This is a genomic window from Aliiroseovarius marinus (assembly GCF_004360145.1).
In the GTDB taxonomy this organism is placed as follows: domain Bacteria; phylum Pseudomonadota; class Alphaproteobacteria; order Rhodobacterales; family Rhodobacteraceae; genus Aliiroseovarius; species Aliiroseovarius marinus.
Genome location: NZ_SAIT01000003.1, coordinates 1 through 57,671, shown reverse-complemented (window position 1 = coordinate 57,671; position 57,671 = coordinate 1). Strand labels below are relative to the sequence as shown.

The 57,671-nt window shown below is 60.2% G+C and carries 47 protein-coding genes (1 of these 47 running past the window's edge); 19 read left to right on the top strand and 28 right to left on the bottom strand.

Features of this window, described 5'->3' with window-relative positions; translation table 11 throughout:
• The 10 genes from EOL43_RS10015 to EOL43_RS09970 form a co-directional block, all read right to left on the bottom strand.
• Positions 1 to 848 carry the 5' portion of a cell division protein FtsQ/DivIB gene (locus EOL43_RS10015; protein WP_133488117.1) on the bottom strand. Its footprint begins 46 nt before the window's first position, so the window shows 848 of its 894 coding nt (coding positions 1–848); the start codon lies at positions 846 to 848; its stop codon lies beyond the left edge, outside the window.
• On the bottom strand, positions 845 to 1,759 hold the full coding sequence (locus tag EOL43_RS10010; RefSeq protein ID WP_133488115.1) for a D-alanine--D-alanine ligase: 915 nt from the start codon (positions 1,757 to 1,759) through the stop codon (positions 845 to 847). The genes EOL43_RS10015 and EOL43_RS10010 overlap by 4 nt, the downstream gene beginning before the upstream one ends.
• Before the next feature lie 212 nt (positions 1,760 to 1,971).
• Entirely contained in the window at positions 1,972 to 2,904 is a 933-nt protein-coding gene (murB, locus tag EOL43_RS10005) for a UDP-N-acetylmuramate dehydrogenase (protein ID WP_133488113.1), read from the bottom strand.
• A 3-nt stretch (positions 2,905 to 2,907) separates the two neighbouring features.
• Complete coding sequence (locus tag EOL43_RS10000; protein ID WP_133488111.1) at positions 2,908 to 3,147, bottom strand: DUF2484 family protein; 240 nt, start codon at positions 3,145 to 3,147, stop codon at positions 2,908 to 2,910.
• The gene (locus EOL43_RS09995) at positions 3,144 to 3,383 is read right to left on the bottom strand and encodes a DUF2484 family protein (protein WP_133488109.1); all 240 of its coding nucleotides are present in this window, start codon (positions 3,381 to 3,383) and stop codon (positions 3,144 to 3,146) included. The genes EOL43_RS10000 and EOL43_RS09995 overlap by 4 nt, the downstream gene beginning before the upstream one ends.
• Positions 3,380 to 4,573, bottom strand: coding sequence for an APC family permease (locus tag EOL43_RS09990; protein ID WP_133488107.1), 1,194 nt, complete (start codon positions 4,571 to 4,573; stop codon positions 3,380 to 3,382). Before EOL43_RS09990 ends, EOL43_RS09995 begins: the two co-directional genes overlap by 4 nt.
• 337 nt (positions 4,574 to 4,910) lie before the next feature.
• The gene (murC, locus tag EOL43_RS09985; RefSeq protein ID WP_133488105.1) at positions 4,911 to 6,308 is read right to left on the bottom strand and encodes a UDP-N-acetylmuramate--L-alanine ligase; all 1,398 of its coding nucleotides are present in this window, start codon (positions 6,306 to 6,308) and stop codon (positions 4,911 to 4,913) included.
• Positions 6,309 to 6,332: 24 nt separating this feature from the next.
• On the bottom strand, positions 6,333 to 7,430 hold the full coding sequence (gene murG / locus EOL43_RS09980) for an undecaprenyldiphospho-muramoylpentapeptide beta-N-acetylglucosaminyltransferase (RefSeq protein WP_133488103.1): 1,098 nt from the start codon (positions 7,428 to 7,430) through the stop codon (positions 6,333 to 6,335).
• Complete coding sequence (ftsW, locus tag EOL43_RS09975) at positions 7,427 to 8,596, bottom strand: putative lipid II flippase FtsW (protein ID WP_133488101.1); 1,170 nt, start codon at positions 8,594 to 8,596, stop codon at positions 7,427 to 7,429. The genes murG and ftsW overlap by 4 nt, the downstream gene beginning before the upstream one ends.
• 183 nt (positions 8,597 to 8,779) lie before the next feature.
• Positions 8,780 to 9,697, bottom strand: a complete 918-nt coding sequence (locus tag EOL43_RS09970) for a DMT family transporter (RefSeq protein ID WP_133488099.1) — start codon at positions 9,695 to 9,697, stop codon at positions 8,780 to 8,782.
• 112 nt (positions 9,698 to 9,809) lie between these two features.
• Here EOL43_RS09970 and EOL43_RS09965 point away from each other — a divergent pair, with 112 nt between their 5' ends.
• Both EOL43_RS09965 and EOL43_RS09960 read left to right on the top strand, forming a co-directional pair.
• Entirely contained in the window at positions 9,810 to 10,067 is a 258-nt protein-coding gene (locus EOL43_RS09965) for a metal-sensing transcriptional repressor (protein ID WP_133488097.1), read from the top strand.
• Positions 10,068 to 10,074: 7 nt separating this feature from the next.
• On the top strand, positions 10,075 to 11,394 hold the full coding sequence (locus tag EOL43_RS09960) for an MFS transporter (RefSeq protein ID WP_133488095.1): 1,320 nt from the start codon (positions 10,075 to 10,077) through the stop codon (positions 11,392 to 11,394).
• A 15-nt stretch (positions 11,395 to 11,409) separates the two neighbouring features.
• On the opposite strand, the gene EOL43_RS09955 is transcribed toward EOL43_RS09960, so the two are convergent.
• The 8 genes from EOL43_RS09955 to EOL43_RS09920 form a co-directional block, all read right to left on the bottom strand.
• Positions 11,410 to 11,973, bottom strand: coding sequence for a cobalamin biosynthesis protein CobQ (locus EOL43_RS09955; RefSeq protein ID WP_133488093.1), 564 nt, complete (start codon positions 11,971 to 11,973; stop codon positions 11,410 to 11,412).
• Between the two features lie 101 nt (positions 11,974 to 12,074).
• Positions 12,075 to 13,520, bottom strand: coding sequence for an NAD(P)(+) transhydrogenase (Re/Si-specific) subunit beta (locus EOL43_RS09950; protein ID WP_133488091.1), 1,446 nt, complete (start codon positions 13,518 to 13,520; stop codon positions 12,075 to 12,077).
• Between the two features lie 13 nt (positions 13,521 to 13,533).
• Positions 13,534 to 15,105, bottom strand: coding sequence for a Re/Si-specific NAD(P)(+) transhydrogenase subunit alpha (locus EOL43_RS09945; protein WP_133488089.1), 1,572 nt, complete (start codon positions 15,103 to 15,105; stop codon positions 13,534 to 13,536).
• 176 nt (positions 15,106 to 15,281) lie between these two features.
• A complete protein-coding gene (locus EOL43_RS09940; RefSeq protein ID WP_133488087.1) occupies positions 15,282 to 15,740 on the bottom strand; it encodes a methyltransferase family protein in 459 nt (152 codons plus the stop codon).
• 94 nt (positions 15,741 to 15,834) lie between these two features.
• Positions 15,835 to 16,746, bottom strand: coding sequence for a pirin family protein (locus tag EOL43_RS09935; protein WP_133488085.1), 912 nt, complete (start codon positions 16,744 to 16,746; stop codon positions 15,835 to 15,837).
• Between the two features lie 140 nt (positions 16,747 to 16,886).
• The gene (locus EOL43_RS09930; protein WP_133488083.1) at positions 16,887 to 17,546 is read right to left on the bottom strand and encodes a TadE/TadG family type IV pilus assembly protein; all 660 of its coding nucleotides are present in this window, start codon (positions 17,544 to 17,546) and stop codon (positions 16,887 to 16,889) included.
• 11 nt (positions 17,547 to 17,557) lie between these two features.
• Positions 17,558 to 18,061 (bottom strand): TadE/TadG family type IV pilus assembly protein, encoded by a 504-nt coding sequence (locus tag EOL43_RS09925; RefSeq protein WP_133488081.1) that lies wholly within the window; start codon positions 18,059 to 18,061, stop codon positions 17,558 to 17,560.
• A 111-nt stretch (positions 18,062 to 18,172) separates the two neighbouring features.
• Positions 18,173 to 19,972: a Tad domain-containing protein gene (locus tag EOL43_RS09920; RefSeq protein ID WP_166636228.1), complete on the bottom strand. Its 1,800-nt coding sequence runs from the start codon at positions 19,970 to 19,972 to the stop codon at positions 18,173 to 18,175.
• A 474-nt stretch (positions 19,973 to 20,446) separates the two neighbouring features.
• On the opposite strand from EOL43_RS09920, the gene EOL43_RS09915 reads away from it, so the two are divergent.
• Positions 20,447 to 21,877: a Glu/Leu/Phe/Val family dehydrogenase gene (locus EOL43_RS09915; RefSeq protein ID WP_133488077.1), complete on the top strand. Its 1,431-nt coding sequence runs from the start codon at positions 20,447 to 20,449 to the stop codon at positions 21,875 to 21,877.
• Between the two features lie 69 nt (positions 21,878 to 21,946).
• On the opposite strand, the gene EOL43_RS09910 is transcribed toward EOL43_RS09915, so the two are convergent.
• Together EOL43_RS09910 and EOL43_RS09905 are read right to left on the bottom strand one after the other, a co-directional pair.
• Positions 21,947 to 23,335: an N-acetylmuramoyl-L-alanine amidase gene (locus EOL43_RS09910; RefSeq protein ID WP_240686522.1), complete on the bottom strand. Its 1,389-nt coding sequence runs from the start codon at positions 23,333 to 23,335 to the stop codon at positions 21,947 to 21,949.
• A gap of 12 nt (positions 23,336 to 23,347) precedes the next feature.
• Positions 23,348 to 24,115: a DsbA family protein gene (locus EOL43_RS09905; protein ID WP_133488075.1), complete on the bottom strand. Its 768-nt coding sequence runs from the start codon at positions 24,113 to 24,115 to the stop codon at positions 23,348 to 23,350.
• Positions 24,116 to 24,369: 254 nt separating this feature from the next.
• Here EOL43_RS09905 and EOL43_RS09900 point away from each other — a divergent pair, with 254 nt between their 5' ends.
• Both EOL43_RS09900 and EOL43_RS09895 read left to right on the top strand, forming a co-directional pair.
• A complete protein-coding gene (locus EOL43_RS09900; RefSeq protein ID WP_133488073.1) occupies positions 24,370 to 25,509 on the top strand; it encodes a pyridoxal phosphate-dependent aminotransferase in 1,140 nt (379 codons plus the stop codon).
• 328 nt (positions 25,510 to 25,837) lie between these two features.
• Positions 25,838 to 28,015, top strand: a complete 2,178-nt coding sequence (locus tag EOL43_RS09895; protein WP_133488071.1) for a Hint domain-containing protein — start codon at positions 25,838 to 25,840, stop codon at positions 28,013 to 28,015.
• 54 nt (positions 28,016 to 28,069) lie between these two features.
• On the opposite strand, the gene EOL43_RS09890 is transcribed toward EOL43_RS09895, so the two are convergent.
• The 4 genes from EOL43_RS09890 to EOL43_RS09875 form a co-directional block, all read right to left on the bottom strand.
• Positions 28,070 to 28,522, bottom strand: a complete 453-nt coding sequence (locus EOL43_RS09890; RefSeq protein ID WP_240686521.1) for a c-type cytochrome — start codon at positions 28,520 to 28,522, stop codon at positions 28,070 to 28,072.
• A gap of 108 nt (positions 28,523 to 28,630) precedes the next feature.
• Positions 28,631 to 29,386: a gamma-glutamyl-gamma-aminobutyrate hydrolase family protein gene (locus EOL43_RS09885; protein WP_133488069.1), complete on the bottom strand. Its 756-nt coding sequence runs from the start codon at positions 29,384 to 29,386 to the stop codon at positions 28,631 to 28,633.
• A 106-nt stretch (positions 29,387 to 29,492) separates the two neighbouring features.
• Positions 29,493 to 29,921 (bottom strand): GlcG/HbpS family heme-binding protein, encoded by a 429-nt coding sequence (locus EOL43_RS09880; RefSeq protein ID WP_133488067.1) that lies wholly within the window; start codon positions 29,919 to 29,921, stop codon positions 29,493 to 29,495.
• Positions 29,922 to 29,929: 8 nt separating this feature from the next.
• The gene (locus EOL43_RS09875; protein ID WP_133488065.1) at positions 29,930 to 32,032 is read right to left on the bottom strand and encodes a malate synthase G; all 2,103 of its coding nucleotides are present in this window, start codon (positions 32,030 to 32,032) and stop codon (positions 29,930 to 29,932) included.
• Positions 32,033 to 32,224: 192 nt separating this feature from the next.
• Between EOL43_RS09875 and pepN the strand changes: the two genes are divergently transcribed.
• Positions 32,225 to 34,777 carry an aminopeptidase N gene (gene pepN / locus EOL43_RS09870; RefSeq protein WP_133488063.1) on the top strand — a complete coding sequence of 851 codons (2,553 nt, stop codon included), beginning with the start codon at positions 32,225 to 32,227 and terminating at the stop codon, positions 34,775 to 34,777.
• 77 nt (positions 34,778 to 34,854) lie between these two features.
• Here the strand turns inward: pepN and EOL43_RS09865 are convergent, their stop codons facing one another.
• Entirely contained in the window at positions 34,855 to 35,451 is a 597-nt protein-coding gene (locus EOL43_RS09865; protein WP_133488061.1) for a transglycosylase SLT domain-containing protein, read from the bottom strand.
• A 327-nt stretch (positions 35,452 to 35,778) separates the two neighbouring features.
• On the opposite strand from EOL43_RS09865, the gene gatB reads away from it, so the two are divergent.
• The 3 genes from gatB to EOL43_RS09850 all read left to right on the top strand — a co-directional run bounded on the left by gatB (position 35,779) and on the right by EOL43_RS09850 (position 39,554).
• Positions 35,779 to 37,293, top strand: coding sequence for an Asp-tRNA(Asn)/Glu-tRNA(Gln) amidotransferase subunit GatB (gene gatB / locus EOL43_RS09860; RefSeq protein ID WP_133488060.1), 1,515 nt, complete (start codon positions 35,779 to 35,781; stop codon positions 37,291 to 37,293).
• An 88-nt stretch (positions 37,294 to 37,381) separates the two neighbouring features.
• Positions 37,382 to 39,061: a U32 family peptidase C-terminal domain-containing protein gene (locus EOL43_RS09855; protein WP_240686520.1), complete on the top strand. Its 1,680-nt coding sequence runs from the start codon at positions 37,382 to 37,384 to the stop codon at positions 39,059 to 39,061.
• 100 nt (positions 39,062 to 39,161) lie between these two features.
• Entirely contained in the window at positions 39,162 to 39,554 is a 393-nt protein-coding gene (locus tag EOL43_RS09850; protein ID WP_133488058.1) for a DUF4177 domain-containing protein, read from the top strand.
• A gap of 6 nt (positions 39,555 to 39,560) precedes the next feature.
• Here the strand turns inward: EOL43_RS09850 and EOL43_RS09845 are convergent, their stop codons facing one another.
• Positions 39,561 to 39,818, bottom strand: a complete 258-nt coding sequence (locus tag EOL43_RS09845; RefSeq protein ID WP_133488055.1) for a BolA family protein — start codon at positions 39,816 to 39,818, stop codon at positions 39,561 to 39,563.
• A 76-nt stretch (positions 39,819 to 39,894) separates the two neighbouring features.
• On the opposite strand from EOL43_RS09845, the gene EOL43_RS09840 reads away from it, so the two are divergent.
• The 5 genes from EOL43_RS09840 (at position 39,895) to EOL43_RS09820 (ending at position 46,195) form a co-directional block, all read left to right on the top strand.
• On the top strand, positions 39,895 to 40,521 hold the full coding sequence (locus EOL43_RS09840; RefSeq protein ID WP_133488053.1) for a DnaJ domain-containing protein: 627 nt from the start codon (positions 39,895 to 39,897) through the stop codon (positions 40,519 to 40,521).
• Between the two features lie 247 nt (positions 40,522 to 40,768).
• Complete coding sequence (gene cobS / locus EOL43_RS09835; protein WP_133488051.1) at positions 40,769 to 41,755, top strand: cobaltochelatase subunit CobS; 987 nt, start codon at positions 40,769 to 40,771, stop codon at positions 41,753 to 41,755.
• Positions 41,756 to 41,908: 153 nt separating this feature from the next.
• On the top strand, positions 41,909 to 43,783 hold the full coding sequence (gene cobT / locus EOL43_RS09830) for a cobaltochelatase subunit CobT (protein ID WP_133488049.1): 1,875 nt from the start codon (positions 41,909 to 41,911) through the stop codon (positions 43,781 to 43,783).
• Positions 43,784 to 43,995: 212 nt separating this feature from the next.
• Positions 43,996 to 45,792, top strand: coding sequence for an aminopeptidase P family protein (locus EOL43_RS09825; RefSeq protein ID WP_133488047.1), 1,797 nt, complete (start codon positions 43,996 to 43,998; stop codon positions 45,790 to 45,792).
• Positions 45,793 to 45,853: 61 nt separating this feature from the next.
• Complete coding sequence (locus EOL43_RS09820; RefSeq protein ID WP_133488045.1) at positions 45,854 to 46,195, top strand: DUF427 domain-containing protein; 342 nt, start codon at positions 45,854 to 45,856, stop codon at positions 46,193 to 46,195.
• A 9-nt stretch (positions 46,196 to 46,204) separates the two neighbouring features.
• On the opposite strand, the gene EOL43_RS09815 is transcribed toward EOL43_RS09820, so the two are convergent.
• On the bottom strand, positions 46,205 to 47,332 hold the full coding sequence (locus EOL43_RS09815) for an anhydro-N-acetylmuramic acid kinase (RefSeq protein WP_133488043.1): 1,128 nt from the start codon (positions 47,330 to 47,332) through the stop codon (positions 46,205 to 46,207).
• Between the two features lie 77 nt (positions 47,333 to 47,409).
• Between EOL43_RS09815 and tyrS the strand changes: the two genes are divergently transcribed.
• From tyrS to EOL43_RS09790, 5 genes are all read left to right on the top strand, one after another.
• Positions 47,410 to 48,663, top strand: a complete 1,254-nt coding sequence (gene tyrS, locus EOL43_RS09810) for a tyrosine--tRNA ligase (protein ID WP_133488828.1) — start codon at positions 47,410 to 47,412, stop codon at positions 48,661 to 48,663.
• Between the two features lie 160 nt (positions 48,664 to 48,823).
• A complete protein-coding gene (locus EOL43_RS09805; protein ID WP_240686519.1) occupies positions 48,824 to 50,014 on the top strand; it encodes an aminotransferase in 1,191 nt (396 codons plus the stop codon).
• Between the two features lie 81 nt (positions 50,015 to 50,095).
• Positions 50,096 to 51,937 carry a peptidyl-prolyl cis-trans isomerase gene (locus EOL43_RS09800; RefSeq protein ID WP_133488042.1) on the top strand — a complete coding sequence of 614 codons (1,842 nt, stop codon included), beginning with the start codon at positions 50,096 to 50,098 and terminating at the stop codon, positions 51,935 to 51,937.
• Positions 51,938 to 51,958: 21 nt separating this feature from the next.
• The gene (gene trpE / locus EOL43_RS09795; RefSeq protein ID WP_133488040.1) at positions 51,959 to 53,470 is read left to right on the top strand and encodes an anthranilate synthase component I; all 1,512 of its coding nucleotides are present in this window, start codon (positions 51,959 to 51,961) and stop codon (positions 53,468 to 53,470) included.
• Between the two features lie 75 nt (positions 53,471 to 53,545).
• The gene (locus EOL43_RS09790) at positions 53,546 to 54,340 is read left to right on the top strand and encodes a pyrroline-5-carboxylate reductase family protein (protein WP_133488038.1); all 795 of its coding nucleotides are present in this window, start codon (positions 53,546 to 53,548) and stop codon (positions 54,338 to 54,340) included.
• A gap of 314 nt (positions 54,341 to 54,654) precedes the next feature.
• On the opposite strand, the gene EOL43_RS09780 is transcribed toward EOL43_RS09790, so the two are convergent.
• Positions 54,655 to 57,543, bottom strand: a complete 2,889-nt coding sequence (locus EOL43_RS09780; protein ID WP_240686518.1) for a Tn3 family transposase — start codon at positions 57,541 to 57,543, stop codon at positions 54,655 to 54,657.
• Positions 57,544 to 57,671 lie beyond the last annotated feature (128 nt).

Genomic DNA, 57,671 nt, shown 5'->3' with positions numbered 1-57,671 from the left:
TCGTGCATGGCGGTGGCGCCAAGACGCAGCGTGGGGCGCTGGGGATTTCTCATATCAATTACGCTCAGGTCGCGGCCAAACAGGTCTTGCGCCTGGTGCAGGGCAATCACTTGCTCCAATGCGGCCACGGGGTTGTCAGACGGCAGCTGAATACGCTGGTCGCTTTTCAATACGACATCCCAGCGACGTTCGCCCACACGGATCAACCCGCGCAGCTCGCCGCGCAGGGGGGCAGCGGTATCCAGAATGGCGCGTGCTTCGGGCACGGCGTCGGCCGCGCCCTTCCCGGTGATCAACGGCAGATCAGACCGCGCCGCACGATCCAGCAGGCTTGCCACGCGATGACCGCTGGCGTCCAGCATGTCGATGACACCGCTATGGCGCCACAGGATGACCGGCTGGCGTTCGGTCAACGCCACTTCCAGCACGCCGCCCGGACGGATGCGCAGATCGGCATCCTCGATCACGTCCAGTTTCATGATCTCGGTCCGCATGCGGTCCAGATCCAGATCGAAGCTGGAAATCGGGAAGTCGATGGGCAGGATCTGACGCACCGCACTGTCGACAACGGGTGTCGCACCTTCAACGGCCATCAGCTTGACCATGAACTCGGGCCGCTCCTGCACCGAGCGCTTCACATTGGTCAGCTTCTCGCCGATTGCATCGCGGTTGGTCGGGTTGGACAGGTACCAACCCGTCGCCATCAGGATTGCAAAGACCGGCAGGCCCACACGCAGAAAGGCGCGGAAGACCGGGGTCAGCCACAGGCGATGGGCCTTATAGGCAAGGCGCGAGGGCGCCGGGTCGCGGCGCTGCGTGTCGGTCTTGTCCTGTTGGGGGGCGGTCATCGGTTGCACGATGCGTCCTCCACCATCCATTTGCAGAACTGGCCGAAGCTCATCCCCTGATGCGCGCCCTGTTCGGGCGCCAGAGAGGTCGGCGTCATGCCCGGCTGCGTGTTGGTTTCCAGAATGATCAGCCCGTCCAGACCGCGAGCTTCGTCCCAGCGGAAATCGGTGCGGCTGACACCGCGACAGCCCAAAGCGTCATGCGCGCGCAGAGCATAGTCGAGGCACGCAGCTTCAATGTCTGCGGGGATGTTGGCGGGGATTTCGTGGCGCGATCCGCCCTCGGCGTATTTCGCGTCGTAATCATACCAGCCATCTGTGATGATATCCGTCACGCCAAGCGCGCGGTCGCCCATCACAGTGGTCGTCAGCTCGCGCCCCGGCGCATAGGTTTCCACCATCACCGTGTCGGGCATGCTCTCGGCCAGCTTCGGCGGCGTATTCGCGCCCTCTTGCACGATGTAGATCCCGACCGAGCTGCCTTCGTTGTAAGGCTTCACCACATATGGCGGCTCCATCACGTGACGGATCTGCACCTCGTCCTTATCGGCCAGAACACTGGCCACAACGGGAAGACCGGCCGCGCGGAACGTGTCCTTGGCGCGCTCTTTATCCATCGCGAGCGAGGACGCCAACACGCCCGAATGGGTGTAAGGGATTTGCAGCCACTCCAAGAGGCCCTGTACACAGCCATCTTCGCCCCAACGGCCATGCAGCGCGTTGAAAACAACATCAGGCGCTTCGGCTTTCAGGCGCTCGGCCAGATCAGGGCCCGCGTCGATCTTCACGACGTCAAAGCCCTCGCCCGCCAGCGCTTTGGCGCATTCCTCGCCCGAGCTCAGCGATACCTCGCGCTCGGCCGATGGACCGCCCATCAAAACCACAACTTTGCTGACGGATGAACCCGACATGCCTGTAATGCCTCGTACCCGGCCGCACTGCGACCAAAATGCTCTGCCGTTTCCGGCGCCAATCCCGTGTGACCACGGTGTCTGTCATGAGGCGTACCGCCCCGAACCGAGATATCGCGCAGTTTTCTGCGTCTGTTTTTCGGTTTTCAGGGCCTGCCCGACCCCTCAATTTCCGGCCTTTTTGGCCGTCATTTCCGCGTGCTACGCCCGGTTTATTCTGCCGCCGGTTCGCCTACGCGCTTGATTTCCCATTGTAGCTCTATGCCACTGTGTTCGTAAACCTTTTTTCTGACCTCTTCACCCAGTCCTTCAAGGTCGGCAGCGGTGGCGTCGCCCGTGTTGGTCAGGAAATTCGAGTGCATCTGGTTCATCTGCGCCCCACCCCGCGTTGCGCCACGCATTCCGGCCTCGTCGATCACCTTCCAGGCCTTCAGCTCGTGGCTGTCATCGTTCCGTCCCGTCGAGCTAAAGCCTGCAGGATTGCGAAAGGTGGACCCGGCTGTGCGGTCCTTGGTGGGCTGCGTTTCGTCGCGCTTGGCCAGTTGGGCCTCCATCCGCGCGGCAAGTTCGTCGGGATCGCCGTTGGGGCCTTTCAGGACAGCTTTGGTCACAATCCAGCCGTCCGGCAACTCGCTTTGACGATATTGGAACTGTAGGTCATCGGCGGTCAGCGTCACCCGTTCCCCGTCCCGTGTGATGGCGGTTGCAGATTGAAAAACGTCAGCGATATAAGAGCCATAGCAGCCGGCATTCATGCGCACCGCGCCGCCAATTGCCCCCGGAATCGTGCGCAAGAAGGTCAGGTCCACGCCCTCGGCAGCCGCTTTCTTGGCGACTTGCGCGTCCAGAGCGGCCACACCCGCCGTCACCGTCTGGCCGTCGATTTCGACCCCGTTGAAGCCACGCCCCATACGGATCACCACGCCCCGGATGCCGCCATCCCGCACGATCAGGTTCGACCCGACCCCCATCGGAAAGACCGGGATCTCCGCGTCCAGTTCAGACAGGAAATGTGCCAGATCATCCTCGTCTGCGGGCATGAACAGCCAGTCGGCAGGACCACCCACGCGCAGCCATGTCAGCCCGGCGAGCTCTCTGCCGGCCATCAAGCTGCCGCGAATTTCGATTTCATCAGGACGGGCCATGTCTCACCTCTTTCGCAGCCAGCGGGTCAGGTAGATCACTGGCCAGCGCAGGATCGACATCGCGCCCAGCAAGACCACAAGCCCCACCCACGGGCCGTTCTCGTATATCACGTACCCCAATAGCGGAATGCCCACGGCGATCAAGACGTAAGCCACCCGCCAATGGTGATCCCTTGACGGTGTCAGCGCAATTACTTGCGCCACAACCGCCCACAGGCAGGCGAGGATCAGCGACAGCGTCATAGGCGTCCTGTCCATTTTCGGGCGAAGAACCACAGTGGGCGGCGAAACATCGACAGGAAAGCTGCCAGCCCGAGGACTGCCCAGATCCAGCCATGGGTGGCCCCAATCCAGAGAACCAGAAACGGCGCCGCAATCAGCAGGATGACCCCCGGCGGGAACTGCCTCCGCATCGGCAACAGCGCGACAATCGTCGCGGAAATGGCCCAAAGCGCGCCTGCGATCAAAGACGGGCTCAATGCGTGGCTCCGGTCAGGAAGGACGCGGCCAGCGCCGCTACGGCACCGATCAGGCCCAGCCACGGCACCCAGACGGCTGTACGGAACGGCGCGTCGGGCTTTTTGCGCTTCAAAGCAATCAGCGCGATGTTCACCACGGCGAACACGATCAACAACACGGTCGAGGTGACATTCGCCAGCTCGGACACCGGCAAGGCCAAGGCGGCCCCGATCACCCCTGCCCCCAGCAGCACCGTCGCCAAGGCGGGCGTGCCGAACCGGGGATGGGCGCGATAGAAGAATGACAACAGCTTTTCGCGCCGCCCGAGGCCGAACAACACGCGCGCGGCCATGACGATCTGCGCGAGCACACCGTTCAGCGCGGCGATCACGGCGATGCCGCCAAGCACGGCAGGAGAGGCCGCAAAACTGCTTTCCCAGACCAGCACCAAGGGCCGACCCGAGCTTGCCAGTGCATCCACCGGGACCGCACGGACAGCCGCGTAGGACACCAGCGCATAGAGCAAGGTCGTGATGACCAAGGCAATCAGAATGGCGCGGGGGACGGTGCGCGTGGGGTCTTTGGCCTCTTCCGCCATATTCACCATGTCCTCGAACCCAATGAAGGCGAAGAAGGCCAAAGCGGCGGCACCTGCGACACCGGGCCAATAGATCTCGGGCAGGTCAGTCAGCACGGCAACGGGCGGCGCGGTGAACCCGGCATAGACCACCGCAATCAGGCCCAGCACTTCGATCACCGTGAAGATCGCGGCTAAAGACAGGCTCTCCAACACGCCCACAAGCGCGACGAGAGTCAGGGCAACGCCGATGCCAATGATGGCCCATGCGCTTGGGATGTCGACCAAGGCGGTCAAATAGCCAACGCCGCCGCGCAACACCGCAGCCGCAGACACCGTGCCCGCCAGCACAATCGCCAAGCCGATCAACATCGCTAGAAGGTGGCTGTTCAGGCCTTTCTCGACATAGGCCGCCTCGCCCGAGGCTTCGGGAATACGCGAGCTGAGTTCCGCATAGCTGAGCGCTGACGGAGCCGCGATCAAACCCGCAAGAAGAAAGGCCAACGGCGCCCAGACCCCAGCCTCGGCGGCAACAGCGCCCACCAACACATAGATCCCCGCCCCGACCATGACGCCGACGCCATACATGGTCAGAAGACCAAGTCCGAGGTTTCGCTTTAGTGGGGCTGCCATATCTGCCTGCCTATTGTTGAGATCGCATGTTACGCCCCAGAATGCGCCAAAGCCAGATCAGAGAAACCACAACGACACAGATTCCAAAGGCGCGAAACGCATAGTCCAATACAAGGTGGAGGACGAAGGCCGGGCCTGCATCAATCCGCCCCCCTTCCAGATAGAAAACAAGGGAGTAGTGCGCGAACCATAGCCCAATGCACAAGACAACTGCGACCAACAGGGCCCAGACATAGCGCCCCCGCCACGCAAGAAATCCGCAGAGTGGAATCGCAGCCCACGGGGCGAGAATCAGCGGCCAAACGAGGATCTTGTAGACCGCCAGCATAGTTCCCGCTTACCCCAAGCGCGCCGGCAAGTTGTTCGCCCATGCGCTGATCGTACCAGCCCCAAGACAGACCACCATGTCGCCCGGTTGGGCATGCTCTTTCACCAGAGCCGTCAAGGCGTCTTCGCTTTCGACTGCCATCGCGTGACGGTGGCCGTGGCGGACAAGACCTGCGACCAGATCATCGCGCGAGGCGCCCTCGATCGGGTCTTCCCCGGCGGCGAAGACCTCGGCAATGCCAACGACGTCTGCTTCGTTGAAGCAGGCGCAGAATTCCTCGAACAGGTCATGCAGACGGGTGTAGCGGTGGGGTTGGTGGACGGCGATCACGCGGCCCTCGGTCGCCTGTCGGGCGGCTTTCAGGACCGCGGCGATTTCCACCGGGTGGTGGCCGTAATCGTCGATGATGGTGACGCCGTTCACCTCGCCCACTTTGGTGAAGCGACGGTTTACACCGCCAAAGCTGGCCAGCGCCGCGCGAATTTCGTCACGTTTCATGCCCAGATGACGCGAGACCGCCACCGCAGACAGCGCGTTCGAGACGTTGTGATCCCCCGGCATCGGCAGGGTGCAGCCTTCGATCTTGGTGCCTTCGTGGTTCAGCTCGATGTCGAAATGGGCAACGCCTGCCTTATAGGTCAGGTTCACGGCGCGCACGTCGGCCTGCGCGTTGAAACCATAGGTCACAACGCGGCGGTCGGTGACTTTGCCGACCAGCGCCTGCACTTCGGGGTGGTCGGTGCAGCAGACGGCCAGCCCGTAGAACGGGATATTCGAGACGAAATCGAGGAAGCCTTGGCGCAGCGTGTCAAAGTCGCCCCAGTGCTCCATATGCTCTGGGTCAATGTTGGTCACGATGGCAATCGTGGCGGGCAGACGGTTGAAGGTGCCGTCGCTTTCATCCGCCTCGACCACCATCCATTCGCCCTGCCCCATCCGCGCGTTGGATCCATAGGCATGGATGATACCGCCATTGATCACGGTCGGGTCGATATGGCCATGTACCAGCAGCTCGGCCACCATGGTTGTGGTGGTGGTTTTGCCATGCGTGCCCGCAACGGCGATGTTCGATTTCAGGCGCATCAGTTCGGCCAGCATCTCGGCCCGGCGCACAACGGGAAGTCCACGGGCGCGGGCGGTGTCCAGCTCCGGGTTGCCCGGTTTGATGGCCGACGAAATGACAACCACTTCGGCATTCTCAAGGTTTTCGGCGCGCTGACCGATGAAGATCTCGGCCCCGAGCCCCTTCAGGCGGTCGGTGATCTTGGTCTCTTTCAGGTCCGAGCCCTGCACCTGATAGCCATGGTTCAGCAGCACTTCGGCGATGCCGGACATGCCGATCCCGCCAATGCCCACAAAGTGGATCTTGCCCATTTCGGTGGGAAGCTTGGTGGCTGCTGCGTTCATCTATGTATCCTTCAGGTGTAGTTCTCAGGCCTGCGCGGCCAATTCTTCGACCAGCGCGACCAGCGCGTCCGTTGCGTCGGGGCGGCCATGGGCCAGCGCGGCACGGGCCATCTGTTCGGCCCCTTCCGAGTTCTCGAGCACCAGCGCGACCTGTTCCGCCAGGCTGTCCGGCGTCAGCATGCTTTCGGGCAGCAAGATCGCGGCGCCTGCATCCACCAATCCGCGCGCGTTGGCGGTTTGGTGATCATCCGTCGCAGTGGGCAGCGGGATCAGGATCGACGGGCGACCAATGACCGAGATATCCGCGACGGACGAGGCCCCGGCCCGGCTGATCACAAGCTGGGCTTCGGACATACGACGCGGAATATCGTTGAAAAAGCTTTGCACATCGGCGCGGATGCCGTGGTCTGCGTAGAACGCGCTCACCCGCTCCATGTCTTCCTCGCGCGCCTGATGGCTGACCGAGATATGGCGGCGCAGATGCTCCGGCAGGCTGGCCAGCGCGGCAGGCACATGATCGGACAGCGCACGTGCGCCTTGCGAGCCACCGATGACAAGGATCGACATGGGATAGTCGCCGGGCGCGATATAGCCCGCGCCCTGACGCGCCATGACGGCTCCGCGGACGGGGTTGCCAGTATAGACGCCCTCGACACCGTCCGGTAGATCGGTCGGCCATGTGCCACAGGCCACGCGGTTCACGCGGGTTGAGAAGATCGTATTTACCCGGCCAAGCACGCCGTTCTGTTCGTGGATCATACGCGGCAGGTTCAGAAGCTTCGCAGCCCCCAAGGCAGGAATGGTCGGATAGCCACCAAAGCCAACAACGGCTTTCGGACGGTCACGGCGCATCTTCATGACAGCACCCAACACGCCTGCCCCGATGCGGAACGGCACAACGGCCTTCGCCACGATGCCGCCACGCTGGAAGGTGGCGGACGAGACTTGCTCGATCTCGACCACATGAGGAAAGCCGCCCGTATAACGCGCGCCGCGTGCGTCGGTCGACAGCTTCACCCGCCAGCCTTTGCGCAGCATTGCTTCTGCCAGCGCTTGCGCGGGAAACATGTGGCCGCCGGTGCCTCCGGCAGCGATCACAAGAAGCGGTTGGTCTGTTGTCATCTGCCCTGCCTGTTTGCAAATACGTCCTGCATCCGGCCCTGCGGCCGCGTGCGGGTAAAGGCCAAAAGCATGCCAAGTGCAATACCCCCGGCGATCAATGACGAGCCGCCATAGCTGACAAATGGCAAGGTCATGCCTTTCGCAGGCAGAAGACGTACCGCGACGCCCATGTTGATCAGCGCCTGCACGCCGAACATGGCCGCAAGGCCCGAGCCCGCCAGACGGATGAAGGTGTTCCGTTCACGGATCAGACGCAGGAAGCTGCGAACCACGATGGTTGCGTAAAGCGCGATGATGATCAGGACCAGTAGCAGCCCATATTCCTCGGCCGCGACGGCGATGATGAAATCGGTGTGCGCGTCAGGTAGCGACCACTTCACCTGCCCTTCGCCTACGCCAACACCAAAGAAACCGCCCTCGCGGATGGCGTTGGTGGCATAGCCCAACTGGGTGGTCGGATCGACCTCGGGGTTCAGGAAGCCGTCGATACGGCGCGCGAAGTGTTGCGAGTTGTGATAGGCGAATGTGCCGCCCAGAACGACCAGACCGGCTGCACCGACCAGAAGCATAATGGGCGCACCCGCCAGAAAATACATCACACCCCAGCCAAACAGGATCAGCGCCGACTGGCCAAAGTCCGGCTGCATCGCCAGAAACAGTACAATCACCGTGACCAGCCCGGCAGACATCGCACGTCCGGGTGGGCCGTTGATCTCTTGGCTGGCGGCCATCAGCCATGCGGCGACAACCACGAAGCCCGGCTTCAGAAATTCAGACGGCTGGACCGAGGCAAAGCCCAGCGAATACCAGCGTGTTGCCCCTTTGCCGAAATCCGTGCCCAGAACCGGCAGCAGCATCACCGCGACCATCGCCACGATGAACCCAAGCACGCCCAGACGGCGCACCATTTTCGGGGTCATTAGTGTGAAGACGAACATGGTGATCAGGGCGGCCATGCCGAAGATCAGCTGGCGTTCGACATAGTGGAAATAGCCCAGCCCGTTGCGCTCGGCCAAGGGGGGCGAAGCCGCCAACCCAAGAAGAATGCCGATGCCGAAAAGGATCAAAATGCACGAGACCGACCACTTGTCGATCGTGCGCCACCAACGGGGAAGAATGGGGTCGCCGCTTTGTGCGGGGACCGCGCCATACACCATTTCAGTCATGAACTACCGCCTGCAATTTACCTGTACCGCTCGTTATATCCGGCCCGTCCCTTTGCGGGTTATTGGTGCCGAAGTCTGTGCCTTTGCCTGTGGCCCCGTCTTGTGCGAGGTCTTGCGGCAAGAGTAGGTCAGTTTCGCCAATAATTCCAGTGATTTTCCGCAGGCAGAACAGCCCATCGGCAATCACCCGCTTGGTGGCTGGGCCGCGCGGGATTTTGCACGGTCCTTGCCCAAACGCGCCTCGCGCCAGATGATCACCAACCCGGCGGAAATGACGATCCCCGCCCCGAGCAGGGTTTGCGCGGTCGGCAGATCTCCGAAGATGAGATAGCCGAAGGCCAGCGCAAAGATCATCGAGGAATAGTCGAACGGCGCAATCGTCGAGGCCTCGGCATGGGTATAGGCGGTGGTCAGCATCAGCTGCCCGACACCTCCGGCCAGCCCCGCCGCCAAAAGCAGCGCAAATTCCGGCCCGGTGGGCCAGACCCAGCCGAAGGGCAAGGTCAGCAACGACAGAACAATCGCCGTGAACGAGGCGTAGATCACCACGGTCGAGGGCGGGTCCACCCCCACTAGCTTACGCACAAGGATCTTGGCGACCGCAATGAAACAGGCCGCGGTTAAGGCCAGCATCGCCCCAAAGGCCCGCAGGTCATCTCCCGCGCCCCAGCCCTGAAGCTGCGGCCACATGACGATCAGCACGCCGAACAGACCTGCCAGCACCGCCCCGATCCGCACCGCGCGCACCTGCTCGCCCAACACGATCGCCGCCAAGATCACAGTAATGATCGGCGACGCATAAAGGATCGCTGTAATGTCCGGCAGCGACAGATAGGCCACAGCGGTAAAGTTCAGCCCCATCGCCATCACGCCCACCGTGCCCCGGCTGACATGGCCCCACAACTGCTGAGTGCGCAGCGCTGAATGCAAGCGCCCTTCGTATGCCAGCCACGCGGCGATCACCGGCAAGGCAAAGACCGAGCGAAAAAAGACGATCTCGCCGGGCGGAATGTGACCAGATGCGGCCTTGATCATGGCCTGCATGGACATGAAGAACGCTACCGATCCGAGCTTAAGGGCTATGCCGCGATTTTGGGTCATACCCTCGCATACGCGCTTGGATCGGCGGTGGAAAGGGAAACCATCGCGCGTGCGGGATCGCGGCGCGACACGTGCCCTTGCCTCATCCCCCCCGGGGGGATACGATGTTGGTATGGAACACGCACATACCCACGCCAGCCACCCGAAAATCTCGGCCCGCTTGAAACGCGCAGATGGACATCTGCGCTCGGTGATCGAGATGATCGACCAAGGCCGCCCCTGCGTCGAACTTGCCCAGCAATTACAAGCGGTTGAGAGCGCCATTCGCAACGCGAAACAGGCATTGATCCATGACCATCTGGATCATTGCTTGGGGGACGAGACCTCGGCTGCGGTGGCGGAATTGAAAGCGATCACCCGGTATTTGTGAGGCGCCGATGTTCGAGGTTCTTGGCAACCGCACCTACCGCAACCTGTTTCTGGCACAGGTCGTTGCCCTGATGGGCACGGGGCTGGCGACGGTCGCGCTTGGGCTTCTGGCCTACGATCTGGCCGGCGAAAACGCCGCGCTGGTTCTGGGCACGATTTTCACCATCAAAATGATCGCCTATGTGGGGTTGGCACCGATTGCCAGCGCCATGGCGGACCGGGTGAACCGGCGCGTTCTGTTGATCGTGCTGGATCTGATCCGCGCGTCCGTGGTGCTTTGCCTGCCGTTTGCGACGACGCTGTGGCAGGTCTATGGGCTGATCTTCGTGCTGCAAGCAGCCTCGGCCGCGTTCACGCCGACGTTTCAGGCCACCATCCCGGACGTTTTGCCGGATGAAGAGCAGTACACGAAAGCGCTGTCCCTGTCCCGACTGGCCTTTGATCTGGAGAACATCCTGTCGCCCACCGTCGCCGCGCTGATCCTGACCATTGCCAGCTACAGCAGCTTGTTTCTTGGCACCACGCTGGGCTTCCTGTTCTCGGCCCTGATGGTGATGTCCGTGCATCTGCCCGACCCGAAGCCTGCCGTCGCGCGGGGTTTCTATGACCGCACAACGCTGGGCATCCGCATCTATCTGGCGACACCGCGCCTGCGTGGGCTCTTGGGGCTGAACCTTGCGGTGTCGAGCGCAGGCGCGATGGTATTGGTGAATTCAGTCGTCTTGGTGCGCAGCCAATTGGGACTTCAGGAAAGTGCCCTGGCCTGGACGATGTTTGCCTTCGGGCTGGGCAGCATGCTGGCGGCCATTGCCCTGCCCCGCATTCTTCACGTCACGCCCGAACGCCCGCTGATGCTGGGGGGCGCTGGTCTGATGGCCGCCACCCTCATCGGCCTCGGCGCACTGGTCGCGGCCTCAGGGCTCAGCTGGCCCGCTCTGCTGATCGCATGGGCCGTGATCGGGCTGGGGTATTCGACCGTCCTGACGCCCTCAGGCCGCTTGCTGGCACGGTCGGCCCATGCCGAGGACCGCCCGGCGATCTTTGCCGCGCAGTTCGCGCTGTCTCATGCCTGCTGGCTGCTGGCCTACCCGCTGTCGGGGTGGCTTATGACCGCATTCGGGACCGTGCCAGCCCTGCTGAGCCTCGCCACGCTTGCCCTGATCGGGATCAGCACTGCCCTGCGCGTCTGGCCCGCCGACGACCCGATCGAGGTCGCCCATACCCATGACAACCTGCCCTTGGACCACCCGCATCTGAAAGGGCACCGGCGCCACACCCATGCGCTTGTGATTGACGACGCGCACCCGCAATGGGACTCGCATTTCTAAGCCCCGCCCTGCCTGTCAGAAATACAGAACCCAGCTGCGCAGGGTGTTCACCTCGAGCATCAAGAGGGCAAAGAAGGCCAGACGCCATCCCAAAGGTGCGTGTCTGCGCCACAAGACCACCACACAGACTAAGGTGACCAGCGCCAGAACGGGGCCAATCCACAGCGCGTGGTGCCCACTGTCCCAATAGCTGAACGGGCTTTCAAAGACCCAATCGCTGAGCGGCCAGAAATGCGCGCGCCCGTCATCGTGGTGCAGCAGAAAATCCGATCCGATATGCACCAGCCCCGACCCGGCAAAGGCCGTCAGCGCGCCCGAGGTCAGATAGAGGCCCAGCCCCAGCACCGCGCCCCAAAGAATGAAGGAATTGTCGACGGCAAAGATCCCTTGCCACGCATCCGAGAAGTAAAGTTGGTTGAAGATCACACTTTCTGGGATCTGCAGCACGACCATTGCCCAGAACACCAGAAGATAGAGCGACAGATCGGGCAGGACCCCGCCGCCGATTGCCGCCCACATGGTCTTGCGGTCGTGCCCGAAGGCGGCAGCGCCGACGATCAGATGTGCAGGCGTGTTCATCAGGATGTCCTACTGTTCGCCCGCCAACAGTGACAGGAAATCCCCCCGCACAAAAGCAAAACGCCCCCGGATCGGGGGCGCTTCACGTGATTTTGAGCGTCTTACTGGATCAGTGTCAGCAGCGTATCCAGCGACTGTTTGGCGTCGCCATAGAACATGCGCGTGTTCTCTTTGAAGAACAGCGGGTTCTCGATGCCCGAGTAACCGGCACCCTGACCACGTTTCGACACGAAGACCTGCTTGGCCTTCCAGCATTCCAGAACCGGCATGCCGGCGATGGGGCTGTTCGGGTCGTCTTGTGCAGCCGGGTTCACGATGTCGTTCGAGCCGATGACGATGGCAACATCCGTTTCCGGGAAGTCGTCGTTGATCTCGTCCATCTCCAGCACGATGTCGTACGGCACTTTGGCTTCCGCCAGCAGCACGTTCATGTGACCGGGCAGACGGCCTGCAACCGGGTGGATTGCGAAGCGGACGTTCTTGCCCTTGGCGCGCAGACGACGGGTCAGCTCGGCCACGTTCTGTTGGGCTTGCGCCACAGCCATACCGTAGCCGGGGATGATGACCACGCTATCGGCTTCCTCAAGCGAAGCAGCCACACCATCGGCGTCGATGGCGATCTGCTCGCCTTCGATTTCCATGGCAGGACCGTCCGAGCCGCCACCAAAGCCGCCCAGAATAACGCTGATGAACGAACGGTTCATCGCCTTACACATGATGTAGGACAGGATCGCACCCGACGAGCCAACCAGCGCGCCCACAACGATCAGAAGGTCGTTGCCCAGCGAGAAGCCAATGGCAGCCGCGGCCCAGCCCGAGTAGCTGTTCAGCATCGACACAACCACCGGCATGTCGGCGCCGCCGATGCCCATGATCAGGTGATAGCCGATGAACAGAGCGGCCACGGTCAGAATGATCAGCGGCAGGAAGGATGCGGTGTTCAGGTACCAAATCAGGCAGATGACCGAGAGCGCTGCCGCGCCAGCGTTCAGCATGTGACCGCCCGGCAGTTTTTCAGCCGACGAGGTCACTTTGCCCGACAGTTTGCCATAAGCGATCACCGAGCCGGTGAAGGTCACGGCACCGATCCAGACGCCCAGCGACAGTTCAACCAACAGGATGTTGATCTCGACAGCCGATTTCTTGGCAATCAGTTGACCGAAGCTGCCCAGCTCTTTCACGGCATCTTTGCCGATGGCCAAAGCTTCTGCGGCGTTGCCAATCTCAAAGTGGGCGTTGAAGCCGACGAACACAGCCGCCAGACCGACCAGTGCGTGCATGCCTGCCACCAGTTCCGGCATCTGGGTCATCTCGACCTTCGAAGCCAGCTGATAGCCAATGACACCGCCTGCAGCGATCAGCGGGATCGACAGCCACCACAGACCGGCGCCGGGGCCGATCAGGGTTGCGGCAACCGCCAGCGCCATGCCGACAATGCCATACCATACCGCGCGTTTCGCGCTTTCCTGTCCCGACAGACCGCCAAGGGAGAGGATGAACAGAACTGCTGCAACAACATATGCAGCCGTGGTGAAACCAAATTCCATGATCTCTACCCCCTTACGATTTCTGGAACATGGCGAGCATGCGCCGTGTTACAAGGAAGCCGCCGAAAATGTTGATCCCGGCCATAAAGACCGAGGCCGCGGCCAGCAGGATCACCAGGAACGAGCCCGATCCGATCTGCATGAGTGCACCCAGAATGATGATCGACGAAATGGCGTTGGTGACAGCCATCAGCGGTGTGTGCAGCGAGTGGCTTACGTTCCAGATCACCTGGAAGCCCACAAACACGGCCAGAACGAACACGATGAAGTGCTGCATGAAGCTGGCGGGCGCATAGAGGCCAGCCAGCAGCATCAACGCACCACCGACACCCAGCAGGGTCACCTGCTGCTTGGTCTGCGCTTTGAACGCTGCTGCTTCCTGAGCTTTGATTTCTTCCGGCGTCAGTTCCTTGACCTCTGCCTTCGGCTGGGCCGCGATGGCCTGCACTTTCGGCGGGGGCGGCGGGAAGGTGATCTCGCCCTGATGGGTCACAGTGGCACCACGGATCACGTCGTCTTCCATGTTGTGATTGACCACACCGTCTTTTTCCGGCGTCAGGTCAGCCATCATGTGACGGATGTTGTTGGCGTAAAGCGACGACGACTGAGCAGCCATGCGCGACGGGAAGTCGGTATAACCGATGATGGTCACGCCGTTGTCGGTCACGACCTTCTCGTCCATCACAGTGCCTTCAGCGTTACCGCCTTTTTCGGCCGCAAGGTCAACGATGACCGAACCCGGCTTCATCGCGTCGATCATGTCCTTCAGCCAAAGCTTCGGGGCTTCGCGGTTGGGGATCAGCGCGGTGGTGATGACGATGTCAACTTCGGGGGCCAGTTCGCGGAACTTGGCCAGCTGAGCTTCGCGGAACTCCGGCGAGGACACAGCGGCATACCCACCGGTGGCGGCACCATCCTGCTGTTCTTCTTCGAAGTCCAGATAGACGAACTCGGCGCCCATCGATTCAACCTGCTCGGCCACTTCCGGGCGCACGTCGAATGCGTACGTAATCGCGCCCAGCGAGGTCGAGGTGCCAATGGCGGCCAGACCAGCCACACCAGCACCGACAACCAGAACTTTGGCAGGCGGAACCTTACCAGCGGCGGTCACCTGACCGGTGAAGAAGCGGCCGAAGTTGTTACCGGCTTCGATCACGGCACGGTAGCCAGCGATGTTTGCCATCGAGGACAGAGCGTCCATTTTCTGCGCGCGCGAAATACGCGGCACCATTTCCATGGCGATCACGTTTGCGCCGGACTTCTTGGCTTTCTCAAGCCCGTCCTCGTTGCCGCCCGGATTGAAGAAGCTGATCAGCGTCTTGTCCGCACTCAGGCGCTTCAGCTCGGTATCGTTCGGCTGACGCACTTTCGCAATGATGTCTGCAGCCTTCCAAAGCGCGGCTGCGGTCTTTACGACCTCGACACCTGCTTCTTTATATACCGCATCCGAGAACCCGGCAGCTTCACCCGCCTTGGTTTCGATCACGCAGTCATAGCCCAGCTTTTGCAGCATCTTGGCGCTTTCCGGTGTCATTGCGACCCGGTTTTCGCCCTCAAATACTTCCTTGGGTACACCGATTTTCACAGTCTCTTCCTTCTCCCGTCGTGTGCCGAACGAGGGTCCATCCCTCGGCCCCGGCGGTTTCATGGCGCATTCTATACGCATCCGCTGCGCAAGAAGCTATCGTTTCAGCGATCATTGCGACAATTTTATTTCAATACGCGACAGCACGTCGCGGCGCAATGCCGCTTTGCAGCAATTTACAGCCAGCGACGTACCGTCGCGGACCAGTTTTTGAACTCATCGCCAAAGATGGCGGTCAGTCCTTCCTCTTCTCCTATGATGAAGCGGTTTGTGATGATTCTTGTGAAGATGGGCACCAGGATCAGCGCAGGCAGCACATCCCAGCGCAGGATCAGCCCGCCCAAAACCAGCGCATCGCCCAGATAGATCGGGTTGCGGGTCATGCGGTAGATGCCGTTTTGCAGAAAAGCCGTTGGGGTTTGTCGGGGGATGATTGTGGTGCGCGCACGCAGGAATTCCCATACGGCCAAACCCATTACCCCAAGCCCGACCGCAACCAGTCCGTTCCCCAGCCAGCGCGTCCAGCCCAGATCAAAGCCGAGCCCCGGAACAGCGCGATCCACCCCGAAGGCCGCAGCGGCCATCGCGATCAACCAGATCGGGGGGAGATCAACAAGGCGGAGCAGTCGGGACATGGAACCAGTAAAAAAGGGCAGCGTTCCTGCCCTTGTAACAATTCGTCAGATTTATGCAATGACCGACGCAATCAAAACTGATTGCGACATTGGTCTAATGCGCAGGCTTGATAAATGTCCCGTTGCGCAGGTCGCTCATAGCTTGGCGCAGCTCGTCCTTGGTGTTCATGACGATCGGTCCGTGCCATGCGACGGGTTCACGGATCGGCGCGCCCGCGACCAGAAGGAAGCGGATCCCCTCGGGCCCCGCCTGCACGCGCACCTCGTCGCCCGCGCCAAAGCGGATCACGGTGCGGTTGCCGGACAGATCGCGGATGTTGACCTCTTGGCCCATCACCTCTTTCTCAAGCAGAACGCCCTGAGGCGCAGCGGCGTCGGCAAACGCCCCTGCCCCTTCGAACACATAGGCAAAGGCCTGACGACGGGTATCGACCGGCAAGGTCTTGGTGACGCCCGCGGGCACGCTGACATCCAGGTAAAGCGGATCCGCCGCGATGCCATCGACCGGGCCAGAGCGACCCCAGAAATTGCCGACGATCACCCGCACCTTGGTGCCGTCATCTTCCTCGATCACCGGGATCTCGACTGAAGGCACATCCTGATAGTTCGGCGCCGTCATCTTCAGATCGCGCGGCAGGTTGGCCCACAGCTGGAACCCGTGCATCTGCCCCTTCGTGTTCGCGATGGGCATTTCCTGATGCATGATGCCAGACCCGGCGGTCATCCACTGAATGTCGCCCGCGCCCAAACGGCCCGTGTTTCCTAGGCTGTCCTCATGCTCGACCTCGCCAGCTAGAACATAGGTAATGGTCTCAATGCCGCGATGGGGGTGCCACGGGAAGCCCTTTTCGGACAGGCGCGGGTCGTCATTGCGGAAATCATCAAACAGCAGGAAGGGGTCATAGGCCTTGGGGTCGTGAAATCCAAAGGCGCGATGCAAATGCACCCCGGCCCCTTCCAGCGTGGGCGTGGATTGATCGGCAGAGAGAACTGGGCGAATGGACATGGGAACCTCGCTTCCTTGACTGTGTGTCTGTCTAGAAGCTAGAGGCCCGCGCCCGTCCGCACAACTTGCGCAGCTGAACAGCAATGCGTTCAGAAATGCACAGAGGCGCAGTCTATCTCTGCATTACTGCAGGACGAAGATCATGATGTCGGGCAATCGGATGCCACTTCTTTCCAGCATAGGAAATCGTATTCGCGGGGACTGGTGACCGTGACATGCGCAAACTCGGGTCGATAGATGCCAGTCCAGCGCCCGGCAAATGTGGGTCTGAACTGCGCGTAGGTTTCCACCACGATCAGGAACTCGCCTTTGTACATTTTCGGGATGTGATGAGCGAGCTTGTTTCGCATAGCTTCCCGGCTATAGGCGTTCTTGCCGTCTGTCGTATGCGAGTTGGCCAGAGTTGCATCGTTCTGGATATGCAGCTTCCGCGGGGTCTCGTCGTTGCACTTCGCGACGTCTTCACGACATTCAACCACGGTCACGCGCACCCAGCTGCTTTCGGAACTGCGGGTCATGTACTCAAACAGCTCATCCAGCCCATCCAGCATAGTCTGATCATAGGCCGGAATGCGGGACAGATAGTCGGCAACCGCATAGTTCGCCTTCAGTGCCATGCTTTGGTGCCGATAGCTTTCGAAATAGGCGTAGGTGGCCTGAAGCCCGAACAGGATAACCGGCAAGATGATGACGCTTTCAACCGTCACGGTCCCGGCTTCCTCGCGCGCGAAATCCGCGACCCGGCTGTACAACCGGCGCCATGTCCCCTGCCCCTTCGTGGTGTGGTCCAAACCCCTCATGCTGCTTCCCATCACGGTTCGTTCACATAAGTCGACACGGCAGATAGGGCGATTTCGCCATTTGCGTCGCGCGGCAAGCCCATCACAAGCGGCGTGGTGGCAAAGAACGGGAGCTTAAGCCAGCACACCCGCAGCAGCATCAGATCGCCGCCTCCGCCTCCACCAAAGGCCGGTAGCGGTTGCATCGGGTCACTCCGGTCAATGCAACTGATGCTGCCCGTCGGCATGCTCCACGTGGCCTGATCCACCAGGATCAACTCGACCATCAAATCGTCGGCACAACTGCCCGCAAGTAGCGTCTTCTCGCACACCTGCGCTTTGAACTGCGTGGTGTTCTGAGGACGGCTGATGCCCAGACGCATCTCGCGTACGGTCATATCCACCGCACGCTCCAGAAACACCGAACGCATTCCGTAATATGACAGCTCGAAAGACGTCAAAAACAGCGTCATGAACAATGGGAACCACAGGACGAACTCGACCGTCGAGCTTCCCGTCTCATCGCGCCACCACATCAAACCTGACGCGCGCGCCCTGATTGTGCTTCTACTCTGTGCCACTGCATGTGTCTCCACAATTGGATTACTCTGGGCGACCAACGAGCACTCTATTGCCCGCCCGACTTGTTAATGCGTAAGACGAAGACGGTTGATGTCTTCGGCGATGCGACCAAACACCGTGGAAAGATCCAGGTTGGCATCGACTTTGTAATGCAAAAGCTTGCCGTCTTTGGTGGACGCACATTTCTGCATGGCGTCTGTTGCTGTATTCGGCGTTTCCATCTCGATCGTATAGATCGTCATGCCGGCCAGCTTGGCAGCATCGCATTGATCCAGCAGGCGCTTATCGATGGCCTTGATCGGATTGCCATTTGCGTCCACCGCGCCGCTGTTCTGGCTGTTGGAAATCAAGCGCCCTGGAATATTGACGCCGTTTGCATTCCGGTTCTTGAACACAGAATGCGCGTCCAGTTCGAACATGCGCCAGGTAAAACCAGCCGCCCAAAACTCTTCCCACGTCAGGCGCTCTGTCGTGTCATACCCGTCTGTTGTGCAATGCCAACTGCCATGGCGGTTCTGGATGCAATCCCGTGCGCCGTCCAGACCATACGGCTTGTCGCGACGCAAATAGGTCGGCATACCACGATGACCATTATAGTACTCACCTCGCGTTCTGGGCCGTTCGTCTGCGTCAAACCATATATAGGTATCGTCGTGATCGCTGTCGGGGTCATTGCCAATGTCGAGAACCGATATGATGTTCCTTTCATCATTGAACCAGAACAGAGACGGACCAGTCCGATAACCATCGACCAAGTGGTGGTGGTTGGTGTTTTGGCCGTCTGTCATCAGCACGACGAACTTTGACGACGCTGTCGTTGCGGGATCAAGGGGACGACTTGCAAACTCGCTGTGCACCTGCCCGTCGGCGATGAGATCCGTGATGGCCGGCTCCATCGCGTTATCCAGAAGCGCAACGCCCCACTTCATACCGATATCGATTGCGGTGTCCCCGCTGGCCTGAAGCGTCTTGATGCGCGCTTCCATATGCGCCGGGTTATCTTCAAGCGCGGACACTTCGCGCCAGCTGTCCGTATGGCAGGACAAATATGCATTTCGTCTGCCGAAGTCAGAGGCTGGAATTTGGAAATCCCCGCTAGATCTGCTGCCGCTTTGGAAGTACCGGAAGAACTTCGCGGCCTGCGTCACCGCCTTCTCTGGCTCGACACTCATGTCGACCTTCGGCACGACGGCAGTCTTGGTGAACTCGCTGTCCGGGAAATCAACACAATACGCATCCGTCTGCGCATCCTGACGATCAAACTTTCCAAGAATGGTTGCCCCTACATTCACCTGCGTCGAATACGGCACCAGCGACAGAGACGTCTTTTTGCTTTTGATCGTGCAGTCTTCCCAATTCGCAGGAGTTGCAGGGTTCTTCGCGTCGCACAGCAACAAGTTGGAGAACTCAGTCGCCGCTTTGCGCAGCTCTGAAATCTTCGACACCCCGTTTGACGAGTTATTCGCCATCGATCCGGACACGTCCACGACCAGCGAGATCTCGGTCAGCACGTTCGCCTTTGCGGCGCCGCCGCCTGCTGGCGCGGGCAAGCTGCTGACCCCGACATAGTTCAGGAATGGTGTATGGATGCTGCTGTTGGCAAACGCGCTTACACTCGTCCCGTCTTGGGCAACCAGAACTTTGATGTCCTCACGTTTGACGATCCCATCAAGCCCTGCCCGCTTGAAATAGTCCAGAACCACCTCTTTCCGGTCAGTTTCCTGATCCGGATGCGCAGCGGCCAACAGGGCGCGGTCCATTGTGGATTGAATTCGGGTGCGGTGCAGCTCGTGGCGCATCAAATCAATGGCCAGTCCCGAGAAGATCAGCATTGCCAGAAAAACAAGCAGAGAAAACCCGATCATCGCACCGTCTTCTTGCGCGATGAAGTCTCTTAAAACTAGAAGCGGTCTACGACGCGGACGCCGCGCTTTTGAATTCATTACCAACATACTCGTACGCTCCGAAGTATGAGCTCTCGCACCTTCCGCGACACCAAACTTCGTGCCGGACAAGGAAAATGCACCCATTCCCAGTAAGCTGGCATTTACCAAACTTCCTGTGTCAAAAATAAGGCATACCCAAGGTTACCTTTGCGTCACACTACTTAAAGTAGTTCAAAATGCAAGAACTGTTCGCGCCACCCGCTTAAATTGAGATCTGCGCCCTGATTGACCGCAAAACGGCAACAACCCCACCCTATCACGACCATTCGGTCGGGTATGTTATGGGGTGGCACTTTGGTCAATTCTTCATAACCTCTGTGTCGTAATGTCGCGGATCAAAACGATTCTGCGGCATCGCAGCAAAACAATGCAAAACCTGTACAGAGGTACAAAATGTCCCTTACGAATGAGCCGAGTTTTAGAGAGTCCGTTGAACTGATGTTCAATCGGGCAGCATCCCTGATGAACCTGCCATCCGGCCTGGAAGAAAAGATCCGGGTCTGTAACGCGACCTACACGGTCCGTTTTGGCGTGCGTCTGCGCGGCGAGATCAAGACGTTCACCGGCTATCGCTCTGTTCACTCAGAGCATATGGAACCCGTAAAAGGTGGCATTCGCTATGCCATTTCCGTGGATCAGGACGAGGTCGAGGCGCTGGCCTCGCTCATGACGTTCAAATGCGCACTGGTGGAAACGCCGTTTGGCGGCTCGAAAGGCGGGCTGTGCATCGATCCGCGCGAATATGAAGAGCACGAGTTGGAACTGATCACCCGTCGTTTCGCCTATGAGCTGGCAAAACGCGACCTGATCAACCCGTCGCAAAACGTCCCTGCCCCCGACATGGGCACCGGCGAGCGCGAGATGGCGTGGATCGCCGACCAATATGCCCGCATGAACACCACCGACATCAACGCGCGCGCCTGTGTGACCGGCAAACCGCCGCATGCGGGCGGGATTTCGGGCCGGGTCGAGGCAACCGGGCGCGGCGTGCAATATGCCCTGCGCGAGTTCTTCCGCCACCCCGAGGACGTGAAGATCGCGAACCTTGAAGGCAAGCTGAAAGACAAGCGCATCGTTGTGCAGGGGCTTGGCAATGTGGGCTACCACGCCGCGAAGTTCCTGTCGCATGAAGACGGCGCGCGGATCATCGCGATCATCGAGCGTGATGGCGCGTTGTATGATGCCAATGGTTTGGACGTTGAGGCCGTCCACCAGTGGATCTCGGGCCATGGCGGTGTGAAGGGCTTTGCAGACGCGCAATATGTCGAAAATGGTGCCGAGCTGCTGGAAATTGAGTGTGACATCCTGATCCCGGCGGCCCTTGAAGGCGTGATCAACCTGACCAATGCCGAGCGTGTTCAAGCCCCCTTGATCATCGAGGCCGCGAATGGCCCGATCACCTCGGGCGCGGACAAGGTTCTGCGTGACAAAGGAACGGTGATCATCCCCGACCTTTATGCCAACGCGGGCGGTGTGACCGTGTCCTATTTCGAATGGGTCAAGAACCTCAGCCACATCCGCTTTGGTCGCATGCAACGCCGTCAGGAAGAAGCCCGTCACCAGCTGGTGGTAGACGAGCTGGAGCGACTGGATCGCTATCTTGGCGACGCCTGGTCGATGTCGCCAGAGTTCAAAGAGAAGTACCTGCGCGGCGCAGACGAGCTTGAGCTGGTGCGCTCGGGTCTGGATGACACGATGCGCGTGGCCTATCAGTCCATGCGCGAAGTGTGGCATGCGCGCGATGACGTGGATGACTTGCGCATGGCCGCGTTCATCGTGGCGATTGACCGCATCGCGGCCAGCTATCGCGCCAAAGGTCTGTAAGACAGGAAAACAAGGAAAGGCCACTCATTGAGTGGCCTTTTTACTTTTATAACAGCGCCTTAAGCGTCTCTATTGACGTAAAAGATCAGCCTGACCTGCGTCCTGCAACACCCAGTATTGCAGCGCTTCCCGAATGCCCCGCGCCGCATCCGCCCGCCATTCACGCGAGGTCAGAAGCTTGCGGTCCCGCTCGGACGACAGGAAGCCAAGCTCGATCAGCACCGACGGAATATCCGCCGCTTTCAGGACCGAGAACCCGGCCTGCATGCGCGGGGTTTTATAGGTTGACCCAGTGGCGCTGTGGATCCCTTCGACAAGGCTGTCGGCCAAGGATTCGGCACGCGGTGCCGTGTCGGCCCGTGCCAAATCCATCAAAACCAGCGCCACCGCATCATCCTGCTGTGACAGGTCTACACCGGCCAGAATATCGCTGCGATCATGGCGTTCGGCCAGTTTGCGCGACGCCTCGTCCGAGGCTTCTTGCGACAGGGTATAGACGCTCGCCCCGGTCGCCCGCCCTTGCGCCAAAGCATCCGCGTGCAGCGACAGGAACACATCGGCGCCAGCCCGCCGCGCGATCGAGACACGCTCTTCCAACGGTACGAATTCGTCGCGGTCACGGGTCAGGACGACGTTGAAGCCCCCCGCGCGCACCAGCTCTTCCTTCAACTCGCGCGCAAAGCGCAGCATCAGATGGGCCTCGACCACGCCGCCCCGCTCGGCCCCCGGATCGATGCCGCCATGTCCGGGGTCCAGCACCACGGTCACATCACCGACCCCACGCTGGCGCGTTTTGGGCGCAGGCATGGGACGCGCCGGGCGGTCAAACAGGGCATCCTTGGGCGCCCCTGCCTTCGCCGCGAACTCCGCGCCCGAGACCGCCGCCAGATCAACACGCAGGCGCGCGCCCTCGACCCGCTGGGACACGGCCACGGGCTGTTCTTGGGTGGATAGACCAGCCGACACCACGTCGACCGGAGCATTCAAACTGAACACAATCCGCGTCCAGCCGGGACGGTAGAGCCCTGCATGAATGTCCGAAAACCAGTCGCCCTGAGCCAGAAGCTTTGGGATATCAATGCCCTGCCAGTCCAACTCTGAGAAATCCACGACCAGACGCCGGGGATCGTCCAAGGTGAACACACGCCACGGCACCGCCTGAGTCATCGGCACCTCGATGGCGACGCCGCGCCACCGGTCTTGAAGCGTGACGCCGTCACCCGCCAGATAGGCCAAGCCGCTCAGCGCAGCGGGGCTTTGGGTGGGGACGGACAGGACAGGTTCGACACTTTCCGCCGCACCGGTGGCCTCTTGAATAGGCGTCGCCTCGCCGGGGCGCGCCTTGGGATGAAGCGACGTTTCAGGCGCAAGCTCGCTGTTGGCCGCAGCCATGAGCGGGCACAGCGCAGCCAATACCGCGCCTACCAACCAGTTCCGGCGTCTTGATGTCAGCGGCACGATGGACACCGCTTACTGCGCCGCGCGGCCTGCCGCGATAATCTGCTGCATCTGTTCCAGTTCCATGAAGCCGCGCGCCATGGTGTCGTTCATGACAAAGGCCGGGGTGCCGGTGACTTGCAGCCGTTTGCCCAGCTCGCGGTTCTCGGTCAGGATGCGCTGCACTTCGGCCGAGGCCATGCCCGCCGCAATCGCCGCCCCGTCCAGCTCCAGATCATCGGCCAGTTCGACCAGACGGGCCTCGGTCACATTGCCACGCAGGGTGATCAACTCGTTGTGCAGAACCTCATAGGCCTCGGCGCCAAATAGCTGCTGGGCCGAGATGGCGAACTGCGCCGACATCAGGCTGCCTTCGCTGAGGATCGGGAACTCTTTCAGGATCAGACGGATGTTGCCGTCGGCAGCCAGAAGATCTTGCAGCACGCTATGGGCCTTGCGGCAGAAGCCACATTGGTAATCCACGAACTCGACAATCGTATAGTCCCCATCCGGGTTGCCCATCACATGCGAGAATCCGTCATTGAAGATCGCTTCGGCATTGACCTGAACCAAAGTCTTGTCTTGCTCGACCTGTTCCTGCGCCTGTCGCTGCTCCAATTCGGCGAAGACCTCGATCATCACTTCGGGATTGTCCAGAAGATAGGCGCGGATTTCGTCGCGCAGGGCATTGCGTTCGTCATCCGACAGGTTGGTCAGGTCCAGCGCGCTGGCTGGCAGGGCCGTCGCTGCAATCATGGTGGCGGTCAGGGCAGCTTTGCGCAGGGAAAAGGGAAATGTCATGCGATCGGGATCCTGTCTGGGCGCCCCAAGGGGGCTTTTATATTCAATGTTAACTCGGATGTAATCTATGGCGCGCGTGCTGCCAACCGTTGCGTCGCGTCCGACGCCGGGATCGGAGCCAATCTACGCACGCCACTGCCCCCGCTGCGACACCGACACCAGCTTGACTTCACAGGACGGGACAGGCAGGCAGGCGACACGATCGGGCACCGCCCTGCCCGCCCCAATTCTGCCGAGACCGCAATGAGGCCCAGATGAAAAACTCGACCCGTGGTAACGTTGATCCCTTTATTGTCATGGATGTGATGGAAGCCGCCCGCGCGGCCGAGGCCGAGGGCCGCCCAATCATCCATATGGAGGTCGGTCAGCCGTCGACACCCGCCCCCACAGCGGCGCGCGCCGCTTTGGTCGACGCGATGGAAAGCGACGCGCTGGGATATACTGTCGCACTGGGCCTGCCCGCCCTGCGCGAAGGCATCGCAAAGCTTTATAAAGATTGGTACAATCTGGACCTCAACCCCGAACGCGTTGTGGTCACCCCCGGTAGCTCGGGCGCCTTTATTCTGGCCTTCACCGCGCTGTTTGATGCGGGCGACAAGGTTGGCCTGGGCGAACCGGGATACCCCTCGTATCGGCAAATTCTGAAGGCGCTGGATCTGACCCCGGTCGGTTTGCCCACCAAGCCTGAAAACCGGCTACAACCTGTGCCGGCAGACATCCCCGATGGGCTGGCCGGCCTGATCACCGCCTCGCCCGCGAACCCGTCGGGGACCATGCTGGACCATGCCGCGCTGGGAGGACTGATCGACACCTGCCGCGCCAAGAACACCAGCTTCATCGCGGACGAGATCTATCACGGTCTGCAATATGAAGGGCGCGCGATTTCAGCGCTGGAAGTCTCGGATGACATCTACGTGATCAACAGCTTCTCGAAGTATTTCTCGATGACCGGGTGGCGCGTGGGCTGGATGGTCGTGCCCGAGGATCACATCCGTACCGTCGAGCGTTTGGCCCAGAACATGTTCATCTGCCCACCCCATGCCAGCCAGGTAGCAGCACTGGGCGCCCTAAACGCCCGTGACGAGTTGGACGCCAACCTCGCCACGTATCGCACCAACCGACAGCTGATGCTGGAGGAACTGCCCAAGGCGGGGTTCGACAAGATCGCGCCGCCGGACGGGGCCTTCTATATTTATGCCGATGTCAGCGCACATACCGATGACAGTCGTGCCTTTGCCGCCGAGATCCTCGAAAAAGCCGACATTGCCGTCACCCCCGGCATGGATTTCGATCCGATTCGCGGACACCAGACCCTGAGGTTCTCTTACGCCCGCTCAACGGCGGATATTCGCGAAGGATTGGCGCGTTTGAAGCGATTCATGGAACAGCGCTGATTCCGAATTTCACGCAAAACGTCGTCAATATCTGCGCGACTCAACCTTTGATGCGCACTTAGAAACAACGGCCTTCAACAACCTGTGATTTCCTCTAGGGAAAGGCTTAAATTTTAGTCACCCGCCTTGAAAATGTCTCAATCAGAATATTTTAAGAGCCCTGTCCTAGATTGAGTGGCGAGTATGTTTCGCTTGTCGGGTTTAGTCCCGCGTGTGAGACCGATTTTCGAGTAAACCACTTTCTCGGTGGCAGTTGTGAGTGTGGCGTTCAATGCCGGAGGGGTCCGGTCCGAGCGCTTGTTAATGAGTGAAAGACGGGGGAAGTTGCATGGCAACTTTGGACAATGCTATTTGGCTGACCGGTGCAGGCGGGACAGCCGTCGGCGGCACAACCACAATCAACGATGGACCGTATAGCACTGACGTAACTGCGTCATTCACGGGCAGTTGGGACGCGTCCCAAGGCGGGAACAACGTTTCCGAGTTTGGGGCCTTCGCGGTCTCATCGCCGATCACCGCTGACTATGAATTCTCGACCCCCGTCGAAAACCTGTCCTTCACCATCGATCACGTCAATGATGATGGCGCATCAACCTATGACGACTATTGGACCATCGCGGCCTATGACGCGGATGGCAATCTGATACCGGCCGACGACGTGATCGCCAGCCTGTCAGGAATTGATGACGAACTGATCATTACGAATGATGACGGGACGGTATCGATCCAGACCGAGGGCACAAACGCCAACGACATCGACGTCAACCTGTCTGGCCCGATCTCTCAGCTGGTTCTGACCTACGAACCCGGTCCGGATGCGCCGCAGACAGGTGGTTCGGGGATCTCGGACCTGACCTTCGACGTGCCTGCCCCGGATACGGATGGCGACGGCGTTGGGGATGATGTTGATCTTGATATCGATGGCGACGGCATCCTGAACGAAGACGAGATGGACAGCCCCTCGACCATCACAATTACCATTGATGGCGACCAATATGCAGATATCGATAACACCCGCTGGGAGCTACGCGATCCTGACGGAAACCTGATTGATTCAGGTACGGTCTCCGGTTCGGGCGTTCAAAGCTGGGATGTCCCTGTCGACGGTCTGGGCGATTATGAGTTCACCATTCTTGACGACTATGGCGACGGTCTGGCCGGCGGAGACACCGCCAGCTACTCGATCGCCGTAGATGGCACCACGGTCGTAGATAGCGGATCGAACCCGAATTTTGGCAATGGAACCACCGAAACATTCTCGGTCGAGGGCGTTGCGAAAGATACTGATGGTGACGGCATTGCCGACCACCTTGATCTGGACAGTGACAATGACGGCATTACCGACAATGTCGAGGCACAGAGCTCGGCGGGTTATGTTGCGCCGACCGGCAATGATGCCGACGGTGACGGGGTGGATGATGCCTATGATGCGACACCGACAACCGGTGCCGCCGGATCGAACGGTCTGACTGCGGTCGATACAGATGGCGATGGTGTTCTGGATTTCCTTGATCTGGACAGCGACAATGACGGCATCACGGACAACGTCGAGGCACAATCCACCGCAGGCTATGTCGCCCCCACCGGCAATGATAGCGATGGCGATGGCATTGACGATGCCTATGACGCCACCCCCACCTCTGGCTTGGCCGGATCCTTCGGCCTGACGCCCGAAGACACCGATGGGGACGGCACCGACGACTATCGGGATACGGACAGTGACAATGACGGCCTGACGGACGCCGAAGAAGCTGGACATGGCATTCTTCAGTCCGTCATCGACGCCTCGGGCGACGCGGATGGCGACGGCATCAAGGATGTGGTCGACGATGTCAGCGGCTGGGATGTCAATGACCTCGACGTAGACATTGCTGGTAATTTCTCGTTGCCGGATACGGATGGAGATCTGGGCTCGGGCGGCGATCTGGACTATCGCGACGTGATTTGCTTCACGACCGGCAGCCTGATCCTGACCGACCGCGGCGAACGCCCCATTGAAGAGCTGCGCGTGGGCGACATGGTGGTCACCCGCGACCACGGTCTGCAGCCTATTCGCTGGATCAGCCACACGACGACTGCTGGCGTTGGCCGTCTTGCGCCGATCCGGATCCAAGAAGGCGCGTTTGGCAACCACAGCGCGCTGATCGTCTCGCCCCAGCATCGCATGGTGTATGAGGGACCACAGGCCAGCCTTCTATTTGCGCAGCCCGAGGTCATGATCCCCGCAGTCCACCTGCTGCACAGCGGATGTGCCACGCAGACCGATGTGGACAGCGTGACCTACTATCACGTCATGTTCGATACGCATCAGGTGATCTTTGCCAACGGCGCCGCGACGGAAAGCTTCCACCCGGGGCATCAGGGTCTGAAAGCGGTTGATGAGGCCGCACGGGACGAGCTGTTCACTCTGTTCCCGGAACTGCGCAGCGAACCGCGCCAATATGGCGACACTGCGCGTATGGTGTTGAAGAAGTACGAAGCCCGCGTGCTGGACCTGACACGCTAGACTTCTCCAGAAGAACATCAGAAAGGCCCCAGATCGCTGGGGCCTTTTTTGCGTTCAGAGGATCCCGTTGGCGCGTTGGACTGCACGCAGATACTTCACGATCTCGGCAATCTCGGCACGGGTGATGCCCTCGACCGGAGGCATGTTACCAAATGTCCAGTGGTGGGCGCGTACGCCGACCTCAGCCGCGCGGAAGAAGGCGGCGTCCCCGTGATGCGAGGGTTCATAGATCTTGTGGATCAGCGGCGGGCCCGCGCCCTCGATCCCTCCAGCGGATGGCCCGTGACAGGCTGCACATTTTGCGGTGAAGGCGCGCGCGCCGACGGCATAGTCGCTTCCCAGATTAGGCAGGTTCACTTGAACCATCTCGGTAGGGACCGCATCAGATTGGGCCGCATCGCTCACTGGGTTGGGCGGAGCCACATCTGGCACCTGCCCAAACCCGATCCATGCCGCCACAGCCACCCCGGCAAGCGCCGCACCACCATAGAAATACGCAGGTTTCATTCAGATCCCGTCCTTGTCCAACCGTCATTTAAGACAGCGATACGGGTTCCAGCAGGGGGAAGGTCAACGGTGAACCGGCGGGAAACCAGCCAGGTCACAGGGATGTGATCAGGCCGCCTTGCCCGCAGCCCAGGCGCGCACAGCATCCCCGAACGCCGTAAACAACACGCGCGAGACCGGGTCTTCGGCGGCGCGATACTCTGGGTGCCACTGAACCGACAGTGTAAAGCCGGGCGCATCCTTGATCACGATGGCTTCGGGCGTGCCGTCATCGGCGTGACCTTCGATGATCACGCGTGGGCCCGAGGTCTTGATCCCCTGCCCGTGCAGCGTATTTGTCCGCACGGTTTCGCCCAGCAGATCGCAGAACACACCGCCCTTGTCGAAATGCACGTCGTGGCGAATGGCAAACTTTTCCTCAAGCGTCCCGTCCGGCGGCATCCGGTGGTTCATCCGCCCCGGAAGTTCGCGGATTTCAGGATAGAGCGAGCCGCCCATGGCGACATTGACCTCTTGAAAGCCCCGGCAGATCCCGAAGAACGGCTGTCCGCGATCGACACAGGCACGGATCAAGGGGAGCGTAATGGCATCCCGGCAGCGGTCAAATTCGCCATGCGCTTCGGTTTCATCTTCGCCATATTCCTCGGGATGGACATTGGGGCGCCCGCCGGTGAACAGGAAGCCGTCGCACGTCTCAAGCAGTTCGTCTACCGTGACAAAACGCGGGTCAGTGGGAACAATCAGGGGCAGACAGCCCGCAACCTGCGACACAGCTTCCGAGTTCATCGTGCCGCCCGCATGGGTCGGGTAGTTGTCATTCAGCAAATAGGAGTTGCCGATAATGCCGACAGTGGGGCGTTTCATGTCTGCTCCGACGCTTGTGATATATTCGTTTCCCGGAACGTAAAACAGCGCAAAGGGAAGTTCAAACCCCTTGCGCTGCCTGTTAACGGACTGTGATCGCAGGTGATCAGCCGTCGGCGGTCAGCCCGACGGATTTGATGCCGACTGTACCCGCTTCTAGGTCATTTTCCGAGGTGTCGCCGGTGACCCCGACGGCCCCGATCACCTCGCCCGCATCATTGCGCACCAGAATGCCACCCGGCACCGGCACCAGCTTGCCCTCATAGGCGGCACCAGCAGCGGCGATGAAATAGGCCTGCGCCTCGGCGCGGTCGCGTTGCGCGGTGCCACCGATCCCCAGCATGACCGAGCCATAGGCCTTGCCGCGTGCAATATCGAACCGGCCGGGAGGCGCCCCGTCAGCGCGTTCAAAGGCCAGCACATGACCGCCAGCGTCAACAACGACCACCGACAGCGGCTTCATACCCTTATCGCGACCATAGGCCATCGTGTCGTGAATAATGACGCGCGCTGCGTCCAACGTGATACGGTTCATAGTGTCCCTCAAGCCTCTGCTTTCTTTTCCAGACGACGTGCGTGCAGCACGGGTTCAGTATAGCCGGATGGCTGCACACGGCCCTTGAACACAAGGTCGCAGGCAGCGTGAAAGGCCACGCCGTCATATCCGGGCGCCATCGGCTGATAGCTGGGATCGCCCGCGTTTTGTGCGTCGACCTTCACGGCCATCTTGCGCAGGGCGGCCATCACCTCGCCTTCCGAGACAACGCCGTGATGCAGCCAGTTTGCCAGCGCTTGACTGGAAATCCGGCAGGTCGCGCGGTCTTCCATTAGGCCCACGTCGTGAATGTCCGGCACTTTCGAGCAGCCAACGCCCGCATCGATCCAGCGCACCACATAGCCCAGAATGCCTTGCGCGTTGTTTTCGATCTCTTCGCGGATTTCGTCCTCGGACCAGTTTACACCGGCAGCAACAGGGATGGTCAGCAAGTCTTCCAACGTGCCGCGCGCGCCTCCCTCCAGCAGTTCCTCTTGGCGGGCAAGAACGTCCACCTGATGGTAATGCGTCGCGTGCAGGGTCGCAGCCGTCGGGCTGGGCACCCAAGCGCAGTTCGCACCCGACATGGGGTGACCGATCTTCTGGTCCAGCATGTCCGCCATCCGATCCGGTGCGGCCCACATGCCCTTGCCGATCTGCGCCCTGCCCTTCAAGCCACAAGCCAGACCGATATCCACGTTGCGATCCTCGTAAGAGGCAATCCACGCCGCATTCTTCATTTCGCCCTTGCGGATCATCGGACCGGCTTCCATCGAGGTGTGGATTTCATCACCTGTGCGATCAAGGAAACCTGTATTGATGAAGGCCACGCGGTGCTTCGCGGCACGAATGCATTCTTTCAGGTTCGCCGAGGTGCGGCGTTCTTCGTCCATGATGCCCAGCTTCACGGTGTGACGCGGCAGGCCCAGCAACTCTTCCACCCGGTCAAAGATCTCGTCCGCGAAGGCAACCTCTTCCGGGCCGTGCATCTTGGGCTTCACCACATAAACCGAGCCGGTGACCGAGTTTCCGCCCTTGCGTTTCAAATCATGCATCGCGCAGAGCGTGGTGACCACGGCATCCATCAGCCCCTCGGGCACTTCCGAGCCATCGGGCAACAGGATCGCCGGGTTGGTCATCAGGTGCCCCACATTGCGCACCAGCATCAGGGCGCGGCCCTTCAGCGTGACCTCACCATCGGGGCCGTCAAACGTCAGATCGTCATTCAGCTTCCGCTCGAACGTTTTGCCGCCCTTGCTGACCTCTTCGGTCAGCGACCCATCCATCAGCCCCAGCCAGTTGGAATAGGCCAGCACCTTGTCCTCGGCATCCACCGCGGCCACACTGTCTTCGCAATCCATGATGGCCGACATGGCGCTTTCCAGCCGAACGTCAGACAGGCCCAGCGGGTCCGACGCGCCGATTTCGGTGGTGTCATCGAACTCAAGAATGATCTTCAAGCCGTTGTTTTCATAAAAGAAGAGCTTGTCACGACTGCCGAGGAACTGACCGGGCTTGGCCAAGGCGGGCGGTGTGTGTCCGATCCGCATGGCTTCGGCCCAGCTGCCATCGGCCAGCGGAAGAACGCCATCCAGAAAGCTTTTGGCCGCTGCGATGACGCGGGCACCACGGGCGGGATTATAGCCCTTACCTTCGGGCAGATCACCCAAAGCATCCGTGCCATAGAGCGCATCGTAGAGGCTCCCCCAACGCGCATTGGCCGCGTTCAGCGCATAGCGCGCGTTCATGATCGGCACGACCAGTTGCGGACCGGGGATCAGGGCAATCTCGGGGTCGGTGTTTTCGGTCTCGATCGCAAAGTCCGGGCCTTCCGGCACCAAGTATCCGATCTCTTCCAGAAAGGTACGATAAGCAGCGGCATCGTGGGGCTGTCCCGCACGGGCTTTGTGCCACGCATCCAGCTGCCGCTGAATCTCTGCGCGTTTCTCAAGTAGCGCCCGGTTCTTCGGGGCCAGATCGGTCAGGATCTGCGCAAAACCGCTCCAGAAATCGTCATAGCGCAGTGCCGTTCCCGCCAGCGCGCGTGTTTCCAGAAAGCGGCCAAGTTCGCGATGAACCTGAAGCCCTGCCCGTTCGATATAGTCGCTCATGTCGAAACCCCTCGTATACCTCTGTATGCACCCTAGAGTTTCCGATACGAAACCAATGCGCAAGTGGGTTTATTTTGACCTCGGTTAAGCAAAGCTTATCTGAGCCTCGCCAACATGACGTCTGGACGGGCTTGCAGCCCTGCACTCCCGTGCCTAGATTTCGGGTCTGGACTTAAGCCCGAAGGATTTCTGATGAAAGACGCTGCCCCCCAACCGATCTATCTGGCCGACTACACGCCCCCTGCTTACCTGATCGACGGGGTCGAGCTGGTCTTTCACCTGCATCCTACTGCGACGCGGGTGGTGTCGACAATCCGGTTCAGGCCGAACCCGGACGCAGTATCCAAAGAATTTTTCTTGCATGGCGAAGGGCTTACCCTGATCCGCGCGGCCATCGACGGAACAGACATCACGCCCGAACTGGTCGACGGCGGCTTGCAAGCAGACGTACCTGACGCGCCTTTCGTTTGGGAGGCCGAGGTCGAAATCAGCCCAGAAACCAACACCGCGCTCGAAGGGCTTTACATGTCGAACGGCATGTATTGCACCCAGTGCGAGGCCGAGGGTTTCCGCCGCATCACCTATTACCCCGACCGCCCGGACGTTATGGCCCCCTTCAAGGTGCGCATTGAAGGCAGCGAGCCCGTGATGCTGTCCAACGGCAACCCGGTCGCTTCGGGCGACGGTTGGGCCGAATGGGACGATCCGTGGCCCAAGCCCGCCTATCTGTTCGCGCTGGTCGCAGGCGATCTTGTGGCGCGCGATGACAGCTTCACCACCATGTCCGGCAAGGATGTGGACCTGAAGCTGTGGGTGCGCCCCGGTGACGAGGGCAAAACCGCGTTCGGGATGCAAGCGCTGAAGGATTCGATGAAATGGGATGAAGAGGTTTACGGGCGCGAGTATGACCTCGACATCTTCCAGATCGTCGCCGTGTCTGACTTCAACATGGGCGCGATGGAGAACAAGGGGTTGAACATCTTCAACACCTCGGCGGTTCTTGCGTCGCCCGAAACCTCCACGGACGCGAATTTCGAACGGATCGAGGCCATCATCGCGCATGAGTATTTCCACAACTGGACCGGCAACCGCATCACCTGTCGCGACTGGTTCCAGTTGAGCCTGAAAGAAGGGCTGACAGTGTTCCGCGATCAGCAGTTCTCGGGCGATATGCGGTCGGAAGCGGTGTGTCGGATCAACGATGTCTCTGCGCTTCGTGGTCGTCAGTTCCGTGAAGATAACGGCCCGCTGGCGCACCAAGTGCAGCCCGACAGTTTTGTCGAGATCAACAATTTCTACACGGCCACGATCTATGAAAAAGGGGCCGAGCTGATCCGTATGTTGCGGGTTTTGGTGGGCAATGATGCCTATGACAAAGCGCTGGATCTGTATTTCTCCCGCCACGATGGCGAGGCCGCGACGATCGAGGATTGGGTAAAGGTCTTTGAAGACAGCACCGGGCGCGATCTGACGCAGTTCCGCCGCTGGTACAAACAGGCCGGCACGCCGCGCGTCGCCGTGTCGGAAGACTGGGCTGACGGCACCTATACGTTGACCTTCAAGCAGTCGACGCCCCCGACCCCCGGTCAGGACGAGAAACTGCCGCAGCACATCCCGCTGGCCGTGGGCCTTCTGGGTCCCAATGGCGACGAGGTGCAGTCGACGCAGATCCTTGAGATGACCGAGGCCGAGCAAAGTTTCACCTTCGAGGGGCTGGCCGCGAAGCCCACACCCTCGATCCTGCGCCACTTCTCGGCGCCGGTGATCCTAGAGCGGGAAACCTCGGCCCAAGAACGCGCCTTCCTGCTGGCCCATGACACCGACCCGTTCAACAAGTGGGAAGCAGGCCGGACGCTGGCCCGGGACGTGTTGATCGCCCTGATCACTGGCGAGGACGCCCCGCTGGATGACTATCTGCATGCCATCGCGGTGATGCTGCGCGACGACAGCCTAGATCCCGCCTTCCGTGCGCTCACCCTTGGCTTGCCCGGTCAGGACGATCTGGCGCAGACGCTGTTCGACGCGGGCGTCACCCCCGATCCGATGAAGATCTACCGCGCAAAGCAGACGCTGTGGCAAGCAATGGCCGAGCATCTGCAGGACCTACTTCCCCGTCTGATGGCGGAAATGGAGGTGACCGCCCCGTTCCAGCCCAACGCTGATCAAGCGGGCAAACGCGCGCTGGGGCTGGGGCTGATGAACCTTTTGAACCGTCTGGACGGCGGCGCGGCGGCGCAGGCGCTTTATGATCGGGCCGACAACATGACGCTTCGGCTGGGTGCGCTCGGGCTTTTGTTGCAGGCCCAGAAAGGCGACACGGCGCTGGCGGATTTCCGGGAGCGGTTCGAAACTGACGAGTTGGTGATGGACAAATGGTTCGCCATGCAGGTGACCCATTCCGCGCCGGAAGACACGGCTGATATCGTTGCCAAACTGACCGAAGACAGCGCCTTCAACTGGAAGAACCCGAACCGTTTCCGCGCGGTGTTTGGCGCGTTTATCATGAACCCGGCGGGCTTCCACAACGCGTCTGGCGCGGGCTACAAACTGTTTGCCGATTGGCTGATCAAGCTGGACCCTGTGAACCCGCAGATCACAGCGCGCATGTCGTCAGGGTTTGAGACATGGCGGCGCTATGACGCCGACCGACAGGCGATGATGAAAGCCCAGATCGAGCGGGTTCTGGCGACGGACGGCCTGAGCCGCGACAGTCAGGAAATGCTGGGACGCATCCTGAACGGTTAAACAAAAAAAGGCGGGAATTTCCCGCCTTTTCTATTTCAACCGACCCCAAGGGCCGTCTTTAAGGTTTTAATCCGGGATTAGCCCGCAGTGCAGTAGTTCTGCTCGCGCACCCATTCACGCATTTGCTCGCGCTTGCGCTTGGAATGGAACGGGCCCCAGTCGGCGGCCACACCCTTCATCCCGCGCGACACCACGTTGTCACGCGGTACGGTCACGGCCATGATGCGCACGGCGCAGGACAGGTTCATCTCGCCGTTCTTCAGCGCCTCGCCCGAGCGGGCTTCGCAGCCATAGCCGCGCGCAGTTGCGGGCAGGATCTGCACCAGCCCGTACCACTTGCCGCCACCGCCGACAGCCGTCTGGCGCCATGTGCTTTCATAGAAGGACAGCGTGGACAGAAGCCCCGCCCAGAACGCGTTACGCCCTGCCGTGTCCTGATTTTCGTAATCCGGGCACCACTCGGCGATGTCCGCCGGGACGACTTCTGCCAGAACGGTTCCGTGATTTTCCAATGCAGCGATGGTCGCTTCGGTCCAGGCTTTCGCCTGCGGCTTCTCATCCCACTGCATAGTTAGTACCGGCTGACGCGACGCGCGCGAGCCAAAAAAGTCCTCGGCCATAACGGCGTCCGACAGCATCACTGTCGCCACAAGGCCCATCATAATCCGTTTCATTTTTCCCACCTACGTTTGGTACAGACGGTCCCCCCGGTGTCTGATCAGGGGGGAATAGGACTGTTGGTTGCGTATTGCAACACTTTTTTCGCCGCAGCGCAGCAATGGGCTATGACTTGCTGATATGCCTTATTTGCAAGGCTGGTATGCATTCTTATTCACAGGTGAAATAAACCAAATACTCTCGGCAGGTTAGCAATCCTTCTGCGGCGCAGCATATCCATTTCTCGCCACAAAACCTCGAACCTTCCTGCGCGCCTGCCCTCTTGCCCCTTCCCGTCACCTCAACTAGAACCCGGACAGGTTTTGACACTTGGGAAAACACACATGCTTGATCATCTCGCCTATGAAAGCCCGCAGCCGAAAGTGATTGCAGGGGCGAAGGAAGACTGGGAACTGGTCATCGGGATGGAAATCCACGCGCAGGTCAGCTCGAACGCGAAGCTGTTTTCGGGCGCATCGACGAAGTTCGGCGCCGAGCCGAACTCGAACGTGGCTTTCGTGGACAGCGCCATGCCCGGCATGCTGCCCGTGATCAACGAATATTGTGTGGAACAGGCCGTGCGTACCGGTCTGGGCCTGAAGGCGGACATCAACCTGTTCTCGGCCTTTGACCGCAAAAACTATTTCTATCCGGATCTGCCGCAGGGCTATCAGATCTCGCAGCTGTATCACCCCATCGTTGGCGAAGGCGAAGTGATCGTGGATATGGGCCCGGGCGTGGCCCGCAAGGTGCGCATCGAGCGTATCCACCTTGAACAAGACGCCGGTAAGTCCGTGCATGACATGGACCCCAACATGTCCTTCGTCGACCTGAACCGTACCGGTGTAGCGCTGATGGAGATCGTCAGCCGTCCCGACATTCGCGGGCCCGAGGAAGCCGCCGCATATGTGACCAAACTGCGCCAGATCCTGCGCTATCTGGGCACCTGTGATGGCAACATGCAAAACGGCAACCTGCGCGCGGACGTGAACGTTTCGGTCTGCCGTCCGGGTCAGTACGAGAAATATCAGGAAACGCAAGATTTCTCGCATCTGGGGACCCGTTGCGAGATCAAGAACATGAACTCGATGCGCTTCATTCAAGCGGCCATCGACTATGAAGCCAAACGCCAGATCGCCATTCTGGAAGATGGGGGCGAGGTCGTTCAAGAAACCCGTCTCTATGACGCGGACAAGAACGAAACTCGCTCGATGCGCTCGAAGGAAGAAGCCCACGACTATCGCTACTTCCCCTGCCCTGATCTTCTGCCGCTGGAGATCGAGCAAGAGTGGGTGGACGATATCGCCAAGACCCTGCCGGAACTGCCGGACGAGAAGAAAGCCCGCTTCGTGACCGATTTCGGCCTGTCGGAATATGACGCCGACGTGCTGACCGCCGAGGCCGAGAACGCCGCCTTCTTTGAAGCCGTGGCCGAGGGCAATGACGGCAAGCTGGCCGCCAACTGGGTGATCAACGAGCTGTTTGGCCGTCTGAAGAAAGAAGATCACTCGATCAAGGAAAGCCCGGTTAGCCCGGAACAGCTGGGTGGCATCATCAAGCTGATCGCCAAGGGCGACATCTCAGGCAAGATCGCCAAGGACCTGTTTGAAATCGTCTATACAGAAGGTGGCGACCCGGCCGAGATCGTGGAAGCCCGCGGCATGAAGCAGGTCACCGACACCGGCGCCATCGAAGCCGCCGTGGACGAGGTGATCGCCGCCAACCCCGCTCAGGTCGAGAAAGCCAAACAGAACCCGAAACTGGTTGGGTTCTTCGTCGGTCAGGTGATGAAAGCCACCGGCGGCAAGGCCAACCCGAAGGCGGTGAATGAAATCGTGACGGCCAAGCTGGGCCTCTGATTTTAAACGACAATTTGCGATGAAGGCCCCTATGCGGGGCCTTTGCCATTTCTCTAACCCGCGACTGCGCGAACACACGGGTGATAAGATGACGGAACAGAATATGGAACGCCGGTCAGAGCTTTTGATGCCTGCGGGCAACCTGCGGAAACTGAAAATGGCCGTGCTGTATGGCGCGGACGCGGTGTATCTGGGGACGCCGGATATGTCGCTGCGCACCAAGTCGCAATTCTCGCTGGAAGAGGTGATCGAGGGCGTTCAGTTCTGCCACGATCACGGCCGCCGCGCCTATCTGACGCTGAACCTGTTTAGCCATAACAAAGACATTCCGAAGCTGGACGAATATATCGACACAGTGCGCAAGGTGAAGCCCGACGGGCTGATCATCGCGGATCCCGGCGTGTTTCAGTATGTAAAGACCCGCGCGCCGGAGCTGCCGCTACATATCTCGACGCAGGCCAATGTCTGTTCGTGGCTGTCGGTGAAATTCTGGGAAGATCAGGGGGCCGAACTGGTCGTTCTGGCCCGTGAAGTGTCCTACCCCGAGCTGGTGGAAATCCGCGAAGAATGCCCAGATGTGAAGCTGGAAGCCTTCGTTCACGGCGCTATGTGCATGACCTATTCGGGTCGTTGTCTGCTGTCCAACTTCATGGCCGAACGCGGCGCGAACCAAGGCAACTGCGCGAACTCGTGCCGTTGGAACTATGGTGTTCGGATGCGTCTGAAAGACGGCACGATCGAAGACCTGAACATCACCGAAGACAACGCCGATATGTTCGAGTTTCTGCTGGAAGAAGGCTGCCGCCCCGGTGAATTCATGCCGATCGAGGAAGACGGACGCGGGTCCTACATCCTGAACTCGCGCGATCTGTGCATCATGCCGAAGCTGGACGAGTATCTGAAGATCGGCGTCGATAGCCTGAAGGTCGAAGGGCGTGGCAAGTCTGAGTACTACTGCGCCATCGTCGCCCGCGCCTATCGCATGGCGATTGATGACTATTACGCGGACCCGGAAAACTGGGATCCGAAACCCTATATGCGCGAGCTGGAGGCCGTTGGAAACCGTGGCTATACGCTGGCCTTCCACGAGGGGCGCCTGACCAACTATGCCCATGACTACGAGCACACCGCATCGCTGGCACAGTGGGAATATGCGGGCGTTGTGACGGATGTGACCGAGGATGCGTTCCTGGTCGAAGTGAAGAACAAGCTGGAGGCCGGTGAGGTGCTGGAATTCATCTCGCCCATCGCGCGCGAGACAGTTTTGCTGCGGATGTACGAGTTCGAGGACTACCACAAGGGCGACATCAAAGACGTCGTCCATGGCAGCACCAAAACCACCATCCGCGTGCCCTTCGCCCTGTTCGATCACGAGGATCTGGACGATCTGAAGGCCCGCTTCCCCGCCTTTACCGTGTTGCGCAAAGAAAAGGCGCTGACGGACGAGCAATGGAAGCGCATCCGCTTTGACAAGCTAACGCAAGGGCTTGAAATGTCGGGCAAAGAGAACACGAAAGCCTATGAAAAGCGCCGCGATGATCTGGCGGACGCGATTGCCGCCGATGGCCGCGAGACCCGCCTGAAAACCAACCGTGTGGGCGCCGATGGCTGCTGTGGTAAAGGCTGCAACGGCTGCCTGATCTTCTGGCAAGGCGACGAATACGCCCGCGCCCGCGAGGTGCTGTTGAAGCGCAAGCAAGGCGAACAGCTGTCGCGTGCCGAGGCCGCTGCCTTGAAGCAGGACGCACCCCCGCGTCTGGTGGGCTAACCAGACAGGGGCAATCCGCCACCCACGCATCCCCCTCTTGGCCCCTAGGCCGAAAACCGTTTATACGGCCTAAAGCCGGACAAATTGAAAAGGTCAGTCCATGACGATCTACGAATACCAAGTGATCCCCGCCCCGCGCAAAGGCAAGAAAGCCCGTGGCGTCAAAGGATCCGAGGCCCGTTTCGCCCTTGCCATTCAAGAGGTCCTGAACGAGGCCAGTGCAGAAGGCTGGGAATATCTGCGCACCGATACGCTGCCCAGCGAAGAGCGCTCGGGCCTGACGGGGCGCACCACCGTGTATCAGAACATGCTGGTCTTCCGCCGCCCCGCCGAAGATCGGACCGACGAACAAGCCGCAGATGCAGATTTCGCTGCCGTGACGGCGGTCGCCGACGAGGACACCGAGGAAAACAACGCGCCAAGCTTGCCGTCCGCCACAGAGGCGAACGACCCCAGCGATGCGGCCCCCAGCGTTGACCGCGACGACCGCTAAGCCTGTTTAGCCGGAGATTTCAAGCGCCAGGGCGTGGATCTCGGACACCAGATCTGCGCCTAGAGCTTTGTGCACGGCGCGATGGCGCGCGATCCGGGACATATCGGCGAATTGTGGCGCACGGATGATCACGCGAAAATGGCTTTCACCACCGTCTTGATACCCGGCGTGACCGCGATGCTGTTCGCTTTCATCAATGACTTCAAGATGTTCCGGGGCAAACACCGCGTTCAGCGCCTGATGAATTCGTTCTGATCTGTTCATTTCTTGTCCGTTCCCTCTTCAATCCCGGTGAAAAAGCACTAAACTCTCGGGTCCGAGTCGAAAAGAGTAGAATAAGATGCCCAACGACGATCCTTTTGGTTTTGACATGTCGGTCTCTGCGGCCAAGAAACGCAATCCGCGCGGCAAGCGTGGGATGTCTGGTGCGTTCGAGACTTCGAAACGTGTGTGCGAACACCCCGGCTGCAATGAGGCCGGCCAGTACCGCGCGCCCCGCTCGCCCGATCATTTGGACGAGTTCAAATGGTTCTGTAAGGAGCATGTGCGCGAGTATAACCTCAAGTGGAATTTCTTTGACGGTGCCACCGAAGAAGAGATGAACGAACAGGCTGACAAGGACCGCGTATGGGAACGCGAAACCAAGCCCTTCGGAACCAAGGACGAACAGCGCGCTTGGGCCCGTCTGGGCGTGGACGACCCGCATCAGGTTCTGGGCGCCAACGCCACGCAGAACCCCGGCAAGTCGATCACCGGCACCCGCAAGTTGCCGCCCACGGAACGCCGCGCAATCGACATTCTGGAAGCCAAGGATCACTGGACCAAGGCCGAGATCCGCAAGTCCTATAAGAAGCTGATCAAGGTGCTGCACCCGGATATGAACGGTGGTGACCGGTCGCAGGAAGAGCAACTGCAAGAGGTTCGCTGGGCCTGGGATCAGATCAAGGAAAGCCGTAGCTTCAAGTAAGCGCTAGCTGGGCCTATCCCGCGTGATAGCCATACTCAAACAACTTAAAGGGGGCGCAACCGCCCTCTTCAAAAGCTGATTTTTTGACCAAACGGTCAGACCAGACACGCAACGTCATTAGGGCCAGCTTTGCCCAGCGTCAGCTTTTCCCCCCGCTTCCCCTTGCACGAGTGATCCACATCGGGCATCACGTCCGTAACACTAGATATGAGCGCGCAATGGGGCGCGCGGCAGAAGGATCCTCCACATGGCAGACGGCACTCTGGATATGAACGCGAAACCGACCGAAGATATTTCGGTGCGCGAGGTTTTCGGCATCGACAGCGATATGATCGTGAAGGGCTTTGCCGAGCGCACCGACCGCGTGCCGGAAATCGACAGCACCTATAAGTTCGATCCGGACACAACGCTGGCCATTCTGGCGGGCTTCTCGCACAACCGCCGGGTGATGGTTCAGGGCTATCACGGGACGGGTAAATCGACCCATATCGAACAGGTTGCGGCTCGTCTGAACTGGCCCGCCGTGCGTGTGAACCTTGATAGCCACATCAGCCGGATTGACCTGATCGGTAAGGATGCCATCAAGCTGAAAGACGGCATGCAGGTGACCGAGTTTCAGGAAGGCATTCTGCCTTGGGCTTTGCGCAACCCCACGGCCATTGTGTTCGACGAATACGATGCGGGTCGTGCGGACGTGATGTTCGTCATCCAGCGTGTGTTGGAACATGACGGCAAGCTGACCCTTCTGGACCAGAACGAGGTCATCACCCCCCACCCGTCCTTCCGCCTGTTTGCCACCGCGAACACCGTGGGTCTGGGCGACACAACGGGGCTGTATCACGGCGTGCAGCAGATCAACCAAGCCCAGATGGACCGCTGGTCGCTGGTCGCCACTTTGAACTATCTGTCGCACGACGCGGAAACCAACATCGTGCTGGCGAAGAACCCGTTCCTGAACACCGAGTCCGGTCGCCAGACCGTCAGCCAGATGGTCACCGTTGCGGACCTGACCCGCACGGCCTTCATGAACGGCGATCTGTCGACGGTGATGAGCCCGCGAACCGTGATCAACTGGGCGCAAAACGCATCCATCTTCCGCTCGGTCGGCTATGCCTTCCGCCTGTCGTTCCTGAACAAATGCGACGAGCTGGAGCGCCAGATCGTGGCTGAGTTCTATCAGCGTTGCTTCGACGAGGAACTGCCAGAGAGCGCGGTGAGCATGAGCTTGGGGTGACTTCCAAGCGATTGATATCAGATTGCACCGCCCGGTCGACAGACCGGGCAGCGCCGACCCGCCCCCATGGGGCGGCGCTTACGCGCCACCCCGCGGGTCTTCACCGCCCTCATCGCGATGACGCGTTGAACCGTGGATCGATAGGCCAATAGAATGAAAAAACCCACCGATAACCCCGCTGATCCGTTCAAGAAAGCGCTGGCTGAGGCGACGAAGACGCTTGCCGACGAGCCAGAGCTGTCGGTCAGCTTTACGGTGGACCCCTCGGGTGTTAGCCGCGACGCGATGCGCCTGCCTCAGGTCACGCGGCGGATGACCAAGGACGAGGTGTTGTTGGCCCGTGGCACGGCGGATGCCTATGCCATGAAGCTGCGCTATCACGACGAAGCGACCTTTGCGAAATACGCCCCCGCGGGCAACATGGCGCGCGAGATCTATGACGCGATGGAAACCGCCCGCTGCGAGGCGTTGGGGGCCCGCGACATGCCAGGAACAGCGGGCAATATCGACGCCAAGATCGGGCACGAGGCCGAACGTCTGGGCTATGACCAGATCACCGCCGCCGCCGACGCCCCCCTACCCGTCGCCGCCGGATACCTAATGCGCCATCTGGCGACGGGGCGTGATCTGCCCACGGCTGCCGACAACGTGATGGGTCTGTGGCGCGATTTCATCGAAGCGCAATGTGGCGAACATCTGGACGACCTGACCGGCGCTTTGGCTGATCAGCAGGCGTTCTCGCGTTTTGCCCGCCAGATCATCGAGGATCTGGGCTATGGCGACCAGCTGGGCGATGACCCGGATGCCGACGACGAGGACACCGAGGACGAGGCCCAGCCCGAAGACGACGAGGCGCAGGACGATCCGAACTCGGAGCAGTCTCAGGACGAAGAAGAGGCTGACGCCGATCCCGAACGCTCGCAAGACGAGCAGATGGATCCGTCCGAGGCGCAGGTCACCCTTGATGACATGGCCGAGGATGAGGTGGGCGAAGAGGCGGAAATGCCTGACGCGGACGCCCCGCCCGAGCCGCCGACGCCTCAGCCCGCATCGGATGCGGACCCGGATTATCTGGTTTTCCACAATGAGCACGACGAAGAGGTCATGGCCGAAGATCTGGCCGAGCCTGCCGAGTTGGAACGCCTGCGCGCCTATCTGGACCAACAGCTAGAGCCTTTGAAGGGCGCTGTGTCGCGTTTGGCGAACAAGCTGCAGCGCCGGTTGCAGGCCCAGCAGAACCGTTCGTGGCTGTTTGACCTTGAAGAAGGCATTCTGGACGCAGGCCGTCTGGCCCGTGTGGTCGCGAACCCCACGACGCCCCTGTCCTTCAAGCAGGAAAAAGACACTGAATTCCGTGACACGGTTGTGACGCTGCTTTTGGACAACTCGGGCTCGATGCGCGGACGCCCGATTTCGATCGCGGCGATCTGTGCTGACGTTCTGTCGCGCACGCTAGAACGCTGCCAGGTGAAGGTCGAGGTTCTGGGCTTCACCACCCGTGCCTGGAAAGGTGGCCTTGCGCGCGAGAAATGGCTCGCCGATGGCCGTCCGCAACAGCCGGGCCGTCTGAACGATCTGCGCCACATCATCTATAAACAGGCCGATGCCCCAATGCGCCGCACGCGGGACAATCTGGGCCTGATGATGAAAGAGGGCCTGTTGAAGGAAAACATCGACGGCGAGGCGCTGGAATGGGCGCACCGCCGGATCGTGGCGCGGCCCGAGCAGCGTAAGATCCTGATGGTGATTTCCGATGGTGCTCCGGTGGACGATTCAACTCTGTCCGTGAACCCCGCGAATTATCTGGAAAAACACCTGCGCGATGTGATCGAGATGGTCGAGAAGCGCAAACAGGTCGAGCTTCTGGCCATCGGGATCGGCCATGACGTGACGAGGTACTATGAACGCGCCGTCACGATCACCGATGCAGAACAACTGGCCGGGGCGATCACCGAACAGCTTGCCGCGCTTTTCGACAGCGATCCGCGTGCCCGTGCCCGCGTCATGGGGATCAAGAAAGCCATCTAAAGCGTTTTGCGATAAACTTGAGCTACAGGTTTATCGCAAAACGCACGCCACATTGATACCTCGCGCTGCGTTTCGTTTTCCCCCGTGAAGGGTTGAAATCGAAACGCTTTACCCCCTTTTCACCGCGCCCGTTTCGCGGCATGTTGCGCCCAACACGCGCCCGCCCTCCGCGGGCGTGTTTTTTAGTGCGCAAACCGATTTCGGAGACCTCGATGTTCCAGAGCTTCACCACCACCGCCGATCCAAGCAAAGGGGCCGCCCGTTTGGACCGCCTGCGCCGCGCGATGGGGATGAAAGGATTGGACGGGTTCTTTGTGCCGCGCGCGGATGCGCATCAAGGTGAGTATGTTGCGGACTGTGACGCCCGGCTTGCGTGGCTGACTGGGTTTACGGGCTCGGCCGGGTTCTGCATTGCGCTGAAAAGTGTGGCTGGTGTTTTCGTGGATGGACGCTATCGCGTTCAGGTGCGTGAACAAGCCGATATGACCGCTTTCTCACCTGTCGATTGGCCCGAGGTTCAGCCGGGTGATTGGCTGAAGGAACAGATCTCGGGCAAAGCGCGGATCGGGTTTGACCCGTGGCTGCATACGAAATCCGAGATCGAAAGGATCGAGAAAGCTCTGGATGGCACTGGTGTCACGCTGGTGCCCACCGACAATCTCATCGACCAGATTTGGGAGGACCGCCCTGCCCCACCCAGCGGCAAGATCATCGAGCAGCCCCTTGAATTCGCAGGGCAATCCAGCGCAGCGAAACGGGGCGAGTTGGCGGACGAGCTATTGGCTAAGGGTCAGAAGGCCTGCGCCATCACGCTGTCCGACAGCATTGCGTGGCTTCTGAATATCCGGGGCAACGACATCCCCTGCATCCCCGTGGTGCAAGGTTTTGCGATCTTGGGCGACGATGCTTCGGTCCAGTTTTTCGCCACGGATGGCCGGGCGGTCGAAGCTCCGTTCGATGCGGATGTCTCGCTGCACCCGATCCGCGATTTTCAAACTGCGCTCAAACGTCTGGACGGCCCGGTGCGCGTGGACCGTGCGTCGGCCCCTTATGCGGTCTGGCAAATCTTGTCGGAAGCCGGGATCCAGATCGACTGGGCCGAAGATCCCGCGATCCTGCCCAAGGCGCAGAAGAACCCGACCGAGCTGAAAGGCGCCCGTGCCGCGCACCTGCGCGATGCGGCTGCGGTGGTCGAGTTTCTGGCGTGGTTTGAGGCCAGCGACAAGACCAGCCTGACCGAGATTGATTTGGTCACACAGTTGGAAGAAAAACGCCGCGCCACAAATGCGCTGATGGACATCTCGTTCGAGACCATCGCCGGCGCCGGCCCCAATGGCGCAATCATGCATTACCGTGTGACCGAGGATACGAACCGCCCCTTGGAAGACGGCAATCTGGTGGTTCTGGACAGCGGTGGGCAGTATCGCGATGGCACGACGGACATCACCCGTGTCTTGCGCGTGGGCGAGATCGGAGACGAGGAAAAACGCTGCTATACTCGTGTGTTGCAGGGCATGGTTGCCTTGTCGCGTACCTATTTTCCGAAGGGCCGCACAGGCCGCGATCTAGACCCGATCGCACGTTACCCTCTTTGGGCTGCGCATCAGGATTTCAATCACGGCACCGGGCATGGCGTCGGCGCCTATCTGTCGGTCCATGAAGGGCCGCAGCGGTTCTCTCCGATCTCGGATACCGAGCTTTTGCCGGGCATGATCCTGTCCAACGAACCGGGGTATTACCGCAACGGCGCCTTCGGTATTCGGCTGGAAAACCTTGTGGTTGTGCAGAAAGCTCCGACACCGCCGGGCGGCGACCGCGAACGCGAGATGCTGAGCCTTGAAACACTTACATATGTGCCCGTCGACACCTCGTTGATGATTACCGAGATGCTGTCAGGTGAGGAACGCGCGTGGCTGAATGCCTATCACGCCAAAACACTGGAATTGCTGGGGTCACAGGTGTCTGACGCTGCGTTGCAATGGTTGAAAGGTGCTTGCGCGCCAATTTGACACGCGCTTTTTACACAAGATCTGTTAGGGTGCCGCAAAATCGTACGGGGAAAGAAGATCAATGACCGACAACATCATCATTCGCGCCGCTGAAGGCAAATGGACCGTACGTGCCGGGGGCGCCGTGATCGGGGAAAGCCAAGACGCCCTTGAGGTGAAGGAAGGCGATCTGCCGCCTGTGATCTATTTCCCGCGTGGCGACATCGCGATGGCGTTTCTGGACGACAGCGCGACCGTCACCACTTGCCCCTACAAGGGCGAGGCGAAGCATTTCTCGATCCAGACGAAATCGACTGTGATCGAGGATGCGGCCTGGTCCTATGACGCCCCGATCGAGGATCTTGAGCAGATCAAGGGCCATGTGGCCTTCTATGGTGACAAGGCCACCGTCGCGCGCACCTAAGCCCGTATTTCAGCTGTTTTTGGGGTTAGAGAGTTTGCCGCCCCCGACCGGAGCGGCAACGCCTGTCGTGCTCGGCCCCGATGTCGGCAGCCCGCGCGCGACGCGTACAGCAAGATAGGCAAAGGCCTGCGCTTCCAGCATGTCTCCGTCCAGCCCCGTGTCGTCGATATCCTGCACAGGCACGGACAGACGCGCAAAGAGTTCCTGCATGATGGCTGCGTTCTTGCGTCCACCGCCGGTGACCAAAAGCCGTGTGGGCGCGCTTGGGCAATGGGTCATGCCTTGGGCGACGGCTTCGGCAGCGCAGGCGGCCAGCGTGCGGGCGGCATCTGCGTCGGACAGCGCAGCCACTGCGGGCAGCAGATCTGGAAACTGGTCCCGGTCGAGCGATTTGGGCGGTTGGCGGGTGAAATACGGGTGGTCCAAGAAGGCCTGCACGATGCCCTCGTCGGACCGGCCAGACAGCGCCAATGCGCCGCCTTGATCCAAAGCCACACCGCGCCGCGCCAACATCAGATCGTTGATCGGCGCGTTCGCGGGGCCTGTGTCGAAGGCAATACAGGCGCTTGGTGCCTCGGGCACATCGATGCGCGGGTCCACCCATGTGACATTGCCAACGCCGCCGAGGTTCAGGAACGCTATAGGAGCATCCGCCCCGATGAACCGCGCGCAGGCATGGTGGAAGAAAGGGGCAAGCGGTGCGCCCTCGCCGCCTTCGGCCACATCTTCGCTGCGGAAATCCCAGATGACAGGTACGCGCAGCATATCGGCTAGCACCTGCCCATCGCCTGCTTGGTGCGTACGTCCACCTTCTGGATCATGGGCCAGCGTTTGTCCGTGATAGCCCAGAAGGTCCGCTGAAGTCTTTGCCAACAGCGTCCGTGCCAAGGCGATATGCGCGGCTTCGCTGACCTGCGCGGCGAGTGCCACATCCGGCCCGTCCGGCCACTGTCCAAGAGCTGCGCGCAGATTGCCCCGCTGGGCGTCGGTGTAGTCCGTATAGGCGCTCGGCCCGAAGGCATGAATGCGGGTGCCGTCGGTCTGAACAAGGGCTGCGTCCACACCGTCCAGTGAGGTGCCGGACATCATCCCCAGCGCCCAAATCGGCCCCGTCTTCGCCCCATTCTCATCCGCCATCGCCAACACGCTCTTTCCCTTTTGGCGGCCCCCGTCTATACGGAAGCCCAACGAAAGATAGGATGGACCGAAATACGATGACCTACCACCCGAAATCCGACTTCATGCGTGTGATGATCGAGCGCGGCTTTCTGGCCGATTGCACCGATTATCAATCGCTGGACGAAGCTTTGGTTGAAGGTGTCGTGCCGGCCTATATCGGCTTTGACGCCACCGCAAAATCGCTGCATGTCGGGTCGCTGATCCAGATCATGATGCTGCGCTGGTTGCAAAAGACTGGCCACCAGCCGATCACCCTGATGGGCGGCGGTACGACCAAGGTGGGCGACCCGTCCTTCCGCGCGGACGAGCGTCCGCTGCTGACGCCGGACCAGATCGACGACAACATCGCGGGCATCAAGAAGGTGTTTGCCAGCTATATCGATTATGACAGCGAAGGCCCGACCAAGGCGCTGATGCTGAACAACGCCGAGTGGCTGGACGATCTGAACTACCTCGATTTCCTGCGCGACATTGGCCGGCATTTCTCGGTCAACCGGATGCTGTCTTTTGAAAGCGTGAAATCGCGCCTGGATCGCGAGCAAAGCCTGAGCTTTCTTGAGTTCAACTACATGATCCTGCAGGCCTATGACTTTCTCGAGCTGAACCGCCGCTATGGCTGTCTCTTGCAGATGGGTGGCTCGGACCAGTGGGGCAACATCGTGAACGGGATCGACCTGACCCGCCGCGTTCTAGACAGCCAAATCTTCGGCCTGACCTCACCGCTGCTGACGACCTCGGACGGCAAGAAAATGGGCAAGTCCTTGAATGGCGCGATTTGGCTGAACGCCGACATGCTGTCGCCGTACGAATTCTGGCAGTTCTGGCGCAACACGACGGATGCAGATGTGGGCCGCTTCCTGAAGCTTTACACTGAGCTGCCCATTGAAGAATGCGATCGTCTGGGCGCGCTGGAAGGTCAGGCGATCAACGATGCGAAGATCATCTTGGCCAACGAAGTGACCACGCTGGCCCATGGCGCCGAGGCTGCGGCGGCGGCTGAAGCCACCGCGCGCGAAGTGTTTGAAAAAGGCGGCACGGGCGACGACCTGCCAACCGTCGCGCTGTCTGCCGACGATCTGGGCGACGGTGTCTCGATCATTCAGCTGTTTGTGAAGGCAGGGCTGGTGAAATCGGGCAAGGAAGCCAAGCGTCTGATCGCGGAAAACGGCGCCAAGGTGAATGACGAAGCCTTGACGGACATGCGGATGATCGGCGCGGATGATCTGGCCGAGCCGATGAAACTGTCGGCAGGCAAGAAGCGTCACGCGCTGGTGGTTTTGGAAGGCTGATCCTGCGGGGGGTGTCGGTGGCTCACGTCGTGAGCCTGAGGGGCGCTGCCCCTCTGCGCTTTGCGCATTCACCCCGAGGTATTTTGGGCAAGAGGAAGGGGCGTAGACATGCATTGTCGCGCCCATTTGTCGTTGATAGGGTCCGTGTGAAACCTTTCGCATGAGGCCCAAGATGCTTTTGAACCCCAACCTTGCCAACACGTTTTCGCCCCCGGTCATGGAGGCGCGGCGCTGGTTGGAGGGCAAGAGTTTTGCGCCGGATCAGCCGCTGATCAATGTCAGCCAGGCCGCCCCCGTGGATCCGCCCCCCGAAGCAATGCGCGAGGCGATGGCAGATGCGGTTCTCCGCCTGCCGGAAACCCATCTTTATGGGCCGGTTCTGGGGCTGCCCGCGTTGCGCGATGAGCTGGCGTTCAACATCAACCGTCACTATGGTGCGGACGTGTCTTCGCAGAATGTGGCGATCACCTCGGGCTGTAATCAGGCATTTGCGGCAGTGATTAGCACTTTGGCTGCACCAGGGGATGAGGTCATTCTGCCAACCCCCTGGTATTTCAATCATAAAATGTGGCTTGATATGGGAGGGATCACGGCGGTGCCGCTGGCGACAGGGAACGATCTGCTGCCCGATCCGGACAAAGCCGCGGCGCTGATCACACCGCGCACCCGCGCGATTGCGCTGGTGACGCCCAATAACCCGACCGGGGTGGAGTACCCATCCGATCTGATCGCCGCCTTCCGCGATCTTGCGCGCGCCCGAGGGATTGCCCTGATCATCGACGAGACCTATCGCGATTTTCACAGTCAAGACGGGGCACCGCATGACCTTCTGGCCGATCCCGACTGGGACGATACGGTCATTCAGGTGTATTCATTCTCGAAATCTTATCGCCTGACCGGGCACCGGGTTGGCTCGGTGCTGTCCTCGCCCGCCCGTCTGTTAGAGATCGAGAAGTTTCTGGACACCGTCACCATCTGCCCCGCGCAGTTGGGGCAGCACGCGGCGCTTTGGGGATTGCGCAATTTGGACGAATGGCTGGCGGGTGAACGGATCGAGATTCTGTCCCGCGCTCAGTCCATGCGTGACGGCGTCGCGCCCTTGGCGGAACGCGGGTGGAAATTGATGGGCTGCGGAGCGTATTTTGCCTATTTGCAGCACCCGTTCGACATGCCCTCGGACCAGTTGGCGCAAGCTTTGGTCGACCAGGCCAGCCTGCTGGCGTTGCCCGGCACGATGTTCACGCCAGAAGGCGATAAAAGCGGGGCGCAGCAGTTGCGCGTGGCCTTTGCCAACATCGATGCGACGGGCATTCAGACCGCTTTGTCCCGGCTGGCGGCATTTCAGCCCTAATCCCCTGCGCAGGGCGGCTTGGCAATCGGTCATGAACCGCCTACAAACCCCGTTAACAGTCTGATGAAAAGGAAAGCGTCCATGGCGACTGGCAAGGCTTCTCGTACCTTCGGTTGGATCCTGATGGGTCTGGTGATGGTGGGACTCGTAGGGTTCGGGTCCACGAATTTCGGAGGCTCTGGCCGGTCGATTGGCACGGTGGGCGACACCGAGATTGATGCGCGCCGCTATTCGCGCGAGCTTCAGTCCGAGCTGAACGCGTTCGAGGCGCAGACCGGTCAGCGCCTGACCATGCAACAGGCGCAAGCTTTCGGTGTGGATCAGCAGGTGCTGGCCCGTGTGATCGCTGCTGTCGCGCTTGAGGACGAAACCGCGCGCCTTGGGATTTCGGTCGGCGACGATCATCTGCGCGCGCGCATTGTCGACATTCCCGCCTTTGCCGGTGTGGATGGGCAGTTCGACCGCGAAAGCTATCGCTTTGCGCTGGAGCAGTCGGGCCTGACCGCTGCTGGTTTTGAACAATCCCTGCGCTCGGAAGTCAGCCGCCAGATCCTGCAAGCTGCCGTGACCAATGGCATTGCCGCTGACGACACCTATGTGGACACGCTCTATGCGTTTGCGCGCGAGGCGCGGAACTTCACCTGGGCCGAGCTGCCCGTGTCCAAGCTGGCGACCGCCCTGCCCGAACCGACCGAGGCCGAGCTGACAGCATATTATGACGCGAACCCTGTTGCTTTTACCCTGCCAGAGACCAAGAAGATCACCTATGCGTGGTTGGACCCGCAGTCGCTGGTCAGCGAGATCGAAGTGGACGAAGCACAGATCAAGGCGCTCTATGACGAGCGCAAGGATCAGTACAACCAGCCCGAGCGCCGTCTGGTCGAACGTCTGGTCTTCGGCACCGAAGCTGAAGCGCAGGCTGCTGCTGACGCGATTGCGGCTGGCGACACCAGCTTTGAAGCCTTGGTTACCGCGCGTGATCTGACCCTGTCGGACATTGATCTGGGTGACCAATCCAAAGCCCAGCTGGGTGCCGCCGGGGATGCGGTCTTTGCTTTGGCCGAGACCGGAATTGCTGGCCCTGCCCCCAGCGATCTTGGCCCGGCGCTGTATCGCGTGAACGCCATCCTTGTGGCCCAGAACACCCCGTTCGAGGACGTGCGCGATGACTTGAACGCTGAACTGGCCTCGGATGTGGCCCGCCGTCGCGTGGGTGACATGGTGGCCGAGCTGGATGATCTGATGGCCGGTGGCGCGACGCTGGAAGAGATCACCGAAAGCCACAACATGGTGCTGGAACAGATCGACTGGACGGCCGAAACCTCGGACGGCATTGCTGCTTATGAAGCCTTCCGCGAGGCCGCGAGCGCTGCCGTTGACGGCGACTTCCCGGAAATCACGCTGATGTCCGATGGCGGCGTCTTTGCCCTGCGCGTTGATGCGTTGGAGCCGTCGCGCGTGCAGGAGCAAGCCGAAGTGACCGAGGCCGTGCTAGCGGGTTGGCAGGCAGAAAAGCGTCTGGAGCTTCTGGCCGAGGAAGCCCGCGCCATGATCCCGTCGCTGGAAGGTGGCGAAAGCCTTGCCTCGCTCGGGCTGACCGAAGTGGTTGAAGAAGGCCAAGAGCGCGATGCCTTTGTCGAAGGCACCCCGCCCGCCTTCCTGACCGAAGTGTTCGCGATGGACGCCGGTGACTGGCAGGTCGTGCCCTCGACTGACGGTGTGATCCTTGTGCGTCTGGACGCGGTTGTACCCGTCGACCAAAACAGCGACGAAGCCACCGCGATCAAGGCCAATTTCGCCGCGCAAACCGCGCAGGAAATCGCCATCGACATCGAGAACGCCTTTGCGCGCGCCGTTCAGACCAAGGCGGGGATCGAACTGAACCGCCCGATGATCAACGCCGTAAACGCGCAGTTCCAGTAACCTCCGACCGGGAAGACATACATGGCCCTTACGCCCTCGTTTGAAGAGTTCGAAGCCGGTTGGAATGCTGGCAATAACCAAGTGGTCTATACGCGCTTGGCCGCGGATCTGGACACGCCGGTCAGCCTGATGCTGAAACTGACCGAGGCACGGCGTGACAGCTTCATGTTGGAAAGTGTGACAGGCGGCGAAGTGCGCGGTCGATACTCGATCGTCGGCATGAAACCGGACCTGATCTGGGAATGCCGGGGCGAAACCAGCCGCGTGAACCGCATGGCGCGGTTTGATGCAGAGGCCTACGACGACATGCCGGGCAACCCGCTGGACGCCTTCCGCGCCGTTCTGGCCGAAAGTGCGATTGATCTGCCGGATGATCTTCCGCAGGCATCTGCCGGGCTGTTTGGCTATCTGGGCTATGACATGATCCGTCTGGTCGAGCATCTGCCCAATGTGAACCCCGACCCGCTGGGCGTGCCGGATGCGGTGATGATGCGCCCGTCGGTCGTGGCGGTTCTGGACGGGGTGAAGGGCGACGTGACGCTGGTCTCGCCTGCGTTTGTTAGCTCGGGTCTGACGGCGAAAGCAGCCTATGCGCAAGCCGCCGAACGTGTGATGGACGCGCTGCGTGATCTGGATCGCGGCACGGCGGGCGAAACGCGCGATCTGGGCGAAGCGCAAGAGCTTGGTCCGCTGGTGTCCAACTTCTCCAAGCCCGACTATCTGGCGGCGGTCGAAAAGGCCAAGGAATACATCCGCGCGGGCGACATCTTTCAGGTGGTGCCCAGCCAGCGCTGGACCCAGAACTTCCCGCTGCCACCCTTCGCGCTTTACCGCAGCTTGCGGCGCACCAATCCCTCGCCCTTCATGTTCTATTTCAACTTCGGCGGCTTTCAGGTCGTGGGCGCGTCCCCGGAAATTCTGGTGCGCGTTTTTGATGGCGAGGTCACCATCCGCCCCATCGCAGGCACCCGCCCGCGCGGCAAGACGCCCGAGGAAGACAAAGCGCTGGAGGCCGATCTGCTGGCCGACCAGAAAGAGCTGGCCGAGCATCTGATGCTGTTGGATCTGGGGCGCAACGACACGGGAAAAGTGTCCAAGATTGGCACCGTGCGCCCGACCGAGGAGTTCATCATCGAACGCTACAGCCACGTGATGCATATCGTATCGAACGTGGTGGGCGAGTTGGCCGATGATCAGGACGCGCTGTCGGCGTTTATGGCGGGGATGCCTGCGGGGACGGTCTCGGGCGCGCCAAAGGTCCGCGCAATGGAGATCATCGATGAGCTGGAGCCGGAAAAACGCGGCGTCTATGGCGGCGGCTTGGGCTATTTCAGCGCGGGCGGCGATATGGACATGTGCATCGCCCTGCGCACCGCTGTCGTGAAGGACGAGAAGCTGTATATTCAAGCGGGTGGCGGGGTTGTCTATGACAGCGATGCCGAGGCCGAATATGAAGAGACGGTGAACAAGTCGAAGGCTATCCGGCGCGCGGCCGAGGATGCGGCCATGTTTACCCGGCGCGGCAACCGCTAAGGGGTTAGGGGCGTTGCCCCTCTGCGCTTCGCGCATTCACCCCAAGGTATTTCTGGCAAGAGGATGGGGGATGCGATGCTGAATGATCTGACTTTGGGCGTGATCGGAGGCAGCGGGCAATTGGGCTGCGCGATCATTCAAGGGCTGGTGGGCGCCAAGGCGCTTCCGGCTGAACAGATCCTTGTGGCGAACCGGAGCGGTGTTCGGGGGGATCTGCCGGACGGGGTGCGGTTGGTCTCGGACATCGACGAGATGGTCGGCGCCTGTGACGCCATCCTTCTGTCTGTCCCACCCGCCAATGCGACAGCGCTGCGCCTTCGGGCCGAGGGCAAATTGGTGCTGTCCGTTATGGCTGGGGTGAGTTTGGCCCAGATGGCCGAAATCGCGGGCCATGACCGGGTGATCCGGGCCATGTCGAGCCCAGCAGCTGCTGGGCGGTTGGCCTATTCCCCTTACATGTTGGGTGCAGGTGCGCAGGGCGATGGTGCAGTGGCGGAAGAGCTATTTGGCGCGATCGGAAAAACGGACGCTCTGACGGATGAGGCACAACTGGATGTATTTACCGCGATCACGGGCCCCGTGCCGGGGTTTGTCGCGCTGTTTGCGGATGCGATGATCAGTTTTGCCAGGGAACAGAGCGTAGACGCAGATGTGGCCGAGCGCGCGGTGCGGCAGCTCTTCTTGGCGGCGGGGAGCGAGATGGGCGCCGAAGGGCCGTCACCGGCCAAGCAGGTTCAATGGATGATCGACTATGCCGGGACAACGGCCGCCGGGCTTGAAACCATGAAGGCGGCTGGGATTGAGCGTGTGGTCCATGAAGGGCTGGAGGCGGCGGTCGAGAAATCGCGGCGGATTGCGAACCACACCTAGCCCCCCAGCATCCACTTCCCCTTCGGCCAGAACGCGTGGAACGCAAAGGCGAAGAGCACATCGTGTGGCACGTCCCTACCCTGCGCGTCGCGCACACGGATTGTGCCGACGTCGCGCCCTTTTGAGATCTGCGCCGTAGGCCCAATCGGAAGGTTTGTTCGTAGGATCCCGTTAAGGCGGAACAATGAGCGAACACTGACAATTCTACATCATCCTGCCCACTTTCTCGTCGCGTTGAGGTGCAATGGCCGGGAGATTTCGGGCTCAGCAGCCCCAGAATGCCAATCAAAATCACCGGTCAGGATGACATGCGCCTATCCAAGCGGCGATGTATGGCCAAGCAGGGTTGGATTCGGGATCTGGCCTTGGCGGGCCAGATGGTCGGCCGCCTTTTCCATATAGAGTGTATTCCAGTAAACGATTGCTGCGATAACCATGTTGAGCGCCATGGCGCGCTTCTGTTGCGCCGCGTCAGAGCGATCGTAAATGCGCCCCTGGGAATGAGCGAATACCGCCTTTGCTAAACTGTGACGCGCCTCACCCTTGTTGAGACCTGCCTGACACTCCTTCCGCAAGTCGTGATTTTCCAGCCAGTCCAGCATGAACAATGTCCGCTCAATGCGACCAATCTCGCCGAGAGCCAGATAGAGTCGGTTTTGTTGACGATATCCCCCAAGCTTTCGAAGCATTGCCGACGGCTTGATGGCCTTGGTTTTGGCACTGCCTGCAAGCCGGATCGCATCCCCCCAGTGCTGGGCAATAACGTCATCCTTGATGGAACTGCCCATCAGCGGTGCCAAAAACGGCCATTGGCGCGGGGATCCAAAGCAAGCCAGCTTTCGATCCGGAAAGTCTCGCAGGCGAGGCGTAAACTTCATACCAAGCAAATGGAACAGCGCGAAGACGTGATCAGAGACGCCCCCGGTATCGGTGTAGTGGGTGAGTGGGTTGAGCAGCATCGGGTTGCCAACCAGCCCGTCTAAAACAAAGGGCGCTTCACCCGCTGTCGCTCCAATCACGGATGAATGGAAGGACCCATAGCGACCAGACAGAAAGGAATAAATCTTCAAACCCGGATCAGGACCATACTTGGCATTGATCAGACCGCTCCCACGGTTGGCAGCAAAGAACTGCCCGTCCGAGGAGGTTGCACCAGCCTCCCCCCAATGCGCAGCAAATGGCAGTTCATGGTGAGCATCCACAAGTCGGGCCAAGGCATCGGAATAGGTTTCCGGGCGCAGATACCACATATTCGCCCAGGTCAGTTGGGAATGGCTGATGTGTTTTGAGGCATAGGCCATCCGTTCCAGACCCAGATTGCTAGCGCCTGCCAAAATGGCAGCAAGCAACACCGCAGGGTCTTCGTGATTGCGACCAGAGCGCAGGTCCGTGAAGGCATTCAGAAAGCCTGTCTGTGCGTTGACCTCCCACAGCAAATCCGTGATCCGAATGCGTGGCATAATCGCATCTATGGTCCGCTCCAAGCGCAAGGCTTCAGTCGGCGTGTCAGCTTCGTGTGGTGTGATCCGAAGTCGCCCTTTCTCCAGACGCACCCCATCGAGCACGCCCCGCTTCAGCTTGCTCTCAAACGCCGACAGTCTCGCATTCAAAACATGCCGGTGATCTGCCAGCCAAACATCGACATCCGTTTCCAGCCCCAGCTTCTTCAGTTCTGCGTCGGCGGATGCGAGAGAGATCAGGTAGCTGTCAAAGCGCCGGTAATCCTGACTGCCTTCCACCCAGACATCCCCGGCCCGCAGCCTGTCGCGCAGTGTGGCGACGACCGCGGTTTCATAGATACGGCGCTTGGGCTGACCGTCTTGAACAATCAGTTTAGACCAATGTTTGGCAGGAAAAGGCATTGGAATATCGGCTGGCAGCTTGCGTTTGCCAGATATGTTGTGATCCCTCAGCAATGTCACGGCCTTTTGCAGATCTCGCCCGGCCTCTGGTGCGCTGAATGTGAATGTTTCCAGAAATGCGGGTGCAAACTTGCGCATATAGGCATAGCGTTCCGTCGCCAGCTCCAGCGGATCACCCGTGGCCAATTCACCAAAGGTCGCGATTTCATCTCGGTATTGTAGCAAGCGATGCCAACCGATCTCACCGTCTAGGGCTTTGAAGGGATCAACTCCGGCTTCATGTGCCAACGCCATGGTATCAAGCGTCTCGCCAAAGAGCTGCATCAGACGGCCGACGCGGGCTTTTCCCATGGCCCAGACTTGATCCTGCTTGTTACTTGAGCGCGTAAATAGCTGACCTGTCAGACGCTCGAACATCGCGATGGCGGCATCGGTCAAATTAATCTGTAGGTCCATAAGCTGGGCGGCAACGGTCGCAATGCGGCGGCGCTCGCCAAAATCGTTCAGCAGACTAAGAGGGGCCACTGCACCTTCCTTTGCGAACTTGACCAGCCGTGCGGGATGGATGTCGTGGCCCAGCTCAGCCGGAAGATCCAATTCCCGGAGATAGCGTATGCGTGCCAGTAAGGCATGCATGCTGGCTGGACTGGTGGAGTGTGGGTAGCCGCGTAGCCAGGTCAAACGTGACTGGCCAAGCCCCGGATCATTGTTCAACAATTCCTGCAATGCTGCCCGTTGATCCACACTCAGCGCATCCACAATACTTGTTGCGGCATGTCGTCGGGCCGCAGCGCGGCCTTTCAAGGCCAGTCGCTCCAACGTATCTGTACTCGGTAAAACCAGATGCTGCCCACGCAATCCCGCGCAGAGCGCAGTCATAATGTCCAATCCGTGGTCCGTTGCAAAAGCCGCCTCACGCGCCAGCGATGAACCCGTATCCATATTATCAGTCTGAAACGGGCGAAGTCCGAGATGGCTCATGGCGATCTGGTGATGAACTGATCTGGTTTTGCGGTGTTGGGCATATGCCGTCAGATCGACGCCTGACACAGCCAGTTGCTCCGCCAGCCACGCTATGAATGATCTGGGAAGAACAGAGCCATCTATCCACCCCTGACCCGGATGTCTGAGCAGCGCAACATGTACCGCAAGGCCAAGGCGGTTTTCATCACGCCGCCGCGTGCGGATCAAATCATGATCCTCCCGGTTCAGGGTGTAGAAGCGGGTCAACTGCTCAGGATCTTCGGGGATACCAAACAGCTGGTGGCGGGTCTTCGCGGTCAGCAGGGAGCGTCTTGCCATGAATGTGTCCTCAAAACGGTATTGATCATTTTGAGACAAGGCATAATATAAAGACGAATAATGAGACAGGTTTCGTGGTCAGAATTCCGATTATCCGGTGATCCGCAAACCTGCCTCAAAAACGGTCGTTTTGGAGACATGACATCTGTATGAAACAAGCAGCTCTT

Excerpts from the sequence above, each read along its gene's own strand:
- EOL43_RS09880 (WP_133488067.1), bottom strand. The coding sequence starts at position 29,921 with ATGAACCGTATCACGTTGGACGCAGCGCGCGTCATTATTCACGACACG.
- EOL43_RS10010 (WP_133488115.1), bottom strand. The coding sequence starts at position 1,759 with ATGTCGGGTTCATCCGTCAGCAAAGTTGTGGTTTTGATGGGCGGTCCA.
- EOL43_RS09900 (WP_133488073.1), top strand. The coding sequence starts at position 24,370 with ATGAAAAACTCGACCCGTGGTAACGTTGATCCCTTTATTGTCATGGAT.
- pepN (WP_133488063.1), top strand. The coding sequence starts at position 32,225 with ATGAAAGACGCTGCCCCCCAACCGATCTATCTGGCCGACTACACGCCC.
- EOL43_RS09990 (WP_133488107.1), bottom strand. The coding sequence starts at position 4,573 with ATGGCAGCCCCACTAAAGCGAAACCTCGGACTTGGTCTTCTGACCATG.
- EOL43_RS09960 (WP_133488095.1), top strand. The coding sequence starts at position 10,075 with ATGTTCGAGGTTCTTGGCAACCGCACCTACCGCAACCTGTTTCTGGCA.
- EOL43_RS09815 (WP_133488043.1), bottom strand. The coding sequence starts at position 47,332 with ATGGCGGATGAGAATGGGGCGAAGACGGGGCCGATTTGGGCGCTGGGG.
- cobS (WP_133488051.1), top strand. The coding sequence starts at position 40,769 with ATGGCAGACGGCACTCTGGATATGAACGCGAAACCGACCGAAGATATT.
- EOL43_RS09890 (WP_240686521.1), bottom strand. The coding sequence starts at position 28,522 with ATGAAACCTGCGTATTTCTATGGTGGTGCGGCGCTTGCCGGGGTGGCT.
- EOL43_RS09800 (WP_133488042.1), top strand. The coding sequence starts at position 50,096 with ATGGCGACTGGCAAGGCTTCTCGTACCTTCGGTTGGATCCTGATGGGT.
- EOL43_RS09970 (WP_133488099.1), bottom strand. The coding sequence starts at position 9,697 with ATGACCCAAAATCGCGGCATAGCCCTTAAGCTCGGATCGGTAGCGTTC.
- EOL43_RS09925 (WP_133488081.1), bottom strand. The coding sequence starts at position 18,061 with ATGTGGTGGCGCGATGAGACGGGAAGCTCGACGGTCGAGTTCGTCCTG.
- EOL43_RS09895 (WP_133488071.1), top strand. The coding sequence starts at position 25,838 with ATGGCAACTTTGGACAATGCTATTTGGCTGACCGGTGCAGGCGGGACA.
- EOL43_RS09940 (WP_133488087.1), bottom strand. The coding sequence starts at position 15,740 with ATGTCCCGACTGCTCCGCCTTGTTGATCTCCCCCCGATCTGGTTGATC.
- EOL43_RS09950 (WP_133488091.1), bottom strand. The coding sequence starts at position 13,520 with ATGGAATTTGGTTTCACCACGGCTGCATATGTTGTTGCAGCAGTTCTG.
- EOL43_RS09875 (WP_133488065.1), bottom strand. The coding sequence starts at position 32,032 with ATGAGCGACTATATCGAACGGGCAGGGCTTCAGGTTCATCGCGAACTT.
- EOL43_RS10000 (WP_133488111.1), bottom strand. The coding sequence starts at position 3,147 with ATGACGCTGTCGCTGATCCTCGCCTGCCTGTGGGCGGTTGTGGCGCAA.
- EOL43_RS09840 (WP_133488053.1), top strand. The coding sequence starts at position 39,895 with ATGCCCAACGACGATCCTTTTGGTTTTGACATGTCGGTCTCTGCGGCC.
- murG (WP_133488103.1), bottom strand. The coding sequence starts at position 7,430 with ATGACAACAGACCAACCGCTTCTTGTGATCGCTGCCGGAGGCACCGGC.
- EOL43_RS09805 (WP_240686519.1), top strand. The coding sequence starts at position 48,824 with ATGAGGCCCAAGATGCTTTTGAACCCCAACCTTGCCAACACGTTTTCG.
- EOL43_RS09905 (WP_133488075.1), bottom strand. The coding sequence starts at position 24,115 with ATGACATTTCCCTTTTCCCTGCGCAAAGCTGCCCTGACCGCCACCATG.
- trpE (WP_133488040.1), top strand. The coding sequence starts at position 51,959 with ATGGCCCTTACGCCCTCGTTTGAAGAGTTCGAAGCCGGTTGGAATGCT.
- cobT (WP_133488049.1), top strand. The coding sequence starts at position 41,909 with ATGAAAAAACCCACCGATAACCCCGCTGATCCGTTCAAGAAAGCGCTG.
- EOL43_RS09855 (WP_240686520.1), top strand. The coding sequence starts at position 37,382 with ATGACGGAACAGAATATGGAACGCCGGTCAGAGCTTTTGATGCCTGCG.
- gatB (WP_133488060.1), top strand. The coding sequence starts at position 35,779 with ATGCTTGATCATCTCGCCTATGAAAGCCCGCAGCCGAAAGTGATTGCA.
- EOL43_RS09965 (WP_133488097.1), top strand. The coding sequence starts at position 9,810 with ATGGAACACGCACATACCCACGCCAGCCACCCGAAAATCTCGGCCCGC.
- EOL43_RS09850 (WP_133488058.1), top strand. The coding sequence starts at position 39,162 with ATGACGATCTACGAATACCAAGTGATCCCCGCCCCGCGCAAAGGCAAG.
- murC (WP_133488105.1), bottom strand. The coding sequence starts at position 6,308 with ATGAACGCAGCAGCCACCAAGCTTCCCACCGAAATGGGCAAGATCCAC.
- EOL43_RS09820 (WP_133488045.1), top strand. The coding sequence starts at position 45,854 with ATGACCGACAACATCATCATTCGCGCCGCTGAAGGCAAATGGACCGTA.
- murB (WP_133488113.1), bottom strand. The coding sequence starts at position 2,904 with ATGGCCCGTCCTGATGAAATCGAAATTCGCGGCAGCTTGATGGCCGGC.
- EOL43_RS09790 (WP_133488038.1), top strand. The coding sequence starts at position 53,546 with ATGCTGAATGATCTGACTTTGGGCGTGATCGGAGGCAGCGGGCAATTG.
- EOL43_RS09825 (WP_133488047.1), top strand. The coding sequence starts at position 43,996 with ATGTTCCAGAGCTTCACCACCACCGCCGATCCAAGCAAAGGGGCCGCC.
- EOL43_RS09865 (WP_133488061.1), bottom strand. The coding sequence starts at position 35,451 with ATGAAACGGATTATGATGGGCCTTGTGGCGACAGTGATGCTGTCGGAC.
- EOL43_RS09935 (WP_133488085.1), bottom strand. The coding sequence starts at position 16,746 with ATGTCCATTCGCCCAGTTCTCTCTGCCGATCAATCCACGCCCACGCTG.
- ftsW (WP_133488101.1), bottom strand. The coding sequence starts at position 8,596 with ATGACTGAAATGGTGTATGGCGCGGTCCCCGCACAAAGCGGCGACCCC.
- EOL43_RS09955 (WP_133488093.1), bottom strand. The coding sequence starts at position 11,973 with ATGAACACGCCTGCACATCTGATCGTCGGCGCTGCCGCCTTCGGGCAC.
- EOL43_RS09930 (WP_133488083.1), bottom strand. The coding sequence starts at position 17,546 with ATGAGGGGTTTGGACCACACCACGAAGGGGCAGGGGACATGGCGCCGG.
- tyrS (WP_133488828.1), top strand. The coding sequence starts at position 47,410 with ATGACCTACCACCCGAAATCCGACTTCATGCGTGTGATGATCGAGCGC.
- EOL43_RS09845 (WP_133488055.1), bottom strand. The coding sequence starts at position 39,818 with ATGAACAGATCAGAACGAATTCATCAGGCGCTGAACGCGGTGTTTGCC.
- EOL43_RS09885 (WP_133488069.1), bottom strand. The coding sequence starts at position 29,386 with ATGAAACGCCCCACTGTCGGCATTATCGGCAACTCCTATTTGCTGAAT.
- EOL43_RS09920 (WP_166636228.1), bottom strand. The coding sequence starts at position 19,972 with ATGATCGGGTTTTCTCTGCTTGTTTTTCTGGCAATGCTGATCTTCTCG.
- EOL43_RS09915 (WP_133488077.1), top strand. The coding sequence starts at position 20,447 with ATGTCCCTTACGAATGAGCCGAGTTTTAGAGAGTCCGTTGAACTGATG.